Consider the following 50,057-nt stretch of genomic DNA (forward strand, 5'->3'; position numbering starts at 1 on the left):
CGTCGGGGCTCCCGGGCGCGGGCCCGCCGGAGGCGGGGCGAAGCCCTGTGCGGGCGTGTCGAAGCGCGGACCGGCGGTCCCTCCGGACGCCGTTCCCGTCGCCGGGTTCCGAGCCGGGGCGGGGGCCGGGGCCTGCGGCGGGGCCGGCGCGGCCTTGCGCGGCGCGAACCAGTTGCTCGTCGCCTCCTCGGCCGCGACCGGCTCGGGCACCGGCGCCGGGGCGACCGGTGCGGGCTCCGGCTCCGCTTCGGCCTCGGGCATGGGCTGGCGTACGACCACCGGCGGGATCGGCCGCGATCCGGGGATGTTGATCCGGATCCGGGTCGTCAGGGTGGTCTCCGTCTTCGGCCCGTCGGAATCGGGTGCGGACGGCTTGGCAGGCGTAGCGGTCACAGGACTCTCCTCCGGGGTGGTCGCCGCGCCAGGCCCCAGCGGCACAGTCGTGGACGGATTCTGGCCGGTTCCATACGGCGGCGTGCCCGAGGGGTAAGCGGTTCCACCGCGCCCGTTGGGCCCGGCGGACGGACTGTCAGTTTCACGACTCAAGGCAGGTTCTCCCGGTTGGCTCCGCCGCCCGTCATACCGTGCGCGGGCAGCTCGGCGGCCCGTCCACCATACTGGCCACCGCCCGCGCGCACCCGACCCCCGGGAACGAAGGGTTCCTCTTGACCTCTTCCCCGTCCCCTCCAGGCCGCCCCCGAGCCCCCGTCCGGTCCGCGCCGGGCGCCCGGTGAGGGTTCGCCGACCCTCCGTCAGGCCCCCTGGCGAGCAGCTCGCCAGGGTCTCGGAGCACTCCGACGGGCCGTCACCCGGCGGGCCTGGCGGCCGAAATCGACCGATCCCCCGGTCCGGTGATCGTGGCGCACATCACAGCGAGCACGATTCCGCCCAAAAGGTAGGCGTACATACCGATTCCGGACGAACTCAGCAGGAAGTCCCCTTCCGGCCGGGGGATGCCGAGGACCACGTAGGCGAGGAACCAGCCGCCCGCGCCGGCCCCCACTCCGATGCCGGTCCCGAGGGCGATCCGGCCGCCGAGGAACAGTCCCGCGAGGGCGAGCAGCGCCAGCACCAGCCCGCCCTGGAACCACAGGTCCACGACGAGCCAGCCGGCCGCGCCGGTCAGGACTCCGGCCGCCAACAGGCCCAGCGCGGCGGCGGTCCGCCCGGGTGTCCACGTACCGCTCATGCCCGCACTCCTGCGAAGAGGTCCCGCTCGCGCTCGCCGGCCGGGGCGCCCGGCCGGCCCGCGACCAGCTCGTAGTACTCGCGGGTGAACAGCGGCTGGGCGAGGTCGTTGGAGAGCGCGAAGAAGGGCCCGTCCACGGCGATCTGGGTGGCGTGGGCCCGCATCGCGGCGGCCTTGGCGGCCACCAGGTCCTCGTCGGCGTCGATTTCGGCGGTGATGCGCTCGTCGGCCACCACCCCCGGCACGTCGTCGGGCCGGGCCAGTCCCGGGAACGACGCCGCGCCCCCGGCGGCGCGCAGTTGGGCGAAGCCCTCCTCGACGACCGAGCGCGGGACGCGGTTCCAGTAGATCTTCTCGACCGCGTACGGCTCGCCGAGGTCCCGGCGGTACGCGGTCTCCGCGGCCAGTTCGGCGGCGCGCGTGGCGACGCGGTGGGCCTGGATGTGGTCGGGGTGGCCGTAGCCGCCGTCCGGGTCGTAGGTGACGAGGACCTGGGGGCGCAGTTCGCGGATCACCTCGACGAGGTACGCGGCGGCCTCGTCCACGTCGGCGGACCAGAAGGCGCCGGGGCGGCGGTTCTGCTCGGTACCCATCATCCCGGAGTCCCGGAAGCGGCCGGGACCGCCGAGGAAGCGGTGGTCGGTGACGCCCAGTTCCCGCATGGCGGCGGCGAGCTCGCCGATGCGGTGATTGCCGAGGGTGTCGTCGCGGTCGGCCGCCAGGTGCGCGAGTCCGGGCGGGATGACCTCGCCCTCCTCGCCGAGCGTGCAGGTCACCAGCGTGACGTGCGCGCCCTCGGCCGCGTACTTGGCCATGGTGACGCCGTTGTTGATCGACTCGTCGTCCGGGTGCGCGTGCACGAGCAGGAGTCGACGGGCGGGAAGACCGTTCATGGGGCAAGACTACGAGGACCGGGTACCCCGGCCCCACAAGGCGGCGCTCCGGACCCCCGCCCTACAGCTTGAGCCCGCTGATCATGCTCGCCACGTTCGAGGTGAGCTGCGAGAGCGTGGGCGCCATGGTGGAGCTCGCCAGATAGAAGCCGAGCAGTACGCAGACCGCCGCGTGTCCCGTCTTCAGGCCCGAACGCCGGACCAGCAGGAAGACGATGACTGCCAGCAGCACCACGGCCGAGATCGATAGCGCCACGGCGTTTCACCTCCACGTCGAGCGGACATCAGTACGCGTACTCGCAACTCGGTGCTCGGCAGAGTCATACCCACCGTGCGCTACGGATCATAACTTTCCGTACCAGAGCATCGATCGATTCCGGCAGCACGAGGGGCGCACGCCGCGCATGCCCGGGGGCACGCGAACGCCGGCCGGGGACGCTGTACGCCTCCCCGGCCGGCTGTCGGCACCCGCACGGCCGCACGCGGTTCAGGCTGCCCGGCTCGTATCTCGGGACAGAAACGGTCAAGTTGCCTGCGTGTAAACCGACTTGTCCAGCACTCCGCAGCTGTGGCGAAAAATGAGCGCTGTCTGGGGCCGGGTGTTCATTCCTTGGTCAGCGGTCCCGACCGCGGTGGCGGTCCCGCCGGAGGCGTGCCCGTCGCGGGCGAGTCCGTCGCGGGCGAGTCCGTCACGGGCATGTCCGCAGACGGCGGCACCACCTGCCGCTCGGCCGCGAAGTGGCAGGCCGAGGGATGGGCGTTCGGGCCGCCCGGGAGGAAGGAGGGGATCTCCAGGAGCGGGACCTCGGTGGCGCACCGGGCCTCGGCCTTCCAGCAGCGGGTGCGGAAGCGGCAGCCCGAGGGCGGGTTGGCCGGTGAGGGGACGTCTCCGGAGAGGATGATCCGATCGCGGTGGGCGCGGGCCCGGGGGTCGGGGACCGGGACCGCGGACAGCAGGGCCTGGGTGTACGGGTGGGTGGGGTGGTCGTAGATCTGGGTGTCGGTGCCGATCTCGACGATCCGGCCCAGGTACATGACGCCGACCCGGTCGGAGATGTGCCGGACGATCGAGAGGTCGTGCGCGATGAAGACGTAGGAGAGGTCGAACTCCTGCTGCAGGCGTTCCAGGAGGTTGATCACCTGGGCCTGGACGGAGACGTCGAGCGCGGAGACCGGTTCGTCGGCGACGATGACCTCCGGCCGGAGGGCGAGGCCGCGGGCGATGCCGATGCGCTGGCGCTGGCCGCCGGAGAACTGGTGCGGGTACCGGTTGATGTACTCCGGGTTCAGGCCGACCACGTCGAGGAGCTCCTGCACCTTGCGGCGCCGGTCGCCCTTGGGCGCGACCTCGGGGTGGATCTCGTACGGCTCCCCGATGATGTCGCCGACCGTCATCCGGGGGTTCAGCGAGGTGTACGGGTCCTGGAACACCATCTGGATGTTGCGGCGGACGGCCTTCAGGGCCCGGCCGGACAGCTTGGCGATGTCCTCGCCCTTGTACGTGATCGCGCCCGCCGTCGGGCGCTCCAGGTTGACCAGCATCTTGGCGACGGTGGACTTGCCGCAGCCCGACTCCCCCACGATGCCCAGGGTTTCACCGGCCCGCAGGTCGAAGGAGACCCCGTCGACGGCCTTGACCGCGCCGACCTGCTTCCTGAAGAGGACGCCCCGGGTCAGCGGGTAGTGCTTGACCAGGTCGGTCACTTCGAGGATGGACTCACCGGACACCTTGGTAGCCACCGAGGCACTCCTTCCAGAAGAAGCACGCGCTGGCGCGCTCCGCCCCGGCCTCGGCCAGTGGCGGGACGTCGGTGCGGCAGACGGCCCGGGCCATCGGGCAGCGCGGGTTGAAGGCGCAGCCGGGCGGGATGGCGAGCAGGTTGGGCGGCAGGCCCTTGATGGCGTAGAGCTCCTGGCCCTTCTGGTCCAGGCGCGGGATCGAGTCGAGCAGTCCGCGCGTGTACGGGTGCGCGGGCGCGGCGTAGATCTCGTGCACGGGGGCGGACTCGACGATGCGGCCGGCGTACATCACGGCGATCTTGTCGGCCACGTCGGCGACGACGCCGAGGTCGTGGGTGATCAGGATCAGGCCCATGTTCAGCTCGCGCTGGAGCTCCGCGAGGAGGTCCATGACCTGGGCCTGGACGGTGACGTCCAGGGCCGTGGTCGGCTCGTCCGCGATGATCAGCGAGGGTTCCAGCGCCATCGCCATGGCGATCATGATGCGCTGGCGCATGCCGCCGGAGAACTGATGCGGATAGTCCCCCACCCGCTCCTTCGCGGCCGGGATCTTCACCCGGTCCATCAGCTCGACGGCCTTGGCCTTGGCGTCCTTGCGGGACATCCCGCGGTGGACCTCGTACATCTCGCCGAGCTGCGCGCCGACGCTCAGTACCGGATTGAGGGAGGACAGCGCGTCCTGGAAGATCATGGCCATCTCGGCGCCGCGGATCTTCCTGCGCTCCTCCTCCTTCATCTTCAGCAGGTCCTGGCCCTTGAAGAGGATCTCGCCGCCGGCGATGCGGCCCGGCGGCGTGTCGAGGATTCCCATCACGGCCTGCGCGGTCACCGATTTTCCCGATCCGGACTCTCCGAGCACAGCGAGCGTCTCGCCCTCGTCCACCGAGTAGTCGACTCCGTTGACGGCCTTGGCGACCCCGTCGCGTGTCTTGAACTCCACGTGCAGGTCGCGCACTTCGAGCAGCATGTGCGGGGGCTCCTCAGCGCAGCTTGGGGTCGAGGGCGTCGCGCACCGCGTCGCCGAGCATGATGAACGCGAGCACGGTCACGCTGAGCGCGCCGGCCGGGTAGAGCAGCATGTGCGGGGCGTTGCGGATCTGCGAGGCGGCGTTCGAGATGTCGATGCCCCAGGAGACGGTCGGCGGGCGCAGGCCCACGCCGAGGAAGGACAGGGTCGCTTCCAGGGCGATGTAGGTGCCGAGCGCGATGGTGGCGACGACGATGACGGGCGCGACGGCGTTGGGCGCGACGTGCCGCAGCAGCATCCGTCCGTTGCCGGCGCCGAGCGCCCGCGCGGCCTGGACGTAGTCGTTCTGTTTGGCGGTGATGACCGAGCCGCGGGCGATGCGGGCCAGTTGGGGCCAGCCCAGCAGCACGATGAAGCCGACGACGGGCCAGACGGTGGTGCTGGTGACGACGGACAGGAAGACCAGGCCGCCGAGGACCACGGGGATGCCGAAGAAGATGTCGGCGACCCGGGAGAGCAGCGCGTCGCCCCAGCCGCCGAAGAACCCGGCGAGCCCGCCGAGCGCCGAGCCGAGGAGGGCGGCGCCGAGGGTGGCGCAGATGCCCACGGTGATGGAGGCGCGGGCCCCGTAGACGGTACGGGTGTACACGTCGCAGCCCTGGGTGTCGTAGCCGAAGGGGTGGCCCGGGGAGGAGCCCTGCTGCGATTTGGACAGGTCGCACCGGAGCGGGTCTCCGCTCGCGATGAGCTGCGGCCAGATCGCGATGACCACGAGGAAGAGGATCAGCAGCGTGGAAACGATGAAGACGGGATTGCGCCGCAGCTGGTGCCAGGCGTCGGACCACAGGGACCGGGCCTTCTCCCGGGGTCCCGCGGGGCCGCCCTCGCCCAGTTCCCTCTCGAGGCTCTCGGCCTCCTCCAGCGCGAGATCCATGGCACCCCCTTGGCCGGTGGGAGAGATCGCCTCGTGGGCGCCGGGTCCCAGTGGATCGTAGGCGGAGCGCTCGGGATCGGGCTCAGGCATAACGGATCCTCGGGTCCAGGACCGCGTAGAGCAGGTCAACGAGCAGGTTCGCCAGCAGGAAGACGATGACGAGGATGGTCACGAAGCCGACCACGGTCGGGGAGTTGTTGCGCAGGATGCCCTGGTAGAGCTGGTAGCCCACCCCGTGGATGTTGAAGATCCGCTCGGTGACGATGGCGCCGCCCATCAGGGCGCCGATGTCGGTGCCGATGAAGGTGACGACGGGGATCAGCGAATTGCGCAGCAGGTGGCGGGTGATCACGCGGCGCCGGGGCAGGCCCTTGGCCACGGCGGTGCGCACGTAGTCGGCCTTGACGTTCTCGGCGATGGAGGTGCGGGTCAGCCGGGTGACGTAGGCGAGGGAGACCAGCGCGAGGACGATGCCGGGCAGGATCAGCTCGTTGAAGGGGGCGTCCGGGGAGACGGTGGGGCGCACCCACCCCCATGTGACTCCGAAGACGTACTGGAGCAGGTAACCGGTCACGAAGGTCGGTACGGAGATCACCACGAGGGTGAGCACGAGCAGGCTGGTGTCGATCGACTTGCCGCGCCCCAGGCCGCTGATCACGCCGAGGGTGATGCCGACGAGGATCTCGATGACGATCGCGACGATGGTCAGGCGCAGGGTGACGGGGAAGGCCGAGGCCATGAGCTCGGTGACCTTCTGGCCGTTGAAGGCCGTGCCGAAGTCGCCCTGGAAGATCTGGCCCATGTAGTGGAGGTACTGCTCCCACAGCGGGCGGTCGAGGTAGAGGTCCTTGCGGATGCGCGCGGCGGTGGCCGGGTCGGGCGCCTTGTCGCCGAAGAGGGCGGCGACCGGGTCACCGAGCGCGTACACCATGAAGAAGATCAGGAACGTGCTGCCGATGAACACCGGGATCATCTGGAGCAGCCGCCGGATCACATAACGTCCCATGGACTGCTCCAGGATCGATCCGACGGAGGGTCAGCTGACCGTGATCTGGTCGTAGACGGGGACGCTGAACTGGTTGAGCGCCACGTCGGAGATGCGCTCCGAATGTCCGGCGCTGCCGTTCTGATACCAGAGCGGGATCGAGGGCATCTGGGCGGCGAGGATCTTCTCCGCCTCCTGGAACTTGGCCGTCGCCTTGGCGGTGTCGCTCTCCTGGTTGGCCTCGTCGATGAGCTTGTCGAAGTCCTTGCTGCTGAACTTCCCGTAGTTGGACGAGGCGTTCGTGTAGTAGAGCGGCTGGAGGAAGTTCTGGATCAGCGGGTAGTCGGCCTGCCAGCCGGAGCGGAAGGGGCCGGTCAGCTTGAAGCTGCTCTGCTGGTTCCTGAAGTCGGCGAAGGTGCCGACCGGGTTGACGGTGCAGACCGGGCCCTCGCCCAGCGCGTTGTTGATGCTGTTGCAGACGGCGTCCATCCAGTCGCGGTGCGAACCGGTGTCCACGTTGGACGTCAGCGTGACCTTCCCGCCGGGCAGTCCGCCGGCCTCCTGGATGAGCTTTTTGGCCTCGCCGGGGTTGAAGGAGCACGCCTCACCGCAGGCTGTGGCGGAGAAGCCGCCCTTGTCGCCGAGAGCCGGGGAGGTCCAGTCCTTGGCCGGGGTGCGGGTCTCGCGGAAGATCTGCTTGGTGATCTCGTCGCGGTTGATCGCCATGGAGATGCCGCGGCGGACCTTCTCCATGCCCTCCTTGTTCCACTGCGGGTCGTACAGCGGGAAGGTGAGGGTCTGGATGATGAGGGCCGGCTGGTTGATGTAGCGGTCGCCGAGGTCGTTCGCGACGTTCTTCAGCTGCTGCGCCGGGATGTCGTCGACGAGGTCGAGGTTGCCGGAGATCAGGTCGGTGTAGGCGGTGTTGTTGTCGGTGTAGACCTTCAGGTCCACGCCGCCGTTGACCGCCTTGTCCTCGCCGGTGTACCCGTCCCACTTGCGCAGCTTCATGCCGGTGCCCTTGGTGTACGAGTCCACCGTGTACGGGCCGTTGCCGACGGGCTTCTTCAACCAGCCCTCGCGGTCGGTGAAGAACGCCTTGGGCAGCGGGGAGAAGGCCTGGTAGCCGAGGGTCTCGGGCCAGGTGGAGAACTTCTGCTTGAGGGCGACCGTGAAGGTCTTGGCGTCCTTGACGACCAGGCCGGACATGGTCTTCGACTTGGGATCGCCGCTCGCCGGGTGCACGTCCGCGTAGCCGACGATGTCGGAGAAGAACGGCGAGTTGTTCTGCTTCTTGGTGACGTCCGCGCCGTAGTTCCACGCGTCCACGAAGGACTGGGCGGTGACGGGCTCGTCGTTGCTGAACTTCCAGCCGTCCTTCAGGGTGATCGTGAAGTTCTGGCTGTCGGTGGTCTCGATCTTCTCGGCGAGCATGTTCTTTGCCTCGCCGGTCTTCGGGTCGTAGCGCTTCAGACCCCGGAAGAGCATGTCGAGGACCTTGCCGCCCTGCACCTCGTTGGTGTTGGCGGGCTCCAGCGGGTTCTGCGGGTCACCCCACGAGGAGCTGACGATTCCCGCGCCTCCACCTCCGCCGCCGTCGCTTCCGCCGCCGCAGGCCGTCGCCGCGAGGGCGACGGCCACCGCACATGCGGCCCATTTGGCGTGGGTGGCTCCGCGCATGGAGTGCCTCCTACTGGATCCCAAGACTCACTTAGGGCCCAATGTCACCCTATGAGGGGTCCCGCACACGCCTCGTTGGACCGATTGCACCCCCGCGTCCCCCGCCTGTCACCCCTGCGAGTGCAATCGAGCTCCCAGGTGTCCACGGCGGCACGCGAAGGCCGCGAACGCGTGCGAACGTCCGCGAACGCCGGAGCGCCCGGCACCGGAAAGGATCCGGTGCCGGGCGCCCTGGTGCATCGCCTGCGGGAGGTCAGACGGCCAGAACGGCCCTCTCCTCCGCGAAGTGACACGCCGACTCGTGCGCGGCCAGGGACTTCGAGCCCTGGAAGCGCTCCGGGATCGCGAGGAGCGGCTCCTCCACGGAGCACTTCTCCTCGGCCTTCCAGCAGCGGGTGCGGAAGCGGCAGCCCGACGGCGGGTTGGCCGGCGAGGGGACGTCACCGGTGAGGATGATCCGGTCGCGGCCCTCGCGGGCATCCGGGTCCGGCACCGGCACCGCGGAGAGCAGCGCCTGCGTGTACGGGTGGGTCGGGTGATCGTAGATCTGGGTGTCGGTGCCGATCTCGGCCATCTTGCCGAGGTACATGACGCCCACGCGGTCCGAGATGTGCCGGACGATCGACAGGTCGTGCGCGATGAAGAGGTAGGAGAGGTTGAACTCCTCCTGCAGCTTCTCCATCAGGTTGATGACCTGGGCCTGCACCGACACGTCGAGCGCGGAGACCGGCTCGTCGCAGATGATGATCTCCGGGTTGAGCGCGAGGCCGCGGGCGATGCCGATGCGCTGGCGCTGGCCGCCGGAGAACTGGTGCGGGTACCGGTTGATGTACTCCGGGTTGAGGCCGACGACGTCCAGGAGCTCCTGCACCTTGCGGCGCCGGTCGTCCTTGGGGGCCACCTCGGGGTGGATGTCGTAGGTCTCGCCGATGATGTCGCCGACCGTCATGCGCGGGTTCAGCGAGGTGTACGGGTCCTGGAACACCATCTGGATGTTGCGGCGGACGGCCTTCAGGGCCCGGCCGGACAGCTTGGTGATGTCCTGGCCCTTGTAGAAGACCTCGCCCGCGGTGGCGCGCTCCAGGTTCATCAGGAGCTTGGCGACGGTGGACTTGCCGCAGCCGGACTCGCCGACGATGCCGAGGGTCTCGCCGCGGTACAGGTCGAAGGAGATCCCGTCGACCGCCTTGACCGCGCCGACCTGCTTCTTGAACAGGATGCCCTGGGTCAGCGGGAAGTGCTTGACCAGGTTGCGGACCTGGAGGATCGGCTCGCGCTCGGGGGCGTTCTTGGTGAGCTCAGCCATGGATCTGCTCCTTCCAGAAGTGGCACGCGCTGTGACGGCCGGCCAGCTCGGTGCCGTCCTGCTCGCTGACGGGCTGGAGCAGCGGGACGTCCGTCCGGCAGACGTCCTGCGCGGCGGTGCAGCGCGGGTTGAACGAGCAGCCGGAGGGCAGGCGCAGCAGGTTGGGCGGCAGGCCCTTGATCGCGAAGAGCTCCTGGCCCTTCTGGTCCAGGCGCGGGATCGAGTCCAGCAGGCCGCGCGTGTACGGGTGCGCCGGGCGCTTGTAGATCTCGTGGACCGGAGCGGTCTCGACGATCCGGCCGGCGTACATGACCGCGATCTTGTCCGCGACGTCGGCGACGACGCCGAGGTCGTGGGTGATCAGGATCAGACCCATGTTCAGCTCGCGCTGGAGCTCCGCGAGGAGGTCCATGACCTGGGCCTGGACGGTGACGTCCAGGGCCGTGGTCGGCTCGTCCGCGATGATCAGGTCCGGCTCCAGCGCGATCGCCATGGCGATCATGATGCGCTGGCGCATACCGCCGGAGAAGTGGTGCGGGTAGTCGTCCACACGCTCCTTCGCCGCCGGGATCTTGACCTTGTCCATCAGCTCGATGGCCTTGAGGCGGGCGTCCTTCTTCGACATGCCCTGGTGGACGCGGAACATCTCGCCCAGCTGGTAGCCGACGGTGAGCACCGGGTTCAGCGAGGACAGGGCGTCCTGGAAGATCATGGCGATCTTCTGGCCGCGCAGCTTGCGCCGCTCCTCGAAGCTCATCTTGAGCATGTCCTGGCCGCGGAAGAGGATCTCGCCCTGCGGGATCTTGCCGGGGGGCATGTCGAGGATGCCCATGATGGCCTGCGCCGTCACGGACTTGCCGGAACCGGACTCGCCGAGGACGGCGAGGGTCTCGCCGGCGCTCACGCTGTAGTTGACGCCGTTGACGGCCTTGGCCACACCGTCGCGGGTGTGGAACTCGACGTGCAGGTCGCGCACTTCGAGGAGCGGCGTCTGCGGGTCCCCGTCACGCGGGGAGGGAACGCTGGAGGTGTTGTCCATGGTGATCACTTACGCCCTCCTCAGCGCAGCTTCGGGTCGAGGGCGTTGCGTACCGCTTCGCCGAGCATGATGAAGGCGAGGACGGTGATGCTGAGCATGATCGAGGGGTACAGCAGGATGTGCTGCGCCACTCGGATCTGCGCGGCGCCGGCGGAGATGTCCACACCCCACGAGATGATCGGGGACGCGAGGCCCAGGCCCAGGTAGGACAGGGTCGCTTCGGCCGCGATGTAGCCGCCGAGCGCGATCGTGGAGACCACGATCACCGGGGCCATGGCGTTCGGCAGGATGTGCTTGAGCAGGATCCGGGGGGTACCGGCGCCCAGGGCCTTGGCGGCGTGCACGTAGTCGGCCTGCTTCACGGTGATGACCGCGCCGCGCATGACGCGGTTGATCTGCGTCCACCCCAGGAAGGCGAGGGCGAAGACGACCGTCCACACCGTGCGCTCGGTGAAGGCCTGGAGGACGACCATCGCGCCGAGCAGGAACGGGATGCCGAAGAAGATGTCGGTGACGCGCGACATGATCGCGTCGGTCAGGCCGCCGAAGTAGCCGGCGATCATGCCCGTGATGGAACCGACCACGGTGACGATCGCGGTCACGGAGACGGCGACGATGATCGAGGCCCGGGTGCCGTAGACGAGGCGCGCGTAGACGCTGCGGCCCTGGCCGTCCCAGCCGAGCCACTCGGGCGAACCGACCTTGGCCAGCTCCGGCTTGCCGAGGAAGTGGTGGACCAGGTCGCCCTTGGTGGGGTCGACGCTGGTGAACCAGCTCGGGAAGACGGCGATCACCAGGAGGATCAGGATCAGCACCGAGGAGACGAGGAAGTACGGGTTGCGACGCAGGTCGGCCCAGGCGTCGCCCCAGAGGCTGCGCGCCTTCTCGGCCTTCTCCGGGGCCACCGGGGCGCCGGGCGCCGACGGGGTCTCGGCCGTCACGGTTTCGGTCTGGGTCAGATCAGGCATACCGGATCCTCGGGTCCATGACCGCGTAGAGGAGGTCGACGAGCAGGCTGGCTATGAGGTACACGACGACCAGGACGGTGACGACACCGACCACGGTGAGGCCCTCGCGGCGGACGATCGAGTCGTAGATCAGACCGCCGACGCCCTTGACGTTGAAGATGCCCTCGGTGACGACGGCGCCGCCCATGAGGGCGCCGATGTCGGTACCCAGGAAGGTCACCACGGGGATCATCGAGTTGCGCATCAGGTGCACACCGATGACGCGGCGCTTGGGCAGGCCCTTGGCGACGGCGGTGCGCACGTAGTCGGCGCGCAGGTTCTCGGCCATCGAGGTGCGGGTCAGCCGGGCCACGTACGCCAATGACAGCGAACCGAGGACGATGGCCGGCGCGAGCAGCTCGCTCCAGGTCTCGTTGATGCTGACGTTCGGCGAGATCCAGCCGAGCTGGAAGGCGAACACCGACTTGACGATGAATCCGAGGACGAAGACCGGCATCGAGATGATCAGCAGCGTCAGGATCAGGATCAGGTTGTCGACCAGCTTGCCGGCCTTGAGGCCGGCGAGGATCCCGAGCGTCAGGCCCAGGACGATCTCGATGGCGAACGCCAGGAAGGCCAGCCGGAGCGTGACCGGGAAGGCGCTGCCGATGACATCGGTGATCTCACGTCCGCTGCGGATCTGCTGCCCGAAGTCGAAGTGGAACAGGATGCCGCTGATGTAGTTGTAGTACTGCTCGTATATCGGCAGGTCCAGGCCGTGCTGGTGCCGTAGGGCGGCCAGTGTGGCGGGGTCCGTGCCCTTGTCTCCGAAGAGTCCGGCCACGGGGTCGCCGGGCAGGCTGTAAACCATCATGAAGATAAGCGCGGTCGTCCCGAAGAAGACCGGGATCATCTGGAGCAGTCGTCGTGCGACATAGCGCCCCATCATGCCTCCGTAGAAGATGCGGCAGGCGCAGCCGGACGGGCCCTTTCGCCACGCACGCGCGTGACGAATCGTCACTGCGTCGCGAAAGGGCCCCCCGGGCGCTGCATATAGGCCCGGATGCGGGCCGGCTCCCCGCCGGCCCACACCCGTTTCGAGCGGAATTACGCGGTAGGACTTACTTCTTGACCTCGACACCCTCAAGGATCGGGTCGCCGTCCTGGGCGTACGTCACGTTCTGGACCTTCTCGGAGAAGCCGGCGTTGACCTTGTAGTACCACATGGGGATCGACGGCATGTAGTTGACGAGGTCCTTCTCGACGGCCTGGTAGGCCTTCACGGACTCGTCCAGGGTCGCGGCGCTGTCAGCGGCGGCGATCTTCGCGTCGAGCTCCGCGTTGGAGAAGCCACCCTGGTTGCCACCGGCGCCCGTGCGGAACAGGTCGCTGATGAAGTTGGCGTTCACCGGGTAGTCGAGGACCCAGCCGGAGCGGTAGATCGACTTGACCTGCTTCGACTTGCGGGCCTGGAGGTCGGCCTGGAAGTCGGGCTTGGCGTCACCGACGCACTTGACGCTCGTGGCCTGGGTGATGCTGTTGCAGACAGCCTCGACCCATTCCTTGTGACCGCCGTCCGAGTTGAACTGGATGGAGATCTCGTTGTTCGGAACGCCGCCGCCGTCAGCGATGAGCTGCTTGGCCTTCGCGGGGTCGAACTTGGTGACGTCACCGGTCGCGTTCGGCGTGTAGCCGAGGACGCCCTTGGCGACCCAGCCCGTGGCCGGCTCGCGGGTGCCCTGGAGCACCGTCTTGGTGATGGTGTCGCGGTCGATCGCCATCGAGAGGCCCTGGATGACCTTCGGGTCGACCGGCTTCGGGGTCTTCCACTGGTCGGCGTAGAACGCGATCGCCAGGGTCTGGACGGCCGAGTAGGCCTGGTCGACGGCGCGGTCACCGAGGTCGGCGCGGTAGACCGGGAGGTCCTTCGGGCCGATCGAGCGCAGGACGTCGACGTTGCCCGACTTCAGGTCCTCGTAGGCGGTCTCGACGGTGGAGTAGTTCTTGAGGACCACACCACCGTTCTTCGCCTTGTTCTCGCCCTTGTAGTCGTCGAAGCGCGTGAGCTCGATCTGCTTCTTGTGCTCCCACGACTTGAACTTGTACGGGCCGTTGCCGACCGGCTTCTCACCGGCGGCCGCGGGGTCCTTGTAGAAGGACTCGGGCAGCGGGGAGAAGACCTCGTAGCCGAGCTTGTACGCGAAGTACGGAACCGCCGTGGCGAGCTCGATGGTGAAGGAGTTCTCGTCGACGATCTTCAGGCCCTCGAGCGCCTCGGCGGTGGGCTTGGCGCCCTCGGCCTCCGGGTGCAGCGCCTCGAAGCCCTTGATGTCGGCGAACCAGGACGCGTTGCCCTGCTTGTTGTTGATGTTCGCGGCCCAGTTCCACGCCTTGACGTAGGACTCGGCGGTCACCTTGGTGCCGTCGTGGAAGGTCCAGCCCGGCTTGAGCTTGACCGTCCAGAGCTTGCTGTCCTTGGACTCGACCGACTCGGCGTTGACCATCGTCAGCTTGCCGTCGGCGTCGTAGTCGACCAGCTGCGAGAACAGGCCGGACAGGACGATCGAGCCGTTGGACTCCATCGTGTCGGCCGGCTGGAGGAGCTTCTCCGGCTCGCCCACCTCGACGGAGTAGATGCCGTTCGGGTCGACTTCGCCCTTGGCGGTCGCCTTGTCGCCACCGCCGCCACAGGCAGTCGCTGCCAGGGCGACAACGATCGCGCCCGTTACCCACTTGGCGCTCTTGGCACCGCGCATGGGTTTCCTCCTCATGAGTCCACTGTCTGATGTGAAGGACACAGGCGTGTTCGCCGACACCCCTGACGGCGATAGGACCGGTGTCCCGAGTGTGCTCGTGAGTCGACGCTCCCCACAGCGTGTGACCCATTGACCCGAGCTCAATGGAGCCATCCTCAGGGACTGCCAGACCGTAAACCACACTTAAGTGGTCTCGTTTTCACAACATCGCACTATGGCTAAAACCCGAAATCCGGACAAACTGATAGGAGACAGACACATACGAAACGGACTGTTAGCTCTTCTTCCGGAGTGTCACGGTCGGTATCCGGACACCGGACGGAAACAATCCACTTGACAAAAGCGAACAGCCCCTCCCGTCACGATGATCGTGACGGGAGGGGCTGTTCGTTGAAGCTGCCGCCGGCGAGGACCCGGGTATGACGTGGGTCCTACTCGGCTAGTCCGTGACTACTTGCCGGACTTGGCGCGCGACGCGCTGCGCGAGCGGTCCTTCTGGTCCAGGACGACCTTGCGGATGCGGACGGCCTCCGGGGTCACCTCGACGCACTCGTCGTCGCGGCAGAACTCCAGGGACTGTTCCAGGGAGAGCCTGCGGGGCGGCACCACGTTCTCGGTGTTGTCCGCCGAAGCCGCACGCATGTTGGTGAGCTTCTTCTCCTTGGTGATGTTCACGTCCATGTCGTCGGAGCGCGAGTTCTCACCGACGATCATGCCCTCGTACACCTCGGTGCCGGGCTCGGTGAACAGGACGCCGCGCTCCTGCAGGTTGATCATCGCGAAGGGCGTGACCGAACCGGAGCGGTCGGCGACCAGCGAACCGTTGTTGCGGGTGACCAGCGGGCCGAACCACGGCTCGTGGCCCTCGTGGATGGAGTGGGCGATGCCCGTGCCGCGCGTACCGGTCAGGAACTCCGTACGGAAGCCGATGAGGCCGCGCGACGGGACGACGAACTCCATGCGGACCCAGCCGGAGCCGTGGTTCGACATGTTGTCCATGCGGCCCTTGCGGACGCCCATGAGCTGCGTGACGGCGCCCATGTGCTCCTCGGGGACGTCGACCGTCATGCGCTCGACCGGCTCGTGCACCTTGCCGTCGATCATCTGCGTGACGACCTGCGGCTTGCCGATGGTCAGCTCGAAGCCCTCGCGGCGCATCTGCTCGACCAGGATGGCGAGCGCGAGCTCACCACGGCCCTGGACCTCCCAGGCGTCCGGGCGCTCGGTGTCGAGCACGCGGAGCGAGACGTTGCCGACCAGCTCGCGGTCCAGACGGTCCTTGACCTGGCGGGCGGTGACCTTGCGGTCCTTGACCGCGGACTTGGCGTCCGCGCCCTTGCCGCTGCCGCCGCGACCGACCATCGGGGAGGTGTTCGTACCGATGGTCATCGAGATCGCCGGCTCGTCGACCGAGATCAGCGGGAGCGCGATCGGGTTCTCCGGGTCGGCCAGGGTCTCGCCGATCATGATGTCGGGGAAACCGGCGACGGCGCAGATGTCACCGGGGCCCGCCACCTCGGCCGGCTTGCGGGTGAGCGCCTCGGTCATCATCAGCTCGGTGATGCGGACGTTCGACATGGTGCCGTCACGCTTGATCCAGGTGACGGTCTGGCCCTTGCGCAGCTCGCCCTGCTCGACGCGGACGAGCGCGATGCGGCCGAGGAAGTTGTCGGCGTCCAGGTTGGTGACGTGGGCCTGGAGGGGGGCCTCCTCGTCGTACACCGGGGCCGGCACGTGGGCCAGGATGGTGGAGAAGAAGGGCTCCAGGCTGTCGCTGTCCGCGGGGACGGTGCCGTCCTCCGGCTTGGTCAGCGAGGCGACGCCGTCACGGCCACAGGCGTAGACGATCGGGAACTCGATCTGCTCCTCGTCGGCGTCCAGGTCGAGGAAGAGGTCGTACGTCTCGTTGACGACCTCGTCGATCCGGGAGTCCGGACGGTCCGTCTTGTTGATGCACAGGATGACCGGCATCTTCGCCTGCAGGGCCTTGCGCAGGACGAAGCGGGTCTGGGGCAGGGGACCCTCGGAGGCGTCCACCAGCAGGACGACGGCGTCCACCATCGACAGACCGCGCTCGACCTCACCACCGAAGTCGGCGTGGCCGGGGGTGTCGATGATGTTGATCGTGATCGGGGCCGACCCGTCCTTCGGGTGGTACTTCACCGCCGTGTTCTTGGCGAGGATCGTGATGCCCTTCTCACGCTCCAGGTCGTTCGAGTCCATCATGCGGTCGTCGAGGTGCTGGTGGGCGGCGAAGGCACCGGCCTGCTTGAGCATGGCATCGACGATGGTCGTCTTGCCATGGTCGACGTGGGCGACGATGGCGACGTTACGGATGTCGTGGCGCGTGGGCACTTCGGCGCTTCTCCCGGGATCGTGGATGGCGACGCGTACGGTCCGGCACGCGAGCCTCGGCCGGGCGGAAAACCTGCCACGGCCTTACCCCATCCTACGTCGGATGACGGGAAGCGCCCACCGGGGTTCTGTCAAGGGGCTGGACGGCTGAGCCGGACCGGGGTGTGGGTGGGGGGCCCGGCCGTCGTCAATGCCTGAATACACGCGGGTCAACGGGTAGGAACGACCTTGCCCGCCGGGGGCTCCGGCGGGCAAGGGACTTGAGTCACTTCTGAGCTTGTGACCGAAGACTCAGTCCGGCGTGCGGGAAGGCGCCGGTGGGCCTACTTCTTCTTGTCCTTGGCCGTCGCCGGCTTCTTCCAGCCGATGTCCTGGTAGCGGGGCGCTCCCAGGCCGAAGGCGCCGGCGTTGGCCAGGCTCGGCTTCGCCGCGACGAGCTCGGGGCGCTGGTAGAGCGGGATGGAGCCGGCCGCGGCCCAGATCCGGGCGTCCGCCTTGCGCATCAGGTCGCGGGACTGCTCCTCGTCCAGCTCTCCGGCCGCCTGGTCGAAGAGCTGGTCGATGTGGTCGGTGCCGACCCGCGTGTAGTTCTGCTCGACCAGGAGCGAGCCGTCGGCGGCCGGCTCCGGCTTCGCGAAGATCGGCCGGGCGTCCGTCGCCGGGTAGGCGGTCGCGGGCCAGGAGTACAGGGCCAGGTCGTACTGGCCCGAGGCGATGTGGTCCTTGAAGAAGCTCTCGTCGGCCACCTTGGTGAGCTCCGTCTGCACGCCGACCTTCTGCAGCATCTGCGCGATCCGCTCGCCGACCGTGCGCAGCGCCTCCGAGCCGGGGCCCGCCGGCAGGACGAAGCGCAGGGTGAGCGCCTTGCCGTCCTTGGCGAGCACGTTGCCGGAGGTGCGGGCGGCCTGCTTGGCGGGGGTCGGGGCGACGCTGGCCTTGGCTCCCGGGTCCGCCGCGTCCGCCGCCTCGGGGGCGCTCTCGGCGTCCAGGGCCGGGCTGCGCTTGCCGTCGTCCACCGGGTCCGCCGCGGCCGCCTGCGCCGCCAGCGCGGCCTGGGCCGCCTGGGTGCGCAGCAGCTGCTCCTGGCCGGCCGCGAAGGGGGCGGGGGCGAGCACCGGCGATTGCCGGGCTCCGGCGGCGAAGGCGTCGGCGTCGACGATCTCCCCGTCGCGGCCGTACGCGCCTTCGGGCAGTTCGCTGCCCGCCGGGTCCTCGGGGCCTTCGGGGCGGCCGTCGGGGTGGTCCGGGCGGTCGGCCCTCAGGGCCGCCTTGCCCCCGGCCGCGGGCTTGTCGTCGCCGTTGCGCTCGTCGTCCTGGCCGACGATGTAGAGCCCGTCGTTGCCGGTGCCGGGGCCCGACGGGGTCTTCCCATCGTCGTGCTCCTTGGCCGCCTCGGCGCCCGCCTTCGCGCCGTTCGGCTCGGTGATCTTGCCGCCGCGGCGCCAGCCGGCGTCCGCGAGCAGGGCCTGCGAGGCCTGGGCGTCCTGGCCGCCGAGGGCGTCGCTGTTGTCGGCGTACGCCTGCTGCCCGGCCAGCGCCAGGTGGCTGCCCACGGGCTTCGCGGGCAGACCGAGCGGCTTGAGGACGATGTCGGCGAGGGCCTGGCGGTCCAGGGCGCGGGCCACGGCCCGGCGGACGCGCTCGTCGGCGAGCGGGCCGGTGGCCCCGTTCATGGCGAGCTGGGTGTAGGCGGGCTCCAGCGATTTGCGGACGGTGAAGCCGCGCAGCGCGGTCTGTTCCTGCGCGTACCGGTCGACCGCCTCCGCGCGCTTCTTGCGGGTCTCGCGTTCCGCCGCGGCCTTGGCCTCGTCCGTGCCGAAGGCGAGCGCCCACGACAGGGTGGCCTGCGCGGCCGTCACCGGGGCGCCGGGCCCGTGGGCCCCGTCGGCCTTGGCGGCCTCGCGGTGGGCCAGCGCGATCCGCTCGGCGCCCGTGCGGTCGATCTCGGCGAGGTCGAGCTTGCCGGCGGCCAGCGCGGCCGGGCGCTCGGTCCGGGGCACGGCGGTCAGGAGCAGGGAGTCGAGCTTGGCGGGGGCGCCCCACCAGCGCGGGTTGCGGGTCAGGGCGGCGGTGCCGGTCTTCTTGTCGATGGCGCCGAGCAAGAAGGGGCCGGCGGTGACCTTGAGGGTGCCCCGGGCGCCCTCGTTGAAGGCTTCCGGGGTGCCGGTGACCTGCTTGGGGTAGAGCGGGGTGAAGAGGGAGCGCCAGTCGGCGTACGGCTTGACGAAGGTGACCTTGACCTCGAGGTCCGTCTTGCCGCGCTCGATCTTCTCGATGCGGTCGTAGCCGGCGTTGCGCGCGGTCCAGTACGCCGAGTCCTTGCCGTTCAGGGCCCGCCACTGGGCGACGAAGTCGGCGGCGCCGATCTCCCGGCCGTCGCTCCACACCGCCTGCTGGTTGAGCTTGTACAGGACGACCTGCTTGGGCTCCCGCTCGACGACCTCGGCCTTCTCCAGGTAGTCGGGATTGGCCACCGGGCGCCCCTTGCCGTTCAGCACGAACAGCTGGGGCAGCACTGCCCCGGCGATCCGGTGGGTGGCGGCGTCCGCGTCGGCCTGGAAGGTGTTCAGGGTGCCGGGCAGGGCGTCCACGGCCCAGCGCAGCACCCCGCCGTCGGCGACCTTGTCGCGGGTCGTGGCCGCGATGTCCTGCCCCGCCGCGGCCGGGCCGCCCTCGTCGTCACCCGCGCCGCATCCCGTGAGCAGCGGCAGTGCAAGAACTCCCGAGGTCAGGAGCGCCAAGGACCTGCGCCTTCTCTGGGACATGGGTGGTACCTCCGGGGCGGGGCGTGGGCGGGGCGGGGCGTGAGAAGGGGGGCCTTGATCACGTTCGGCGGTATATGGAGCTGATCACACTGGGTGCCGAAACCCACTGAAATCGACACCTCGCCGCACCCGTCGCAGGGGACCCTCGCCACGCCGCGAACCCCACCCGTGCGGACCAATCCGGCTTGCGCCCCCCGTTGCCGCCGGGAGGCGCCCCGGACGGGCGTTCCCCCGTAAGAGGGACGAAAATGGGGTCAGGAGGGGCGCACGGTTCGCGCCTGCGCGCCCGCAATCGCTGCACGTCCCTTCACAACCGGGGACGTAAGGCGCGACACTCGCAGGCGCACATGAGCGTTGCCACCGCACCTGCGGAAGTGAGGGCAAGTCATGTCCCTGCAAGATGATTTGACAGCCGTACGACGCAGCCTGAACGAGCTGGTCCGCTCCGTGGAGCGGCTCGAACAGGACGTCGCCCGGCAAACCCCGGCCGCCCCCAGGCCCGCGGCCCGGGGTCCGATGGTCAGCGTCCCGGACACCCCGTACGACAGTTCGCTGTGGACGGACTCCGACGACGAGGGGCTCGGCGCCCGGGACCGCCGCGCGCCCTGACCCCTGCTCGACGCACACCCCACCGGACCCGGCCACCGACAGTGACGGCGGCCGGGTCTCCTGGGCCACCCCTCATCACTCCACCCGGAGTCCCTCTTGGCCACAGGCACACAACCACCAGCCCAGCGGCCCGCCGGCGTCCACGACGCCTCGCGGGCCGCGATCGCTGCCCGGCACCTGCGGACCGACCGGTGGTGGCTGGCGCCCGCCGGCACCGCGGCCGGGCTGCTCGCCTTCATCGTCTACTCGACCTGGCGGGCATTCGCCAATGCCGACTACTACGCGGCCCCCTACGTCTCCCCGTTCTACTCCCCGTGTCTCGCGGAGAACTGCCAGGAGATGCGCGGGGGACCGAACCTCGACCTCTTCGGCAGCTGGTGGGGCCTGTCCCCCGCGCTGCTCATCCTGATCTTCCCGCTCGGCTTCCGGCTGACCTGCTACTACTACCGCAAGGCCTACTACCGGGGCTTCTGGGCCTCGCCGCCCGCCTGCGCGGTCGCCGAGCCGCACGCCTCGTACAGCGGTGAGACCCGCTTCCCGCTGATCTTCCAGAACATGCACCGGTACTTCTTCTACGCGGCGATGCCGGTCGCGGGCATCCTCACCTACGACACCGTGCTGACCTTCCGAAACGACCGGTACGAGTGGGGCCACATGGGCCTCGGGACGCTGCTGTTCCTCGTCAACATCACGCTGATCTGGGCCTACACGCTGTCCTGTCACTCCTGCCGGCACATCATGGGCGGCCGCCTCAAGCACTTCTCCAAGCACCCGGTGCGCTACCGCCTGTGGGGCTGGATCAGCGGGCTCAACACCCGCCACATGCAGCTGGCGTGGGCCTCCCTGATCAGCGTCGCCGCGTGCGATTTCTACGTGTACCTGGTGGCCAGCGGCGCCTTCGACGACCCGAGGATCTTCTGAGATGGCTCAAGTGGAACGGCAGCAGTGGGACCTGGTCGTGGTCGGCGCGGGCGGCGCCGGACTGCGGGCCGCGATCGAGGCCCGGGAGCGGGGCGCCCGTACGGCCGTGATCTGCAAGTCCCTCTTCGGCAAGGCCCACACCGTGATGGCGGAGGGCGGCATCGCCGCCTCCATGGGCAACGTCAACGAGGGTGACAACTGGCAGGTGCACTTCCGCGACACCATGCGCGGCGGCAAGTTCCTCAACCAGTGGCGGATGGCCGAGCTGCACGCCAAGGAGGCCCCGGACCGGGTCTGGGAGCTGGAGACCTGGGGCGCGCTGTTCGACCGGACGTCCGACGGGAAGATCTCGCAGCGCAACTTCGGCGGGCACGAGTACCCGCGCCTGGCGCACGTCGGCGACCGGACCGGGCTGGAGCTGATCCGCACCCTCCAGCAGAAGATCGTCCAGCTCCAGCAGCAGGACTTCGAGGAGTACGGGGACTACGAGGCCCGGCTCAAGGTCTTCCAGGAGTGCACGGTCACCCGGGTTTTGAAAGATCACGGCCCGAACGGCGGGGAGACCGTCGCCGGCGCCTTCTGCTACGAGCGCGAGACCGGCCGCTTCTTCGTCCTGGAGGCCCCGGCGGTCGTGCTGTGCACGGGCGGCATCGGCAAGTCCTTCAAGACCACCTCGAACTCCTGGGAGTACACGGGCGACGGCCACGCGCTGGCCCTGCTCGCGGGGGCGCCGCTGCTGAACATGGAGTTCGTGCAGTTCCACCCGACCGGCATGGTCTGGCCGCCCTCCGTGAAGGGCATCCTCGTCACCGAGTCGGTGCGCGGCGACGGCGGGGTGCTGCGCAACAGCGAGGGCAAGCGGTTCATGTTCGACTACATCCCGGACGTCTTCAAGGAGAAGTACGCGCAGTCCGAGGAGGAGGGCGACCGCTGGTACGAGGACCCGGACCACAACCGGCGCCCGCCCGAGCTGCTCCCCCGCGACGAGGTGGCCCGCGCCATCAACTCCGAGGTCAAGGCGGGACGCGGCACCCCGCACGGCGGGGTGTTCCTGGACGTGTCCACACGCATGCCGGCCGAGCGGATCAGGCGGCGGCTGCCGTCGATGTACCACCAGTTCAAGGAGCTGGCGGACGTCGACATCACCGCCGAGCCGATGGAGGTCGGCCCGACCTGCCACTACGTGATGGGCGGCATCGCGGTCGACTCCGACACGGCCGCCACGGTCGGGGTGCCCGGCCTCTTCGCCGCCGGCGAGGTCGCGGGCGGGATGCACGGCTCGAACCGGCTCGGCGGGAACTCCCTCTCCGACCTGCTGGTCTTCGGCCGCCGGGCCGGGCTGCACGCCGCGGAGCACGCGGCCGCCGCGGCGGGCCGGCTCCCGGTGGTGGACCAGGCCCAGGTGGACGAGGCGGCCGCGGAGGCGCTGGCGCCGTTCCATGCCGCCGAGGGCGCGGAGAACCCGTACACACTGCACCAGGAACTCCAGACGACCATGAACGACCTCGTCGGCATCATCCGTCGCGAGGGCGAGATGACCGAGGCGCTGGAGAGGCTCCGGTCCCTGCGCGAACGGGCCTCCCGCGCCGGGGTCGAAGGACACCGGCAGTTCAATCCGGGCTGGCACCTGGCGCTGGACCTGCGGAACATGCTGCTGGTCAGCGAGTGCGTGGCCCGCGCGGCCCTGGAGCGCACCGAGAGCCGGGGCGGACACACCCGCGAGGACTGCCCGTCGATGGAGCGGTCCTGGCGGCCGGTGAACCTGCTGTGCCGGCCGGTCACCGGGCCCGGTGGAAAGGCGGCTCCCGAGGACCCGGCGGCGGACCGGATCGAGCTGACCCGGGTGCGCACCGAACCCATCCGACCCGACCTGCTCGCGCTCTTCGAGAAGGAAGAGCTGGTCAAGTACCTCGCCGAAGAGGAGCTCTACGGGTGACTACCTACGATGCCGCGTTCCGGATCTGGCGGGGCGACGCGGAGGGCGGCGAGCTGCGCGACTTCACCGTGGAGGTGAACGACGGGGAGGTGGTGCTGGACATCGTCCACCGGCTCCAGGCCACCCAGGCCTCCGACCTCGCGGTGCGCTGGAACTGCAAGGCGGGCAAGTGCGGTTCGTGCAGCGCGGAGATCAACGGGCGGCCGCGGCTGCTGTGCATGACGCGCATGTCGACGTTCTCCCGCGAGGAGACGATCACGGTCACCCCGCTGCGGGCCTTCCCGGTCGTCCGCGACCTGGTGACGGACGTGTCCTTCAACTACCAGAAGGCGCGCGAGATCCCGGCCTTCGTGCCGCCCGCGGGGGTGGCTCCCGGCGAGTACCGGATGCAGCAGATCGACGTGGAGCGCTCGCAGGAGTTCAGGAAGTGCATCGAGTGCTTCCTGTGCCAGGACACCTGCCACGTGGTGCGTGACCACGAGGAGAACAAGACCGCCTTCGCCGGCCCGCGCTTCCTGATGCGGGTGGCCGAGCTGGACATGCACCCGCTGGACGCGGCGGGCGAGGCGGGACTGGACCGCAAGCGCACGGCCCAGGAGGAGCACGGGCTCGGCTACTGCAACATCACCAAGTGCTGCACGGAGGTCTGCCCGGAGGGCATCAAGATCACCGACAACGCCCTGATCCCGCTGAAGGAGCGGGCCGTGGACCGCAAGTACGACCCCCTGGTGTGGCTGGGGAGCAAGATCGGACGCCGTTCCGCTCGATAGCCGCCCCCACCGTTCACCGCGCGGGACGCGATGCCCCCCGACACCGTCGTTGACGTGGTGTCGGGGGGCATCGCGGTGCGCGGGTGGGGCTGGACCGGCTGCCGGGGCCCGGGGTGCGCCCCCGAGGTGCGCCCGGGGGCGCCCCGGGCGGGCCCGGCGATCTCCGGGTGCGAGGGCGAGGAACCGCCCATACTCTCCCAAATGTGACTCCGCCGAGAAGCAGGACGCAGCGCCGCACCGCCGCCGGGATATCCCTCCGTGCCACCCTCGCGCTGGCCGCCGCCCTGCTGGCGGCCGGCGGCTGGGCGACGGCCGCCGCGCCGCCCGCCCGCGCCGACGATCCCGTCACCCTCTCCCAGCAGGGGCAGATCACCGACCGCGTGGGCGCCCTGGGCGACCGCAAGGCGGCCGTCACCGCCGCGCTGGACAAGCTGTACGCCGACCGGAAGATCCAGCTGTTCGTCACGTACGTCCGCGACTTCTCCGGCCGCTCCGCGCAGAGCTGGGCCGACGCCACCGCCCAGAAGAACGGCCTCGGCCAGAACGACGTCCTGCTCGCCGTCGGCACCGGCGCCCGCCAGTACGCCTATTCGGCCGACACCGAGTCCGGCTTCACCAAGGAGCAGCTCGCCGCGGTCGCACAGACCGCCATCGAGCCGGCCCTACGGAAGAACGACTGGGCGGGCGCCGCGATCGGCGCCGCGAACGGCTACGACGCGGTCCTCGGCGGGCAGCCCGTGCCGGTGCCCGCCATCGTCCCCGGCGAGCCGGACCCGGGCGGCGCCGGGGCGAGCGGCGAGAGCGGCGAGAGCGGCGCCGGGGACCTCGTCCTGCCGGTGGTCGCGGTCGGCGCGGCCGGCGCCCTCGGCGCGTACGCGTACACCCGCCGCAAGCGCGGCGGGTCCGCGGGCGGTCGCGGTGGCCGCGGTGGCGGTTCGAAGACCACCGGCTGGTCCGGGCAGGACACCGCGCCCGCGCCGGTGCCGCTGCCCGATCTGGACGCCAGGGCCAAGACCGTGCTGGTGGAGACCGACGACGCGATCCGCACCAGCACCGAGGAACTCGGCTTCGCCACCGCCCAGTTCGGCGAGGAGGCGGTGTCGGCGTTCACGGCGGCCGTGGACTTCGGGAAGGGCGAGCTGACGGCCGCGTTCCGGCTGCGCCAGCAGCTCGACGACGCCTACCCGGAGGACGACGCCACCCGCCGCCGGATGCTGGACGAGATCGTGGCCCGCTGCACGGAGGCGAACCGGAGGCTCGACGCCGAGTCGGCCGACTTCGACCGGCTGCGGGACCTGGAGAAGAACGCCCCGCAGGCCCTGGCCACCGTGGAGGCCCACTTCCGTGCGCTGACGGGCCGCACGACGACGGCCGAGGCCACCCTCACGGCCCTCGGCCGGCAGTACGCGGACTCCGCGTCCGCGCCCGTGGCCGCCAACCCCGAACAGGCCAAGGACCGGCTGCTGTTCGCGACGAGCAGCCTCGGCGAGGTCCGCGCCGCGATCGCCGCCGGGGACAACGGCAAGGCCGCCGTGCACGTCCGGGCGGCGGAGGGCGCCGTGGACCAGGCGGCGACCTTGGTAGACGCGGTCGAGCGGCGGGCGCAGGAGCTCGCGGAGGCCGCCGGGAAACTGCCCGTCGCGCTGAACGAGACGGACACGGACCTCGCCGACGCGCGGGGACTGCTGACCGGAACCACCGAGGGCACCTCCACCGCCGATCTGCGCGGCCGGATCGGCCGGGCGGAGGCCGTGGTGGCCGACGTGCGGCAGGAGCAGAGCGCCGGCCGGTACGACCCGATGGACGCCCTGCGCCGCGTGGAGGAGGCCGACGCGGCCCTCGACGAGGCCTTGGCGGGGGCCCGCGAGCGCGAGTCGGGCCGCCAGCGGGCGACGGCCCTGCTCGACCAGGCCCAGCTCACGGCCCGCAGCGCGATCGGCGCGGCGGCGGACTACATCACCACCAGCCGGGGCGCGGTCGGCAGTCAGGCCCGTACGCGGCTGGCGGAGGCTCAGCGCCACCTGGAGCGGTCCACGTCCCTGGCGGCCTCGGACCCGCCGGGCGCGGTGGCCGGGGCGCAGCAGGCGGACTCCCTCGCGCGGCAGGCGCAGCAGCTGGCCGAGCAGGACGTGGAGGCGTACCAGAACCCGTACGGCAGCGGCGGCGGCCGGCGCCAGGGCGGCGGCATGAGCGGCGCGGTGCTCGGCGGGATCATCCTCGGCGAGATCCTGAACGGCGGCCGTCGCGGCGGGGGTTTCGGCGGGGGCTTCGGCGGCGGGGGCGGGAGCGGCCCCGGTTCCTTCGGCGGCGGCGGGACCCGCGGCCGCATGGGCGGCGGCGGCCGCTTCTGACGGCCGCGCCCCACGGCCGCACCGACCCCACTCCCCCTTCGGCTTCCCCAAGGAGACAGCACCATGAGCAAGCAGACCATCCTCGGCCGGGTCACCCAGCTCGCCAAGGCCAACATCAACTCCCTGCTGGACCAGGCGGAGGACCCGCAGAAGATGCTGGACCAGCTGATCCGCGACTACACGAACAACATCTCGGAGGCGGAGCAGGCCGTCGCCACCACGATCGGCAACCTGCGGATGCTGGAGGCGGACCACAAGGAGGACGTGGACGCGGCCGCCGAGTGGGGCGGCAAGGCCCTCGCGGCGAGCAAGAAGGCGGACGAGCTGCGGGCTTCGGGTGCGGCCGCGGACGCCGACAAGTTCGACAACCTCGCCAAGGTGGCCCTCGGCCGCCAGCTGCAGTCGGAGAAGGAGGCGGCGACGGCCGAGCCGACGATCGCCGCCCAGACCGATGTCGTGGGCAAGCTGAAGTCGGGGCTGGACTCGATGAAGAACAAGCTGACCGAGCTCACGTCCAAGCGGGACGAGCTGGTGGCGCGCGCCAAGACCGCGCAGGCGCAGAACACGATGATGGACGCGGTCAAGAACATCGACGTCATGGACCCCACCAGCGACCTGAACCGCTTCGAGGACAAGGTCCGGCGCGAGGAGGCCATGGCGCTGGGCAAGCAGGAACTGGCCGCGTCCTCCCTGGACTCGCAGTTCGAGTCCCTGGAGGACCTCGGCAAGACCTCGGAGATCGAGGCCCGCCTCGCCGCGCTGAAGGCCGGCGAGGCGGCCTGAGTCCCGGCCGGCGGCGGGGGCGGCCCGCGTCCGGTCAGCCGTACATGCTCAGCAGCTGCTCGGCCGAGAGCTCGGTCACCGACTCCGCCACCGCGCCCGGGAGCGGCAGCTCGAACCAGACCGTCTTGCCCCGGTGCGTGCGCCGGGTGCCCCAGCCCGCCGAGAGCAGGCCGACGAGCTGGAGGCCGCGGCCTCCCTCGTCGGTGTCGCGGGCGCGCCGCCGCCTCGGCTGGACCAGGTTCGCGTCCCAGACCTCGCAGACGAGGGTCCGGTCCAGCAGCAGTCGCAGCCGGATCTCGCCTTCGCCGTAGCGCAGGGCGTTCGTCACGAGCTCGCTGACCAGCAGCTCCGTCGTGTCCAGCAGCCCTTCCAGCCCCCAGGCCGGCAGCTTGGCCCGGGCCAGCTCCCGCGCCCGGCCCACCGACCGGGCCTCGCGCGGCAGCTGCCAGTCGCCGACGGCGTCCACCGGCAGGCCCTGGACGCGGGCCATCAGCAGCGCGATGTCGTCCTCGCCGTGCCGGGTGTCGAGGGTGTTGAGGACCCGGTCGCAGACCTCCTCCAGCGGCCGCGAGGGATCCGCCAGCGCGTCGCGCAGGCCCCGCAGGCCCTCTTCCAGCGGGTGGTCCCGCGATTCGACCAGGCCGTCGGTGTACAGCGCGAGCAGTGCGCCCTCCGGAAGTTCGACCTCGACCTCCTCGAACGGCTCGCCGCCCACGCCCAGCGGCAGTCCCGTCGGGATCTCCAGGAGCAGTCCGGGCCGGGCGGGGGCGCCCTCCTCCTTGGGTTCCACCAGCACCGGCGGCATGTGGCCCGCGTTCGCGATCGTGCAGCGCCGGGTCACCGGGTCGTACACGGCGTAGACGCACGTGGCGAGGTACACCTCCGAGCGGTCCGCGTCCCGCGAGTGCAGTGCGGCGCGCGAGGCCTGCTGGGAGCCGCCGGGCGCGCCGAGCCCCCGCGCGATCTCGTCCAGCGCGGTCAGCACCTCGGCCGGTTCCAGGTCGAGCAGCGCCAGCGTCCGTACCGCCGTGCGCAGTTCACCCATGGCCACGGCGGCCCGCAGACCGCGGCCCATGACGTCTCCGACGACCAGCGCGGTGCGGTGCCCGGGCAGCTCGATGACGTCGAACCAGTCGCCGCCGACCTCGGTCGCCGCGTTGCCCGGCAGGTAGCGGCAGGCGATGTCGAGCCCGGCCGCCTCCGGGTCCCCGGGGGGCAGCAGGCTGCGCTGCAGTATCAGCGCGCGCTCGTGTTCGCGCCGGTAGAGCCGCGCGTTGTCGATGCAGACGGCGGCCCGTGCGGCGAGCTCCACCGCGACCGCCCGGTCCCGTTCACCGAAGGGCTCGCTGCCCTTCGTACGGGAGAAACGGGCGAGTCCGACCACCGTGTCGTGGGCGACGAGCGGGACGACCAGCGTGGACTGTACGAGGTCCCCGGATTCCGGCCCGCCGCCTTCCAGCAGCCGCGGCCGCGCCGTGCGCAGCGCGATGGCGCCCGGCGACCCGGCCGGGTACCGGTGGATCTCGCCTACGGAGACCAGCGCGCCCGGTCCCGACAGCGGGGCGTCCGAGACCGCCGAGGCGAAGGCCACCCGGCGCAGCGGCGCCGAGGGCGCCCGGCCCGGTCCCTGGCCGGGCAGGCTGGGCACGCCCGGTCCCTGGGGGCGGGCGGGGCGGTCGTCGTCGCCGAGCAGGAGGCCCTGGTAGAGGTCGACGGCGGCCAGGTCGCAGAAGCCGGGGACGGCGACGTCGAGGAGTTCGCGGGCGGTGGTCTCCAGGTCGAGGGAGTTGCCGATGCGGTGTCCGGCCTCGTTCAGCAGGGCGAGGTTGCGCCGGACGCCGGCGGCCTCGCGGGCGGCGAGGTGGCGGCGGGTGACGTCGATGCCGATGCCGGCGACGCCGACGGGGCGGCCCGATCCGCCGTGGACCCGGTAGAGGTTGATGGACCAGTGCCGGTTCTCCCGGCTGCCGGGGGCGGCTCCGGTGATCTGGAGGTCGTTGACCGAGTCGCCGGTCTCCAGGACCCTGCGCAGCGCCTCGGCCATCCGGTCGGCCTCGTGCGCGGGGAGGTAGTCGTGGACGGTGCGCCCGCGGTGGTCCTCTGCGGCGCCGCCGAAGACGGTCGCGAAGCGGCGGTTGGCGCGCTGCACGGTGAGGTCGGTGCCGAAGAGCAGGAAACCGAAAGGCGATTGTCCGAAAATCGCCTGCGAGGCCGCCAGATCGGATTCGATGCGCCGCAGCGCGCGTACGTCGACGACCACGCAGAGCGCGGCACGCTCGGCGGACTCGGTCCGGGTGGGCATCACATAGATCTCGGCCACCCCGTGCGCACCGTCTCCGCCGGGGATCCGGAAGGGGATCAGGCCCGTCCATTCCTTGCCGTCGAGGATCTCCGCCATTCTGCGGTGCCCGGCGGATCGCAGTTCGGCCGGCATGAAGGCGTCGACGGGATCGCGGCCGACGGCCTGCGCCGGGCTCAGCCCGAAGAGTTCCTCGGCGCGCAGACTCCATTGGTCGATGAGGCCGTCGGGGCCGATCGAGAAGGAAGCGACCTTTATGTAGTCATATATCGAGCCAGGCAGGCTGTTGTGCCACAAGGAGTCGTGCCAGGTGTCCCTGCCCACCGTCTCCACAGGCACACGGGCCTGATGTGCCTGTACAGGTATCTCGCTCACGCGACCGTCCCCTCCAGCTCACCGCAACCGGACCGGCCATGACCGAAGTATTCAGCACCGCGGCGCCTTACGGCACGGCCTTCGCGATCACAAAAGGATCCCGTTGTTTTCCAGCCATGCCGTGCGCTCTCCGCGGACTCCGTCCGGGGGTACCCCTTGGCAGTCCTTCCCCTTGTTACTCACCAGGAAGAGCCAACTCGAACCACACCGTCTTGCCCGACTTCCCGTGCCGGGTCCCCCAGCGCTGCGCCGAGACCGCCACCAGGTGGAGGCCCCGCCCGCCCTCGTCATCGGAACGGGCGACGCGTGCGCGGGGCGGATCGGGAAGCGGATCCGAAACCTCCACGAGAAGCGCCGGACCCGAGGGCGCCTCCGGGGCGGCCGGATTGCGCCGTACCAGGCGGACCCCGATGGGCCCGGAGGCGTAGCGCAGGGAATTGGTGACCAGCTCGCTGACCAGCAGGACGGTGACATCGCCGACGGCGTCGAGGCCCCATTCGCGAAGGGCGCCGCGCACCGCGTGGCGGGCGGTGCGGACGGCACCCGGTTCGGCGGGGAAGGCCCATTCGGCGCATTCACCGTCTGTGTCGATCACGCCGATCACTTCCCGGGCCGGCTGGCGACCCCAGTCCGGTTCGACAGGGACAGAACCACGGGGACAAGTACGAGATACGGATTAATAGCGACATACCCGATATTCACGGCGTCGTATCACTCGGCCCCCCACGGACCGGCGCACTGTGGCGCAGACGGCCTAGAGCGTAGGCGTCACGCGCCCCCGTGAGCCCTCTGAGCTCCGGCGGCGGACTGGGACTCCAGGCGCCGCCCGGCCTCGGCGACCGCCGGGCGGTCCTGGTCGAGCCAGTCCACCGAGTCGAGCTCCCCGGGGCCGAGCCAGCGCAGCTCGTCGTGGTCCTCCAGCGGAGCCGGGTCGCCGGAGAGCAGCCGGGCGGTCCACACGTGCAGGACGAAGCCGGGCTTCAGCGGCCACTCCCCCGGGATCCGCTCCAGCGCCTCCGTCTCGACACCGAGTTCCTCGCGCAGTTCGCGCACGAGTGCTTCGGCCCCCGATTCGCCCGGCTCGGTCTTGCCGCCCGGGAGCTCCCAGCGGCCGGCGAGCTCCGGGGGTGCGCTGCGCCGGGCCGCCAGCAGGCGCCCGTCATGACAAAGGGCTCCGCCCACGACCACGCGTACAGTCATGGGCGGAGCCTATGGCAGCGGTGTTGCCGCTGCGACGCTCACTTCGTCGTGGACGCTCATTTTCGTCGTGGACGTTCAGTTCATCGTGGCGGTCCGGCTGGTGGTACCGCCCTGGACGAGGCGCTCGATCCAGTAGAGCTGCTTGTGTCCTCTGTCGTCGAGGTCGTCGGCGACCTTCTGGGCTTCTGCCCGGGTGGCGTACCGGCCCACCCGGTAGCGGTTGCCGTTGTCGTCCTCACGTATGACCAGCCACGGGAGCAGGGCACCGCTGTCGTTCATCGCGTTTCACCCTCCGCCGACGTACCTGCCCGGGAAACCGCATCGCGCATATGCCTGAGCCTACGCCCGACCTTCACGCAGCGGATACGGTTTTTCACGAAGAGGTACCTCGCAGGCGTACGCATCCGGCCACGCGTACGAGTGGGCCGTGCGCGCCGGTTCAGACCCGGCGCACGGTCGGCAGCGGCAGGATCACCGCCCCGCCCGGGCCCTGCTTGCGGCAGACGTCCCCGCAGGTCGCGTCGAGGGAACAACAGAGCGAGCAGATCGGGCCGGACTGGACGGGGCACTCGGCGATGTCGGGCAGCTCGTACGCGGTCTCGCAGACAGCGCAGAGGTGCGTCGCGGTGACGTCCGCGACCTCCACGTCGGGGCCGTTGACGGTGTTCGGCCTGGCCAGGTAGTACTTCCCCTTCGTCGCCCAGGCGATCAACGGGCAGAGGGCGAGGGCGAGTCCGGCCGCGATGAAGGTCGAGAACGCTTCGGCGTACGTCCCGAAAAGGCCGAAGAAGGCGAGGATCGAGACGGTGGAGGCGATCACCATCGCGCCGAATCCGGCCGGGTTGACCGAGTAGAGATAGGCGCGCTTGAACTCGATGTACGGCGGGCTGAGCCCGAGCCGCTTGTTGATCACGAGGTCCGCGGCCACGGCGGCGATCCAGGCGATGCCCACGTTGGAGTAGAAGCCCAGCAACTTGCCGAGCATCGCGAACATGTTCAGCTCCATCAGCGTCAGCGCGATGCCGAGGTTGAGGAAGATGTACCAGACGCGGCCCGGGTGGCGGTGGGTGATCCGGGAGAAGAAGTTCGACCAGGACAGCGAGCCGCTGTAGGCGTTGGTGACGTTGATCTTGATCTGCGAGACGATCACGAAGAGGGCCGCCACCGGCAGCGCGAAACCGCCGAGCCAGGGGCGCAGCGCCTCCAGCTGCGGGGCGATCGGCTCCAGCGCGTGCGTCTTGCCCACCGCTTCGAGGGCGGCGAAGGCGAGGAAGGCGCCGCCGAGCTGCTTGGCCGCGCCGATGACCACCCAGCCGGGGCCGGCGGCGAGCACGGCGACGTTCCAGCGACGGCTGGTGGCCGGGGTCTTGGCGGGCATGAACCGCAGGTAGTCGGCCTGTTCGCCGATCTGCGCGATGAGCGAGAGCGCGATGCCGGTGCCGAACCCGAAGCCGATCCACGAGAAGCCGGGGCCCGCCCCCTCCGTCCCGCCGAAGTGCGCGAAGGTGCCCCAGGCGTCCGGGGCTTCGAAGGCGAGCACGAGGAAGGGCAGGGCCAGCCCGATCAGCCAGACCGGCTGGGTCCAGGCCTGCACCTTGGCGAGGGCGCCCATGCCCTTGAAGACGATCGGGATGACCACGAGCGTCGTGAGCAGGTACCCGATCTCGACGGGCAGGCCGACCGCCTGGTGCATGGCCTGGGCCATGATCGAGCCTTCGAGGGCGAAGAAGATGAACGTGAAGGAGGCGTAGATGAGGGACGTGAGCGTGGAGCCGAAGTACCCGAAGCCCGCGCCCCGGGTGACCAGGTCCATGTCCAGGCCGTACGTGGCACACGCGCGGGCGATGGGGATGCCGGTCAGGAAGATGATCACGGCGGCCGCCAGGATCGCGGCGGCGCCGCTGGTGAAGCCGTAGGCGAAGACGATGGAGGCGCCGATCGCGAAGTCCGCGAGGTAGGCGATGCCGCCGAGCGCCGTGCCGGCGACGGTGGCCGGGCCCCAGCGCCGGAAGGAGTGGGGCGCGTATCTGAGCGAGTAGTCCTCGCGGCTCTCGTCGGCGGCGAGCTTGGCATAGCTCCTGCGCGGCGGCGCGGGGGTGGAGGCGGAGGCGGAGGCGGGTGCGGCGGTATCGGTCATACCGCCGGACGGTAGGACCGCATTGTGACGACCCGTCACCCTCGGGCATTGCCCGGGTGTTACGCCACCCGGCGCAGCGTCACCGCCGGGTTAATCCCCGCACGCCGCCGTCCGCTCAGCGGACCGGCAGGTGGTACGCAAGGCGGTAGCGGTCGGCCGGGACCACGACGTCCGCCGTCTCCACCGCCCGCCCGGACGCGAAGTACGTGCGCCCGATCACCAGCACCACGTGGCCCGGGACCCCGCCGAGCAGCAGGCTCTCCTCCGCCAGGCCCGGCCGCGCGCCGACCTCCTCCACCACGTTGTCCACGACCACGTCGATCGCGGCCATCCGGTCGACGACCCCCGCGCCGCCGAGCGGCCCCTCCTCCGGCAGCATCACCGGCGTCCGGCCCGTCACGGTCAACGGCTCCCAGGAGGTCGACAGCATCATCGCCTCCCCCGCGTCACGAAAGACGTACCGCGTCCGCATCACCCGCTCGCCGGGCTCGATGCCGAGCCGCTTGGCGATCTCGGGCGGGGCGTCGGCCTGTTCGCTGCCGGACTCCCAGGTGCCGCGCGCCCCGGCCTCCGCCTGCTCCTGGCGGAACGGGGTCGAGACCCCGCCCGTGCGGTAGCCGGAGCGGGCCACCCGCCGCGGGACGGGCTGCTCCCGTACGTACGTGCCGGAGCCGGAGCGGCCTTCGACCAGGCCCTCCGCCATGAGGACCTTGCGCGCCTCCAGGGCCACGGTGTCGGAGACCCCGTACTCCTCGCGGATCCGGGCCTGCGAAGGGAGCCGGGCGTGCGGAGGCAGGGACCCCTCGACGATCTTCCGTCGCAGATCCCCGGCGACGCGCAGGTAGGCCGGCTGCTCACCGAAAGTCACTGGCCACTCCCATCAGGTTGACAGACAGCTACAGACTGGCAACCGACGGTTGTACACCGCAAGCAAGGGCCAAAGTTTCACCCGAAGTGATGAAGCCAGGTCACTCAAACCCACGCGTCACATGAGCCCCGCCCGAACAGGGCACGCGCATCGCACGAGCACGGTCCGGGCACGCCCCGAGCCGCGCCCGAGCCCGCCCGATCACCCCCGAGCCCCGCGCGGACCCCGCCCCGTCACAGGCGGACCGTCTCCACGCTCGGCCCGTCCCGCTCGGCCTCCTCCAGCCACTCCGGAACCGTCGTCGACAGTCCGTACGCCCCGCGCAGCGCCTTCTCCGCCGCCACGGGCAGCTCGCCGAGCGCCCGCTCCCACGACGCGGAGAACTCCTCCGTGCTCGACGCGCGGGCCGCCTTGCGCCATTCCCGCCGCGCCGCCTCGACCCGCTCCTTCTGCACGCCCGCCGGCCCGGCCAGCTCCGGCCGCCCCTTCGCCCCGTCCAGCATCCGCGACTCGGCGCCCAGCGCCTCGTCCACCCGGCGCGCCCACGCCCGGTACTCCGCCAGCGCGTCCTCGAGCGCCTCCTCCGGAGAGGCGCCCAGCGCCTGGTCGGCCTCGTTCATCGCGTGCAGGAAGGTCACCTGCTCCGGCTTCAGCATCGCGGCGTCCTTGCGCAGGCTGCCCGTGTGGTCCTGCTCCGCCGTGCCGATCACGCACACCACGCGCCGGTCGCCGTCGCCCCAGCTCTCGCGCGAGGGGGCGAAGTAGAACATCTCCGCGTACGGGGGCAGCGCCCACGTGTCCATCGCGTACGCGTCCTGCGCCCGCCAGCAGTCTTCGTTCGCCGACCGCTTGATCTCCTCCGCGCCCTGGAAGCGCGGTCCGCTCAGCGTGGTCGAGGAGGTGATCTCCGCGTCGTGCACCCGCGCACAGGCGATGCGGTACACGAAGGGGTCCTCGTCGAGCAGGTCGCCGCCGGGGACGTTGAAGCAGTCGCCTGCGCGCAGCTCGTCGATGTCGGTCAGCTCGCCCTCGACGTCCTCGTAGGGCTCCAGCGCGCCCAGTGCGCGGGCCCGGTCGAAGAGCGTGTCCGCGGCCCGGTCCACGGCGAAGACCACGACCGCGGTCATCACCAGCGACACCACCAGGCCGCAGACGGCGAGGACCCGGCCCCGCTCGCCCTTCTTCGCTATCTGCACGAGGGCCACGATCGCGAAGACGACGCCCAGGGGCGGGAAGCAGAGCAGCCCGACGAGGAGCGAGGCGAGTGCGAAGCCGTTGAACGCGGGCGGGCCGTACGGGTGCCCGTACGGGGGCGGCGTCGGCGGCGGGGCGGGCCAGTGGGGCGGGGGCTGGGGCGGGTTGGTCACGGGGTGGAGTGCTCCATCAGGGCGTGGCGGGGGCGGCGACGGAAGCGTTCGCTCAGGTACGTGCGCGAACGAATGCGCGAATAGTACGCAGCGGGGGCGGCCGCCGAAACGGTCGCCCCCGCCCTTCAACCCGTCGTCACTTCACGCCGCGCTCAGAACTGGAGCGCCCAGGAGTCGATCTTCCCGGTGTCGACGTTCGCGAGGTCGGCGACCCGGAGCTTCCACACGCCGTTGGCCACCTCGGCCGAGGCGTTCACCGTGAAGGTCTGGATGATGTCGTCCGCGCTGCCCCCGGTGCGGTTGCGCAGGTTGTAGACGGTGCCGTCGGGGGCGACCAGGTCGACCTTCAGGTCACCGACGTAGGTGTGCTTGATGTCGACCGGGACGCTCAGCGTGGCGGGGGCGTTGCCGGAGATCCCGCTGACGGTGATCGGCGACTCGACGGTGGCGTTGTCGTTGATCGCGTAGTCGGCGGTGTTCTCGAAGCGGGTTCCCGGGTTCGGCGGGGTGGTCGTGGTCCCGGTGTTGAGCAGCCGGTTCGGGGAACCGGTGCCGGGGCTGGTCACGACGTTCGGCGTGGCCGCGTTCACCAGGGCCGTGGAGACCTGCGCCGGGGTGGACGCCGGGTTGGCCGCGAGGTAGAGCGCGGCGGCGCCGACCACGTGCGGGGTCGCCATCGAGGTGCCGGAGATGGTGTTCGTGGCGGTGTCGCCGGTGCCCCACGAGGAGGTGATGCCGGAGCCGGGGGCGAAGAGGTCCAGGATCGTGCCGTAGTTGGAGTAGCTCGCCTTGGCGTCGGTGTTGGTCGTGGCGCCGACGGTGATGGCCTCGGCCACGCGGGCCGGGGACTTGGTGCTGGCGTTCGTGGACTCGTTGCCCGCCGCGACGCCGTAGGTGATGCCGCTGGCTATGGAGTTGCGCACGGCGGTGTCGAGCGCGGAGTCCGCTCCGCCGCCGAGTGACATGTTCGCCACGGCCGGCTTCACGGCGTGCGCGGTCACCCAGTCGATGCCGGCGACGACCTGGGCGGTCGTACCGGAGCCGTTGTTGTCGAGCACGCGCACGCCGACGATCTTCGCCTTCTTGGCCACGCCGTACGAGGTGCCCCCGACGGTTCCCGCGACGTGCGTGCCGTGGCCGTGGCCGTCCTGGGCGGTGTTGTCGTTGTCGATGGCGTCGTAGCCGTAGGACGCGCGGCCGCCGAGGTCGGTGTGCGTGATGCGCACGCCCGTGTCGATGATGTACGCCGTCACGCCCTCGCCGGCCTTGTCCGGGTAGGTGTAGCCGTTGTCGAGCGGGAGCGCGCGCTGGTCGATCCGGTCCAGGCCCCAGGAGGGCGGGTTCGGCTGGGTGGCGTCGACCGTGAAGGTCCGGTTCTGCACGACCGACTTGACGGCGGGGTCGGCGGCGAGCTTCTGGGCCTGGGCCTCGGAGACCTCGACGGAGTAGCCGTTGAGGGCCGCGCTGTAGGTCCGGTCGATCTTGGCGCCGTACCGCTTGGCGACGGCCTTCCCGCTGTCGGCGGTGGAGCGGGCGGCCGAGTCGTGCAGGGTCACGATGTAACTGCCGGGGACGGTGCCGGCGGCGCCGGCGTTCTCGATGACGCCCCGGGGGGCGTCCGGGGCCGCCGAGGCGGGCAACGCGGCGGCGACGCCGAGGGCGAGGGCGACAGTGGCGGTCGCGCCGATGCCGGCGACCTTCCGGCGGGTGTGACGCATCACGGACATGTGAGGGGTCCTCCTCATAGGTGGTGCGCTGCGGGGGGTGCGCGAACGCGCCGTTTCAGGCATGGCCATGACAATCAAATGCCCAACGGCGCGCCGCTGACGAAAGGTTGACCCACAGACTCGCTTCCCCACAAGAGGACAACGAACGCGTAACATCCGTGCCATACGACAGCCATGATCGAGCAAAGGCGGTCAGCACATGACACACGCACTCCCCGGCTACGTCTGCGCCGAAGACGGGACGCGCGCTGACGTCCGGACCGCGCCGTGGTGCTGCCCCCTCTGCGGCGGCCCGTGGGACCTCGACTTCACGCCGGACCCGGCCGCCCCGCTGGAGCCCCTCACCGGACCGCCCTCCCTCTGGCGGTACGGATCCGCACTGCCCCTGCCGGGGGCGTACGCCGTGACGCTGGCCGAGGGGAACACCCCGCTGGTGCCGCTGACGGAGCGGGTTCACGCCAAACTCGACTTCCTCATGCCCACGTTGTCGTTCAAGGACCGGGGCGCGGTGATGCTCGCGGAGCTGGCGCGCCGGCTGGGTCCGGAGCGGGTGGTGGCGGACAGCAGCGGCAACGCGGGTACCGCCTTCGCGGCGTACTGCGCGCGGGCGGGTCTGAGGTGCGAGGTGTTCGTGCCGGAAGGCACCTCGCCGAAGAAGACGGAGCAGATGCGCGCGCACGGCGCGGCGGTACGGGTGGTCCCGGGCGGGCGCGAGGCGGCGGCCGCGGCCGCCCGCGCCGAGGCCCTCGTACAGATGCTGGAGACCCGCGCGTCCACCGCGAGCGAGCACCTCGGCCGGCTGCGCGGCGAGGCCGAACGCCGCGCCCCCGCCGAGGGCACCGCACACACCGAACTGCCCCCGGAACTGGTCCCCGAGGACGTCGACCAGGCCCAGGCGCTGCTGCGCACCGCCACCGCCCAGCTCGGCGCCCACACCGCCGCCGTGGAGTCCGCCCGCGCCGCCCACGCCGACCTGCTGCGCGCCCACCGCGCCGCCGAGGACGGGGCCGGCGGCTTCGAGGAGACCGCCGCCCTGCTGCGGGACCTGCTGCGCGACCACACCCACCACGAGGACGAGCAGGAACCGGTGGCGCACACGGGCAGCCTGGAGGAGGCCCGCCAGTCGGCCGCCGAGGCCCGCCGTTCGCTCCGGGCCTGCACGAGCGACCTGTCGGCCGCCGAATCCGCCGTCCGCGAGGCGAGCGACACCCTGGTCCGGCACGCCAACGCCAACCGCTACGAGCAGGTACGCACTCCCGCGCGCCAGCAGATCCGCGAACTGCCCGCCTCTGCCCTGCCCGAGCACGCGGCGGCCTGGGCGGTCGCCTTCGCCCCCCGGCTGCGCGTCCTCACCGACGAGCTGGCGCAGCTGGAGCGCAACCGCGACAGCATCGTGGACCGGCTGCGCGGACTCGTGGAGTCCGCGCTGGCCACCCTGCGCTCCGCCCAGCGGCTCTCCCAGCTCCCCGAGGGCCTGGGGGAGTGGTCGGGCCAGGAGTTCCTGCGCATCCGCTTCGAGGAACCCGACCAGGCCACCCTCACTGAGCGGCTCGGCGAGGTCATCGACGACGCCACGCGCGCGGCCGTCAAGAAGAACAGCACCGCCTCCTTCGGCGAGGGCCGCCGCGACGGCATGTCGCTGCTGCTGCACGGGGTCCAGGCGGCGCTGGAGCCCAAGGGCATCGCGGTGGAGATCCTGAAGCCGGACGCGGTGCTGCGCGCCGAGCGGGTGCCGGTCGGCCAGATGGGCGACGTCTTCTCCGGAGGCCAGCTGCTCACCGCCGCGATCGCGCTGTACTGCACGATGGCGGCGCTGCGCAGCAACGACCGGGGCCGCGACAAGCAGCGGCACGCGGGCACGCTGTTCCTCGACAATCCGATCGGGCGCGCGAACGCCACGTACCTGCTGGAGCTCCAGCGGGCCGTCTCGGACGCGCTCGGCGTCCAGCTGCTCTACACCACGGGCCTGTTCGACACGACGGCCCTCGCCGAGTTCCCGCTGGTGATCCGCCTGCGCAACGACGCCGACCTGCGGGCGGGGCTGAAGTACATCAGCGTCGAGGAGCACCTGCGCCCGGGCCTGCCGCACCAGTCCCCGGACGAGGAGACCATCCACGGGGAGATCACGGCGACCCGGATGTTCCGCCGCGGCGCACCTGCTTGACGCACCCCACGGGCAGCCGTCCGGCTCGTCACCGCCGGCCGGTCACCGCCCGGTCCCGGACGGTGGCGGCCAGATGCCGGTGGCCTCGCCGCGCCCGGGTATGCGCTCCGGCTGCCGGCGCGGCACCGGAGGCGTCGACCGGGCTGCCGCGGCCGCATCGCGGCGGGCCCGGCGGCGCTCGCGCCGGCGCCCCCGCGCCGTGCTGCTCGGCTCCGAGACGACCCCGTACCGCTGGTTCCACGTCTGCCGCGTGATCAGCACGTCCAGCACGCCCCAGGTGGCCACGACGGTCCCGCCTATCGCGCAGAGCGCCATCGGGAAGGCAAGCCAGGACCCGGTGATCGTCAGGAAGAAGGCGATCGTCGCGACCGTCAGCGTCACGGCCACGATCAGCACCGCGCGCACGGCGGATGTGCGCACCGGGTCCGGCATGCGCCGCCGGTGCGCCGCCTGGTCCACCCACAAGGCCCGCCCGGGTGGCGCTCCGGGCCCCGCGGTGCCGTCCTCGTACTTCGTCGCCATGCTCCGCTCCTCCCCTCCCCGCGGCCGGTCATGCACGCCCCCCACAGGTAGACGTACGGTGCGGTCCAGAGATTCCCGCATCGCGGACGCGGGAGACGCCCTGGACGGTGGCGGAACAAATAATTCCAGCCATCCGTCCAGGTGCGGGAACTGACGCCCCACCAGGTCTCATGTGCCACATATCGGGCCGCTCTTGGCGGACCTATCGGACAACTCGTGATCTTCGACCGGACCTTCGGCCGAAAACGTCCGGACACCCCTTCGAGGGTGTGCTGTGGCAGTAGTAGGCTCACGCCGTTTAAATGACGGAACACCGACCCCGGTCAACGGGGTTGACCTGGGGGAGGCTGGGGAGGCCATGCGCTTTCGCGGGAAATCCATCCGCCGGAAGATCGTGGCGTTGCTCCTGGTGCCGCTCGTCTCCCTGACAGCCCTGTGGGCGTTCGCCACGGTGATCACCGGCCGGCAAGCCGCCCAACTCCTCGGCGTCGCCTACGTCATCGACAAGGTCGGCTACCCCGTCGAGGACGTCGTCCGGGTCATCCAGACCGAACGCCGCCAGACCCTCGTGGTCATCGGCGACCCCCGGGCGTCCACCGCGACCACCGATCTCGTCAAGCGCCGCAAGGCCACCGACGAGGTGGTCGCGAAGATCACCGCCGACGCCAAGGACCCCGACGTCGTCGACGAGCTCAGCCCGGCCGCCGCCCAGCGCCTGAACTCCATCCTCGACGCCTTCCACGGCATCGGCGCGCTGCGCACCGCGGTCGACGCGGGCTCCCTCGACACCAGCCAGGCGCTGGAGCTCTACAGCCGGCTCGTCGACCCCTGCTACGAGTTCCTCATGAACCTGCACGCGCTCGAGAACGTGGAGATGGACAAGCAGGGCCGCGCCCTCGTCGGCGTCACCCGCGCCCGCGAGACGCTCTCCCGCGAGGACGCGGTCGTCGCCTCGGCCCTCGCCGCCCGCAGTGTCAGCCCGGCGGACATCCGGCACGTCTCCGACTTCGTCGCCAACCGCAAGCTGCTCTACGACTTCAACCTGGCGATCCTCCCGTCCGCCGACCGGGAGCAGTTCGAGCAGTACTGGAACAACCCCGAGAGCCGGGCCCTGCGCGAGGCAGAGGAACGATTCATCGCCCAGGGCCCGGGACGCAACCCGCGCAGCGCCACCGCCGCCCAGTGGGACGAGGCCTCCCGGAAGGTCCTCGGCGAGCTCGCCGTCATGGGCACCGCCGCCGGCGACCGCTACCAGGAGCGCGTCGAGCCCGTGGCCATGAGCGTGCTCGTGCAGGCCGCCGTCGCCGGCGTCCTCGGGTTCATCGCGCTGCTCGTCTCCCTCGTCCTGTCCGTACGCATCGGCCGCGAGCTGGTCCGCGACCTGTCCCGGCTCCGCAAGGAGGCCCACGAGGTCTCCGGCATCCGTCTCCCGGGCGTCATGCGCCGCCTCGCCGCGGGCGAGCTCGTGGACGTGGAGACCGAAGCGCCCCGCCTGGAGTACGAGAAGGACGAGGTCGGCCAGGTCGGCCAGGCCCTCAACACCCTCCAGCGCGCGGCCATCGAAGCCGCCGTCAAGCAGGCGGAACTGCGCCGGGGCGTCTCCGAGGTGTTCGTCAACCTGGCCCGCCGCAACCAGGTGCTGCTCCACCGCCAGCTCACCCTGCTCGACACCATGGAGCGGCGCACCGAGGACACCGAGGAGCTCGCCGACCTCTTCCGCCTCGACCACATGACCACCCGCATGCGCCGCCACGCCGAGGGCCTGGTGATCCTCTCCGGCGCGGCGCCCTCCCGCCAGTGGCGCAAGCCCATCCAGCTGATGGACGTCGTACGGGCCGCCGTCGCGGAAGTCGAGGACTACGAGCGCATCGAGGTGCGCAGGCTCCCGCGCCTGGGCATCGCGGGCCCGGCCGTCGCCGACGTCACCCACCTCATCGCCGAACTCCTGGAGAACGCCACGGTGTTCTCCCCGCCGCACACGGCGGTCCAGGTGCTCGGCGAACCCGTGGCCAACGGCTTCACCCTGGAGATCCACGACCGCGGCCTCGGCATGACTCCGGAGGCGCTGCTCGACGCGAACCTCCGGCTGTCGGAGACCCCCGACTTCGAGCTCTCCGACACCGACCGGCTCGGCCTCTTCGTCGTCAGCCGCCTCGCACAGCGCCACGACGTCAAGGTCGGTCTCCAGCAGAGCCCCTACGGAGGCACCACCGCGGTGGTCTTCCTCCCGGTGACCCTGCTGACGGAGGCTCCCGAGACCAACGGCACCGGCATCCGCCTGGCCGGCGGCAAGGCCGTGGGCGGCCCGGCCCGGCCCGCGGCGGCCGCCGTCAAGGGCGGGCCCGGGGACCGCATGCTCCCGGCCGGCGCCGAACTGCGCGGGCCCGTCGAGCTGGAGGCCCCGGTCGGCATGCTGGGTCTCGACGACCCCGCCACGGTCCTGGAGGAGTCCCCGACGGGCATCGGGGGCCTCACCGGCGTCGTCGGAGGCGCCGGGAGCGCCGGGAGCACCGGGAGCACCGGCGCCAAGGGCCGGCCCGCCATGGCCACCCTCGACGACGAGACCCCGCCGAACGGCATCCCGCGCAGCTCCCTGCTGGGCCTGCGCCAGGCGGGCCGCCCGCACGCGGAGCGGCACGCCGAGCGCGGTGCGCCCTGGAAGGTCGACCGCATCGTGGAGCGCATCAGCGACCGGAACGCGGACGCCTCCGACCGCAACGGCACGGACCGGAGCGGCACGGACCGGAGCGGCAGTGACCGCGGCGGCAACGGCCGCGACGGCTTCCGGGACCGCGATGGCTTCCGGGACCGCGACGGCTTCCGCGACAGGGACCGCGACCGGGGCCCCTTGGCCCCCACCGGACCGGTCCGCCTGGAGACCTCCCACCCGGACCCGGTCCGCCCCGACGGCCCCCGCGCCAAGGGCGCCGTACCGCTCCCGCGCCGCCGGCCCGCGCCGACCCTGGTCGCCGAGCACGGCCGCCGGATCGAGCCCCGCCACGTCGCGGCGGTCCCCGATCCCGCCCCGGCCCCGGACGCCGCGGAAGCGGCTCCGGGTCAGCCCGGCCGGGGCTCGGGCAGCACCCTGCCCCGACGCGTCCGCCAGGCCAACCTCGCGCCCCAGCTGAAGGACGCGCCCGCCCCCGCTCCCGCGGAAACCGCCGCCGACGCGGTGGCCGACCGCGACGCCGACGAGGTGCGCCGCCGCATGGCCTCCCTCCAACGGGGCTGGACGGCGGGCCGCGACCAGCACGCGCGCCAGCGCGCCGCGCAGGAAGCCCAGGGGCCCGGGCAGCGCGGCGAGCAAGGCGGCGCCCGGCAGAACACCACGCCGGACGCCGACCCGGCCGCCGGTCCCGCCGCCGACCCGGCCGCCGGTCCCGGCGTACGACAGCCCGTACGCCGGGACGCCCGGTACCAAGCACCGCAGCAGTCCGAGTCCGGGGCCGGCACCCCTGCCGCCCCCGGCCCCGGATACGAGAACGAGGGGGACGGCCGATGACGGCACCGCAGTCCGGCAACGACACCTGGGGCCGCGGCTCCGGACCGCTCAACTGGCTCCTGGACGAGCTCGTCGACAAGGTCGCCAGCATCCGCAAGGCCGTGGTCCTCTCCGGCGACGGCCTGCCCACCGGCAACTCCAAGGACCTGACCCGGGAGGACAGCGAGCACCTGGCGGCCGTGGCCTCCGGCTTCCACAGCCTGGCCAAGGGCGTCGGCCGCCACTTCGACTCCGGCAAGGTCCGCCAGACGGTGGTGGAACTGGACGAGGCGTTCCTCTTCGTCATGGCCGCGGGGGACGGCAGCTGCCTGGCGGTCCTCGCCGACTCCGAATCCGATGTCGGGCAGGTCGCGTACGAGATGACCCTCATGGTCAAGCGCGTCGGTGACCACCTGGCGACCGCCCCGCGCACCGGGCTGCCAGCCGGAGGGTGAGTCGGACGGCATGAGCGATTCAGGCCAGGACCACCCCGCCCGCAGCCCGGCCCGCACCCCCGCCCCGACCGGCGGCGCGGCCTCCGGCGCGGCGTCCGGCGGGGCCACCGACCAGTGGTTCGACGACGACGCGGGTCCCGTCGTCCGTCCGTACGCGATGACCCGCGGCCGGACCAGCCACGCGGGCCAGCACCGGCTCGACCTGATCGCGCTGGTGGTCGCGGAAGCCGCGGCCGACGACCCGGTCTGGGACGCGACCCTGTCCCCGGAACACGCCCACATCCTCGGGCTGTGCCGGGCACGGCCGCAGTCCGTCGCGGAACTCGCGGCCGACCTCGACCTCGCGGTCGGCGTCGTACGCGTCCTGATCGGCGATCTCGCCGACGACGAGCTGGTCCACGTGACCCGGCCGGTCCCGCCGGCCGAACTGCCCGATGAATCCATACTGCGTGAGGTGATCGATGGCCTTCGGGCGCTCTAGCCGCACCGGCGTCATGCATGCCGTGACGCCGGTCGAGCCGCTGACCCTGAAGATCCTGGTCGCGGGCGGTTTCGGGGTGGGCAAGACCACCCTGGTCAGTGCGGTGAGCGAGATCAGACCGCTCCGGACGGAGGAACGGCTCTCCGAGCCGGGCCGCCGCGTCGACGACACCGGGGGAGTGGAGGGCAAGAACACCACCACCGTGGCCATGGACTTCGGGCGCATCACGCTGCGCGAGGACCTGGTGCTGTACCTGTTCGGCACGCCCGGACAGGACCGGTTCTGGTTCCTGTGGGACGAGCTGGCGCAGGGCTCGCTCGGCGCCGTCGTGCTCGCCGACACCCGCCGTCTCGCGGACTGCTTCGCGGCCATCGACTACTTCGAACGGCGCGAGATCCCGTTCGTGGTCGCGGTGAACTGCTTCGACGGCGCCGACCGGCACCCCGTGGTCTCCGTGCGGGAAGCCCTCGACCTCGCCGCGGAGGTGCCGGTGCTGCTGTGCGACGCGCGGGACCGGGAGTCGGTGAAGGACGTCCTGGTGGGGGTCGTGGAACACGCGATGACGCTGGCCCGGGCCCGCCGGCAGAGTCTGAGCGCGGGGGCTTGAGCGCGGGTTTGAGCGTGGGTTTGAGCGTGGTTGGGCCCGGGCGCGGGCCCCGAAGTCGGCCCCCCCCGAGGGCCGGAGCCGACATGGAGGAGCGGCCCGTACCCCCGCCGACTGGGGTACGGGCCGCAGCTCACATGGGGGGCTCTGGTCCCGTCGCGGAGCGGGACTGTGCAGAGAGTGTGAACCTGCCGCCAGGGGCCGTCAAGCGTTCGGACAACAGCCCCTGTTCAAGCAGGTCACCCCACCCCACCCCCACCCCACCCCCACCCCACCCCCACTCCACGCCCACACCCCGCCGGGCCGCTACCGGACCGCGACGACCGCCGAACCGTGCCCGAACAGCCCCTGGTTCGCGCTGATCGCGGCCCGTGCCCCCGGCACCTGCCGGTCCCCGGCCGTACCCCGCAGCTGCCACGTGAGCTCGCAGACCTGCGCGATGGCCTGGGCCGGTACCGCTTCCCCGAAGGAAGCCAGCCCGCCACTGGTGTTGACGGGAATCCGCCCCCCGAGCGCCGTGGCGCCCTCCCGCACGAGCTTGGCCCCCTCGCCCTCGCCGCACAGGCCGATGTCCTCGTACCACTCCAACTCCAGTGCGGTGGACAGGTCGTACACCTCGGCGAGCGAGAGGTCGTCCGGCCCGAGCCCCGCCTCCTCGTACGCGGCCCGCGCGATCGATGCCCGGAAGGAGCCGGGCGCCGGCGCCACGGTGGTCACCGAATCGGTGGCGATGTCCGGCAGGTCCAGGACCGTACGGGGATACGTGGGCGTCACCGTGGACACGGCCCGGATCCGCACCGGGTCCGCGATCCCCCGCGAGCGCGCGAAGTCCATGCTGCTCAGCACGAGCGCCGCGCCCCCGTCGGAGGTGGCGCAGATGTCGAGCAGCCGCAGCGGATCGGCCACGATCGCCGAGGCGGCGACCTCCTCGACCGTCACGGCCTTGCGGTAGCGGGCGTTCGGGTTGAGCAGCCCGGCCGCCGCGTTCTTCACCTTGACCTGCGCGAAGTCCTCACCGGTGTCCCCGTACAGGGCCATGCGGCGCCGCGCGTACAGGGCGAAGTACGCCGGATTGGTGGCCCCGAGGACCCGGAAGCGCAGCCAGTCCGGGTCGTCCGGCCGCTCCCCGCCCGCCGGGGCGAAGAACCCCTTCGGCGCGGCGTCCGCCCCGACCACCAGGACCACGTCGGCGAGGCCGGCCAGGATCTGCGCCCGGGCCGCCCCGATGGCCTGGGCGCCGGAGGCGCAGGCGGCGTACACGCTGGTCACGCGCGCGCCCTGCCAGCCGAGCGCCCGGGCGAAGGTCGCGCCGGCCACGTAGCCGGGGTAGCCCGACCGTACGGTGTCGGCCCCGACGATGGACCGCACGTCCGTCCAGTCCAGTCCGGCGTCGGCGAGCGCGGTCCGGGCCGCGGCCCGCCCGTACTCGACGAAGCTGCGGCCCCATTTGCCCCACGGGTGCATGCCTGCCCCGAGGACGGCGATGTCGGCGCTCACTGCTCCGACCCCACGGGCCGGAACCGCCAGGTGGTCCAGGTGGTGCCGGAGGCGTCCTCGTTCAGGACCCCGCCGACCACCTCGACCTCCATGCCGACCGCCAGATCGGCGACGCCCACCCCGGGCGCCGCCTGCCCGAGCACGATCATCCCCTCGGCCTCCAGCTCCACGGCGACCAGCGTGTACGGGGTCCAGGGCGCGTCCGGATCGGACACGTACGGCGCGGGCGGCCGGTAGCGCCCGTCGGTGTAGGACCAGACCCGGCCGCGCGGGGAGAGCGGGGTCTCGGCGAGTTCACCGCCGCCCGGGCAGTGCGGATTGCGGCAGTACGCGTCCTCGCGCGGGAAGAACACGGCGGCGCAGGCGGAGCACCGGGTGCCGAGCAGCCGGAAGCCGCCCTCCGCACCGTCCTCGGTGAACCACCCGCTCACGACGGGTGTGCGTGTGCGTTCCAAGACCCCTCCCGAAAACATAATCTGACGATCCGTCAGAAGTCTGTCACGGGAACGCGTCCCCGGTCACCCGTTCTCGGCGAGCCAATTCCGCGCGATCCGCCAGAACTCCTCGTACGAACCGAAGGTCACGCCCGGCGCCGTACTGACGGCCGGACGGCCGGACGGCCGCGACAGAGACGGGGAAGTCGAAGTAGGTGTCCGGGAAGGCCTCCGGTTTGTACGTGAAGTGCCACCACTCCTCCGGCAGGTTCACGAACCCCTGCGCGCCGAGCGCCTCCTTCAGCGTGTTCCGGTGAGCGCGGGCGGGGCCGGTGACCCGAGGATTGTCCGTACGGGCCAGCGGATCGAAGAAGTCGAAGGGCGTCCCCATGTCGAGGGGCTCGCGGCCGAGATCCGTCAGCGCGACGTCGACGGTGCTCCCGCGGCTGTGCCCGGACTTCTCGGCGATGTAGCCCTCCGGAACCAGCCGGTCCTTCTCCACCCGGGGGTAGAACTCCGCCTTGGTCCCCTGGTCCGCCCCGTCCCGGGCCCACTGGACGAACCGGTCCACGGCCCGCTGCGGCCGGTAGCAGTCGTACACCAGCAGGGAGTACCCGCGTCGCAGCACCTCCCGCTGCGCCCGCCGCAAGGCCTCGGCGGCCGGCCGGGCGAGCAGGCAGACGGGCTCCTCGTAGCCCTCGACGACGGCCCCGGTGAAATTGTGCGCGGTGGCGTACCGCATCTCCTGGCCGATGCTCGGATCGACCTCGGCGAGGGCGGCGAACCCGGGGGCGGGGATCTCGGGGGCGGGGATCCCGGTCGGGGCGGGGATCGCGAGATTCCCGAGTGCTCCCGCACAGGTCACAACGGCCAGCATGCGCATACCCCTTGGCATACCATCGCCGCATGCCGGCGCACCTGAGGGACTCGCACTGCTCCACCTGCGGAGCACTGTTCGATGCGACCGAGTGGCCGCGTACGTGCCCCTCGTGCGGCGCGGTCGCCTACCGCAACCCCCTCCCGGTGGCGGTCGCCCTCCTTCCGGTCGAGGACGAGCTCGGCACCGGCCTGGTGGTCATCACCCGCACCATCGAACCGGCCCTCGGCGGCATCGCCCTGCCCGGCGGCTTCATGGACTTCGGCGAGGACTGGCGCGAATCGGTCGTCCGTGAACTCCGGGAGGAGACGGGCATCCACGCCCCGGCCCGCGAGGTCACCCTGGCCGGCGCCCACAGCTCCCCGGCCGGCCACCTGCTCCTCTTCGGCCTCTTGCCGGCCCGCCCGGTCTCCGCCCTCCCGCCGTCCGTCCCGACGGACGAGACCACGGGCTGGCACGTCCTGCGCGGCCCGCGGGACCTGGCGTTCCCGCTCCACACGAAGGTGGCGGCGGAATGGTTCGGCGGGCGCCACGCCTGATCCGGTGCGCGGCTACGCGTGGTCCGGTAGGAGGCCGCGCCTGATCCGGTACGCGGCCACGCCGTGCCGTGGTCCGGTGCGCGCAGGCCCTTTCGCCAGGGGTGAACACTTTACCCGCCCCTGATGGCATGCTCCGGTCAAATCTGCCAGGCTTCCGGCAGCCGTCACCCCCTGGCTGCCCTCCGGCGCACCCAAGCCGGCCCGGCAGTCACCGAGCAGGCCGCGAACCCGGCCGCCTCAAAGGAGTTTCGCGTGAGAGCCACCCCCCACAAGGCCCTCGCGGCGAGCGCTTTCGCCATCGCCGCGCTGGTCGCCTCCGCACTGCCCGCCACCTCCGCGGCGGCCGCGCCCGCCGCCTGCACCCCCGCCCAGGTGGTCGCCAACGGCGGCTTCGAAAGCGGAACGTCGCCCTGGAGCCAGTCGCAGGCCGGTGTGATCACCAACCGCACCGGCCAGAGCGCCCACGGCGGCACGTACTTCGCCTGGCTGAACGGCGTCGGCACCACCCACACCGACACGCTCACCCAGAGCGTCGCGATCCCGGCCGGATGCGGCACCGCGACCCTGAGCTTCTGGCTGCACATCGGCACCGCCGAGACCACGACGTCCAGCAAGTACGACAAGCTGACGGCGAAGATCGGCACCACGACGCTCGCGACGTACTCGAACCTCGACAAGAACACCGGCTACGCGCAGAAGACCTTCGACGTCTCGGCCTTCGCGGGCCAGAGCGTCAACCTCGCCTTCACCGGCACCGAGGACTCCAGCCTCCAGACGAGCTTCGTCGTCGACGACGTCGCCCTCAACACGTCCGGCACCACCACCCCGCCCGCGGACCCCACGCGCACACCGGCCGCCCCCGCCTACACCGTCAACCTGAGCAGCGACGCGAGCGGCACCGTCTGGAACGGCCACGAGAGCGCGAGCTTCACCAACACCTCCGCCGCACCCCTCGGCGAGGTCTACCTCAGGCTGTGGGACAACTACCACGGCACCTGCTCCGCCATGCCGATCGCGGTCACCAACGTCACCGGCGGCACCGCGGGAGCCCTGTCCGTCGACTGCACCGCCCTCAAGATTGACCTGCCGGCGCCCCTTACCCAGGGGCAGAGCGCCACGATCGGCTTCGACCTCGGCATCACCGTTCCGAGCGGCGCCGACCGCTTCGGACACGACGGGGCCTTCAGCTTCATCGGAAACGCCCTGCCCGTACTCGCCGTCCGGGACGGAGCGGGCTGGCACCTGGACCCGTACACCAACAACGGCGAGTCGTTCTACTCACTGGCCTCCGACTTCAGCGTGGCCCTCGACCACCCGAGCACCCTCCTGGTACCGGCCACGGGCGCGTCGGTCGACACCCCCGGCACCAGCGGGCGCACGATCACCACCGCCACCGCCTCGAAGGTCCGCGACTTCGCCTGGGCCGCCGGCCCGTTCGCCAAGATCTCCGGAACCTCGGCCTCGGGCACCCCGGTCAACGTCTACTCCGTCTCCGGCATCAGCGCGGCCGACTCGCAGTCGATGCTCACCACGGCCAAGTCCGCCGTCGACGCGCACTCGGCCAGGTTCGGGGCCTACCCGTACGGCGAGCTGGACGCGGTCATCGACAACAGCTTCTGGTTCGGCGGCATGGAATACCCCGGGTTCGTCCTCGACCTGGTCAGCACCACCGCGCTCACCCACGAGATCGCGCACCAGTGGTGGTACGGCATCGTCGGCGACGACCAGTACACCAGCCCCTGGCTCGACGAGGCGTTCACCGACTACGCCACCGACCTGGCGCAGAACAAGACCGGCGCGAGCTGCTGGAACAGCGTCTCGTGGGCCTCTTCGGCCGAGAAGATCACCAACCCGATGGCCTACTGGGACACCCACTCGTCCCGGTACTCCACCGTCATCTACGGCTACGGCAAGTGCGCCCTGCACGACCTGCGGCGCGTCCTCGGCGACACGGTCATGGCCAAACTGCTGAAGGACTACGCCACGTCGCACTGGTACGGGGTGTCGACCACGGCCGAGTTCAAGGCGGCCGCCCAGGCCGCCACGACCACGGACCTGACCTCGTTCTGGACCCAGCACCGCATCGAGGGCTGAACCACCGCCG

The 50,057-nt window shown here is 71.1% G+C and carries 40 protein-coding genes and 1 pseudogene; 13 read left to right on the forward strand and 28 right to left on the reverse strand.

Annotation, left to right across the window (positions count from 1 at the left end):
• The 16 genes and pseudogenes from J7E97_RS15345 to J7E97_RS15420 form a co-directional block, all read right to left on the reverse strand.
• A pseudogene (locus J7E97_RS15345) lies at positions 1–438 on the reverse strand (hypothetical protein); the annotation flags it as partial.
• Positions 439–805: 367 nt separating this feature from the next.
• Positions 806–1,189 carry a DUF6113 family protein gene (locus J7E97_RS15350; RefSeq protein ID WP_215027336.1) on the reverse strand — a complete coding sequence of 128 codons (384 nt, stop codon included), beginning with the start codon at positions 1,187–1,189 and terminating at the stop codon, positions 806–808.
• Positions 1,186–2,082, reverse strand: a complete 897-nt coding sequence (gene mshB / locus J7E97_RS15355) for an N-acetyl-1-D-myo-inositol-2-amino-2-deoxy-alpha-D-glucopyranoside deacetylase (RefSeq protein WP_215027338.1) — start codon at positions 2,080–2,082, stop codon at positions 1,186–1,188. The genes J7E97_RS15350 and mshB overlap by 4 nt, the downstream gene beginning before the upstream one ends.
• A 61-nt stretch (positions 2,083–2,143) precedes the next feature.
• Positions 2,144–2,338 carry a hypothetical protein gene (locus J7E97_RS15360; RefSeq protein ID WP_215027340.1) on the reverse strand — a complete coding sequence of 65 codons (195 nt, stop codon included), beginning with the start codon at positions 2,336–2,338 and terminating at the stop codon, positions 2,144–2,146.
• 347 nt (positions 2,339–2,685) lie between these two features.
• Positions 2,686–3,822, reverse strand: a complete 1,137-nt coding sequence (locus tag J7E97_RS15365) for a dipeptide ABC transporter ATP-binding protein (RefSeq protein WP_308346517.1) — start codon at positions 3,820–3,822, stop codon at positions 2,686–2,688.
• Positions 3,800–4,789: an ABC transporter ATP-binding protein gene (locus tag J7E97_RS15370; protein ID WP_215027342.1), complete on the reverse strand. Its 990-nt coding sequence runs from the start codon at positions 4,787–4,789 to the stop codon at positions 3,800–3,802. The genes J7E97_RS15365 and J7E97_RS15370 overlap by 23 nt, the downstream gene beginning before the upstream one ends.
• Before the next feature lie 13 nt (positions 4,790–4,802).
• A complete protein-coding gene (locus J7E97_RS15375) occupies positions 4,803–5,813 on the reverse strand; it encodes an ABC transporter permease (RefSeq protein WP_215027344.1) in 1,011 nt (336 codons plus the stop codon).
• On the reverse strand, positions 5,806–6,729 hold the full coding sequence (locus J7E97_RS15380; protein ID WP_215027346.1) for an ABC transporter permease: 924 nt from the start codon (positions 6,727–6,729) through the stop codon (positions 5,806–5,808). Before J7E97_RS15380 ends, J7E97_RS15375 begins: the two co-directional genes overlap by 8 nt.
• Positions 6,730–6,759: 30 nt before the next feature.
• On the reverse strand, positions 6,760–8,388 hold the full coding sequence (locus tag J7E97_RS15385; protein WP_215027348.1) for an ABC transporter substrate-binding protein: 1,629 nt from the start codon (positions 8,386–8,388) through the stop codon (positions 6,760–6,762).
• Positions 8,389–8,641: 253 nt separating this feature from the next.
• A complete protein-coding gene (locus J7E97_RS15390; RefSeq protein ID WP_215027350.1) occupies positions 8,642–9,694 on the reverse strand; it encodes an ABC transporter ATP-binding protein in 1,053 nt (350 codons plus the stop codon).
• On the reverse strand, positions 9,687–10,733 hold the full coding sequence (locus tag J7E97_RS15395) for an ABC transporter ATP-binding protein (protein ID WP_251054599.1): 1,047 nt from the start codon (positions 10,731–10,733) through the stop codon (positions 9,687–9,689). The genes J7E97_RS15390 and J7E97_RS15395 overlap by 8 nt, the downstream gene beginning before the upstream one ends.
• A gap of 20 nt (positions 10,734–10,753) precedes the next feature.
• A complete protein-coding gene (locus J7E97_RS15400) occupies positions 10,754–11,701 on the reverse strand; it encodes an ABC transporter permease (RefSeq protein ID WP_215027354.1) in 948 nt (315 codons plus the stop codon).
• Entirely contained in the window at positions 11,694–12,626 is a 933-nt protein-coding gene (locus J7E97_RS15405) for an ABC transporter permease (protein ID WP_215027410.1), read from the reverse strand. Before J7E97_RS15405 ends, J7E97_RS15400 begins: the two co-directional genes overlap by 8 nt.
• Positions 12,627–12,801: 175 nt before the next feature.
• Complete coding sequence (locus tag J7E97_RS15410) at positions 12,802–14,436, reverse strand: ABC transporter substrate-binding protein (RefSeq protein ID WP_215027356.1); 1,635 nt, start codon at positions 14,434–14,436, stop codon at positions 12,802–12,804.
• A gap of 450 nt (positions 14,437–14,886) precedes the next feature.
• The gene (gene typA, locus J7E97_RS15415; protein ID WP_215027358.1) at positions 14,887–16,791 is read right to left on the reverse strand and encodes a translational GTPase TypA; all 1,905 of its coding nucleotides are present in this window, start codon (positions 16,789–16,791) and stop codon (positions 14,887–14,889) included.
• Between the two features lie 323 nt (positions 16,792–17,114).
• The gene (locus tag J7E97_RS15420) at positions 17,115–19,556 is read right to left on the reverse strand and encodes an ABC transporter family substrate-binding protein (protein WP_215027360.1); all 2,442 of its coding nucleotides are present in this window, start codon (positions 19,554–19,556) and stop codon (positions 17,115–17,117) included.
• 387 nt (positions 19,557–19,943) lie between these two features.
• Here J7E97_RS15420 and J7E97_RS15425 point away from each other — a divergent pair, with 387 nt between their 5' ends.
• The 6 genes from J7E97_RS15425 (at position 19,944) to J7E97_RS15450 (ending at position 26,926) form a co-directional block, all read left to right on the forward strand.
• Positions 19,944–20,165, forward strand: coding sequence for a hypothetical protein (locus tag J7E97_RS15425; protein ID WP_215027363.1), 222 nt, complete (start codon positions 19,944–19,946; stop codon positions 20,163–20,165).
• Between the two features lie 96 nt (positions 20,166–20,261).
• On the forward strand, positions 20,262–21,086 hold the full coding sequence (locus J7E97_RS15430; protein WP_215027365.1) for a hypothetical protein: 825 nt from the start codon (positions 20,262–20,264) through the stop codon (positions 21,084–21,086).
• A gap of 1 nt (position 21,087) precedes the next feature.
• Positions 21,088–23,022, forward strand: a complete 1,935-nt coding sequence (locus tag J7E97_RS15435; RefSeq protein ID WP_215027367.1) for a fumarate reductase/succinate dehydrogenase flavoprotein subunit — start codon at positions 21,088–21,090, stop codon at positions 23,020–23,022.
• Positions 23,019–23,792 carry a succinate dehydrogenase/fumarate reductase iron-sulfur subunit gene (locus J7E97_RS15440; RefSeq protein WP_215027369.1) on the forward strand — a complete coding sequence of 258 codons (774 nt, stop codon included), beginning with the start codon at positions 23,019–23,021 and terminating at the stop codon, positions 23,790–23,792. The genes J7E97_RS15435 and J7E97_RS15440 overlap by 4 nt, the downstream gene beginning before the upstream one ends.
• Before the next feature lie 248 nt (positions 23,793–24,040).
• Complete coding sequence (locus tag J7E97_RS15445; protein WP_215027411.1) at positions 24,041–26,143, forward strand: TPM domain-containing protein; 2,103 nt, start codon at positions 24,041–24,043, stop codon at positions 26,141–26,143.
• 63 nt (positions 26,144–26,206) lie between these two features.
• Positions 26,207–26,926: a PspA/IM30 family protein gene (locus J7E97_RS15450; RefSeq protein WP_215027371.1), complete on the forward strand. Its 720-nt coding sequence runs from the start codon at positions 26,207–26,209 to the stop codon at positions 26,924–26,926.
• Positions 26,927–26,960: 34 nt separating this feature from the next.
• On the opposite strand, the gene J7E97_RS15455 is transcribed toward J7E97_RS15450, so the two are convergent.
• From J7E97_RS15455 to J7E97_RS15490, 8 genes are all read right to left on the reverse strand, one after another.
• Positions 26,961–29,549 (reverse strand): SpoIIE family protein phosphatase, encoded by a 2,589-nt coding sequence (locus J7E97_RS15455; RefSeq protein ID WP_215027412.1) that lies wholly within the window; start codon positions 29,547–29,549, stop codon positions 26,961–26,963.
• 226 nt (positions 29,550–29,775) lie between these two features.
• On the reverse strand, positions 29,776–30,204 hold the full coding sequence (locus J7E97_RS15460; protein ID WP_215027373.1) for an ATP-binding protein: 429 nt from the start codon (positions 30,202–30,204) through the stop codon (positions 29,776–29,778).
• 164 nt (positions 30,205–30,368) lie between these two features.
• Complete coding sequence (locus J7E97_RS15465; RefSeq protein WP_215027375.1) at positions 30,369–30,800, reverse strand: (deoxy)nucleoside triphosphate pyrophosphohydrolase; 432 nt, start codon at positions 30,798–30,800, stop codon at positions 30,369–30,371.
• A gap of 75 nt (positions 30,801–30,875) precedes the next feature.
• Complete coding sequence (locus J7E97_RS15470) at positions 30,876–31,079, reverse strand: SPOR domain-containing protein (protein ID WP_215027377.1); 204 nt, start codon at positions 31,077–31,079, stop codon at positions 30,876–30,878.
• A gap of 160 nt (positions 31,080–31,239) precedes the next feature.
• Positions 31,240–32,937 (reverse strand): cytosine permease, encoded by a 1,698-nt coding sequence (locus J7E97_RS15475; protein WP_215027379.1) that lies wholly within the window; start codon positions 32,935–32,937, stop codon positions 31,240–31,242.
• Positions 32,938–33,052: 115 nt separating this feature from the next.
• Positions 33,053–33,805: a GntR family transcriptional regulator gene (locus tag J7E97_RS15480; RefSeq protein WP_215027381.1), complete on the reverse strand. Its 753-nt coding sequence runs from the start codon at positions 33,803–33,805 to the stop codon at positions 33,053–33,055.
• Between the two features lie 233 nt (positions 33,806–34,038).
• Positions 34,039–35,172, reverse strand: coding sequence for a DUF4190 domain-containing protein (locus J7E97_RS15485; RefSeq protein ID WP_215027383.1), 1,134 nt, complete (start codon positions 35,170–35,172; stop codon positions 34,039–34,041).
• A 152-nt stretch (positions 35,173–35,324) separates the two neighbouring features.
• A complete protein-coding gene (locus J7E97_RS15490; RefSeq protein ID WP_215027385.1) occupies positions 35,325–36,899 on the reverse strand; it encodes a S8 family peptidase in 1,575 nt (524 codons plus the stop codon).
• 199 nt (positions 36,900–37,098) lie between these two features.
• On the opposite strand from J7E97_RS15490, the gene J7E97_RS15495 reads away from it, so the two are divergent.
• Positions 37,099–39,063, forward strand: a complete 1,965-nt coding sequence (locus J7E97_RS15495) for a pyridoxal-phosphate dependent enzyme (protein WP_215027386.1) — start codon at positions 37,099–37,101, stop codon at positions 39,061–39,063.
• Positions 39,064–39,105: 42 nt separating this feature from the next.
• On the opposite strand, the gene J7E97_RS15500 is transcribed toward J7E97_RS15495, so the two are convergent.
• Entirely contained in the window at positions 39,106–39,585 is a 480-nt protein-coding gene (locus J7E97_RS15500) for a hypothetical protein (RefSeq protein ID WP_251054590.1), read from the reverse strand.
• Positions 39,586–39,943: 358 nt separating this feature from the next.
• Between J7E97_RS15500 and J7E97_RS15505 the strand changes: the two genes are divergently transcribed.
• From J7E97_RS15505 to J7E97_RS15520, 4 genes are read left to right on the forward strand one after another with little or no spacing between them, the layout of a single operon-like run.
• Positions 39,944–43,087, forward strand: coding sequence for a nitrate- and nitrite sensing domain-containing protein (locus tag J7E97_RS15505; protein ID WP_215027388.1), 3,144 nt, complete (start codon positions 39,944–39,946; stop codon positions 43,085–43,087).
• Complete coding sequence (locus J7E97_RS15510; protein ID WP_215027390.1) at positions 43,084–43,521, forward strand: roadblock/LC7 domain-containing protein; 438 nt, start codon at positions 43,084–43,086, stop codon at positions 43,519–43,521. Before J7E97_RS15505 ends, J7E97_RS15510 begins: the two co-directional genes overlap by 4 nt.
• Positions 43,522–43,531: 10 nt before the next feature.
• Positions 43,532–44,002 carry a DUF742 domain-containing protein gene (locus J7E97_RS15515; RefSeq protein WP_251054593.1) on the forward strand — a complete coding sequence of 157 codons (471 nt, stop codon included), beginning with the start codon at positions 43,532–43,534 and terminating at the stop codon, positions 44,000–44,002.
• Positions 43,983–44,609, forward strand: coding sequence for an ATP/GTP-binding protein (locus J7E97_RS15520; RefSeq protein ID WP_215027391.1), 627 nt, complete (start codon positions 43,983–43,985; stop codon positions 44,607–44,609). The genes J7E97_RS15515 and J7E97_RS15520 overlap by 20 nt, the downstream gene beginning before the upstream one ends.
• Positions 44,610–44,912: 303 nt before the next feature.
• On the opposite strand, the gene J7E97_RS15525 is transcribed toward J7E97_RS15520, so the two are convergent.
• From J7E97_RS15525 to J7E97_RS15535, 3 genes are read right to left on the reverse strand one after another with little or no spacing between them, the layout of a single operon-like run.
• Positions 44,913–46,103 (reverse strand): lipid-transfer protein, encoded by a 1,191-nt coding sequence (locus tag J7E97_RS15525; RefSeq protein WP_215027392.1) that lies wholly within the window; start codon positions 46,101–46,103, stop codon positions 44,913–44,915.
• Positions 46,100–46,558: a Zn-ribbon domain-containing OB-fold protein gene (locus J7E97_RS15530; protein ID WP_215027393.1), complete on the reverse strand. Its 459-nt coding sequence runs from the start codon at positions 46,556–46,558 to the stop codon at positions 46,100–46,102. The genes J7E97_RS15525 and J7E97_RS15530 overlap by 4 nt, the downstream gene beginning before the upstream one ends.
• 43 nt (positions 46,559–46,601) lie before the next feature.
• Positions 46,602–47,420: a M15 family metallopeptidase gene (locus J7E97_RS15535; protein WP_374224159.1), complete on the reverse strand. Its 819-nt coding sequence runs from the start codon at positions 47,418–47,420 to the stop codon at positions 46,602–46,604.
• Between the two features lie 23 nt (positions 47,421–47,443).
• Here J7E97_RS15535 and J7E97_RS15540 point away from each other — a divergent pair, with 23 nt between their 5' ends.
• Together J7E97_RS15540 and J7E97_RS15545 are read left to right on the forward strand one after the other, a co-directional pair.
• Entirely contained in the window at positions 47,444–47,953 is a 510-nt protein-coding gene (locus J7E97_RS15540; RefSeq protein WP_215027395.1) for an NUDIX domain-containing protein, read from the forward strand.
• Positions 47,954–48,205: 252 nt separating this feature from the next.
• A complete protein-coding gene (locus J7E97_RS15545) occupies positions 48,206–50,047 on the forward strand; it encodes a M1 family aminopeptidase (protein ID WP_215027397.1) in 1,842 nt (613 codons plus the stop codon).
• Positions 50,048–50,057: the final 10 nt, after the last annotated feature.

Source organism: Streptomyces sp. ISL-66 (assembly GCF_018614135.1).
Taxonomy (GTDB): domain Bacteria; phylum Actinomycetota; class Actinomycetes; order Streptomycetales; family Streptomycetaceae; genus Streptomyces.

Bases quoted from the DNA above. Each gene is read 5' to 3' on its own strand.
- J7E97_RS15395 (WP_251054599.1), bottom strand. From the start codon at position 10,733: ATGGACAACACCTCCAGCGTTCCCTCCCCGCGTGACGGGGACCCGCAG.
- J7E97_RS15420 (WP_215027360.1), bottom strand. From the start codon at position 19,556: ATGTCCCAGAGAAGGCGCAGGTCCTTGGCGCTCCTGACCTCGGGAGTT.
- J7E97_RS15495 (WP_215027386.1), top strand. From the start codon at position 37,099: ATGACACACGCACTCCCCGGCTACGTCTGCGCCGAAGACGGGACGCGC.
- J7E97_RS15385 (WP_215027348.1), bottom strand. From the start codon at position 8,388: ATGCGCGGAGCCACCCACGCCAAATGGGCCGCATGTGCGGTGGCCGTC.
- J7E97_RS15390 (WP_215027350.1), bottom strand. From the start codon at position 9,694: ATGGCTGAGCTCACCAAGAACGCCCCCGAGCGCGAGCCGATCCTCCAG.
- J7E97_RS15425 (WP_215027363.1), top strand. From the start codon at position 19,944: ATGTCCCTGCAAGATGATTTGACAGCCGTACGACGCAGCCTGAACGAG.
- J7E97_RS15380 (WP_215027346.1), bottom strand. From the start codon at position 6,729: ATGGGACGTTATGTGATCCGGCGGCTGCTCCAGATGATCCCGGTGTTC.
- mshB (WP_215027338.1), bottom strand. From the start codon at position 2,082: ATGAACGGTCTTCCCGCCCGTCGACTCCTGCTCGTGCACGCGCACCCG.
- J7E97_RS15515 (WP_251054593.1), top strand. From the start codon at position 43,532: ATGAGCGATTCAGGCCAGGACCACCCCGCCCGCAGCCCGGCCCGCACC.
- J7E97_RS15410 (WP_215027356.1), bottom strand. From the start codon at position 14,436: ATGCGCGGTGCCAAGAGCGCCAAGTGGGTAACGGGCGCGATCGTTGTC.
- J7E97_RS15435 (WP_215027367.1), top strand. From the start codon at position 21,088: ATGGCTCAAGTGGAACGGCAGCAGTGGGACCTGGTCGTGGTCGGCGCG.
- J7E97_RS15540 (WP_215027395.1), top strand. From the start codon at position 47,444: ATGCCGGCGCACCTGAGGGACTCGCACTGCTCCACCTGCGGAGCACTG.
- J7E97_RS15405 (WP_215027410.1), bottom strand. From the start codon at position 12,626: ATGGGGCGCTATGTCGCACGACGACTGCTCCAGATGATCCCGGTCTTC.
- J7E97_RS15475 (WP_215027379.1), bottom strand. From the start codon at position 32,937: ATGACCGATACCGCCGCACCCGCCTCCGCCTCCGCCTCCACCCCCGCG.
- J7E97_RS15520 (WP_215027391.1), top strand. From the start codon at position 43,983: ATGGCCTTCGGGCGCTCTAGCCGCACCGGCGTCATGCATGCCGTGACG.
- J7E97_RS15510 (WP_215027390.1), top strand. From the start codon at position 43,084: ATGACGGCACCGCAGTCCGGCAACGACACCTGGGGCCGCGGCTCCGGA.
- J7E97_RS15490 (WP_215027385.1), bottom strand. From the start codon at position 36,899: ATGTCCGTGATGCGTCACACCCGCCGGAAGGTCGCCGGCATCGGCGCG.
- J7E97_RS15500 (WP_251054590.1), bottom strand. From the start codon at position 39,585: ATGGCGACGAAGTACGAGGACGGCACCGCGGGGCCCGGAGCGCCACCC.
- J7E97_RS15505 (WP_215027388.1), top strand. From the start codon at position 39,944: ATGCGCTTTCGCGGGAAATCCATCCGCCGGAAGATCGTGGCGTTGCTC.
- J7E97_RS15450 (WP_215027371.1), top strand. From the start codon at position 26,207: ATGAGCAAGCAGACCATCCTCGGCCGGGTCACCCAGCTCGCCAAGGCC.
- J7E97_RS15350 (WP_215027336.1), bottom strand. From the start codon at position 1,189: ATGAGCGGTACGTGGACACCCGGGCGGACCGCCGCCGCGCTGGGCCTG.
- J7E97_RS15465 (WP_215027375.1), bottom strand. From the start codon at position 30,800: ATGACTGTACGCGTGGTCGTGGGCGGAGCCCTTTGTCATGACGGGCGC.
- J7E97_RS15375 (WP_215027344.1), bottom strand. From the start codon at position 5,813: ATGCCTGAGCCCGATCCCGAGCGCTCCGCCTACGATCCACTGGGACCC.
- J7E97_RS15535 (WP_374224159.1), bottom strand. From the start codon at position 47,420: ATGCGCATGCTGGCCGTTGTGACCTGTGCGGGAGCACTCGGGAATCTC.
- J7E97_RS15470 (WP_215027377.1), bottom strand. From the start codon at position 31,079: ATGAACGACAGCGGTGCCCTGCTCCCGTGGCTGGTCATACGTGAGGAC.
- J7E97_RS15370 (WP_215027342.1), bottom strand. From the start codon at position 4,789: ATGCTGCTCGAAGTGCGCGACCTGCACGTGGAGTTCAAGACACGCGAC.
- J7E97_RS15400 (WP_215027354.1), bottom strand. From the start codon at position 11,701: ATGCCTGATCTGACCCAGACCGAAACCGTGACGGCCGAGACCCCGTCG.